Raw genomic sequence first — 56,108 nt, forward strand, 5'->3', positions numbered from 1 at the left:
CCCGATGACGCCTCGACGACAGAGGGAGCGGTGATGCTCGTCGGCGCGCTGACGTTGCCGACGGGAGCACCGGTGTCCTGGCAGCAGACCGTGGGAACCGCAGGACAGCTGGAGGCCACGTGGTCGGAACGCGCATCCGTCTTCGCGGCGCTCGGACACCCTGTGCGCCTCGAGCTCCTTCGTCATATCGTCTCGGGAACCCACGCCACGTCGGAGCTCGCCGCCGTCGACGGCCTCGGGACGACCGGACAGCTGCATCATCATCTACGCCAGCTCGTGTCGGCCGGATGGGTGCGCCAGAGTGGGCGCGGCAGTTATGAGGTACCGGCCGCACGCATCGTGCCCCTGCTCGCGTGCGTGCTGGGAGCAGAACGATGAGGCGCATTCTGCTCGCCCTCTACCGTGTGCGCGGGCCTCTCTACGGCGTCACCGCTCTCATCCTCGTCGCCATCGCCTTCACCAGTGGGATCAGCCTGGGCGATGGCGCTCGTCAGGCGAGGAGCATCGTCGCCGTCATCTCGGTCGCTGTGCTGGCGGTCTGCGTGCTTCTGGTCCTCATCGGGCCACGCCTGATTCCGACCAGAGACGCCGTGGCGATCTCGGCTCCGGTGTCCGGGCGGTGGCTGAGCGTGAACAGTCCTGCGACCAAGGTTCCCAGCCACGGCATCCGTCTGTACGGACAGGCGTACGCCATCGATCTCGTGCACGAACCCGACGACACCGCCCGCCCGTCGTTCGGCAGCGGGTCCGCCATGCGGCCGGCGCGGGAGTACCCCGCCTTCGGCGAGCCGGTATTCGCCATGATCGACGGCGTCGTCGTGCGCGCCACCGACTGGCGGCGCGACCATCGAGCCCGATCGAGCGGGTTGGCGATCGCCTACATGCTGATCGAGGGAGCGGTGCGCGAGCTCGGCGGACCCGGATTCATCTTGGGCAACCACGTGACGATCCGCGGGGCGAACGGCGACTTCGCGACCGTGGCTCACCTGGAGCAGGGGTCCGTCGCCGTGAAGGTCGGTGAGACGGTACGCGCCGGGACCCGGATCGCACGTTGTGGGAACTCCGGAAACAGCAGTGAACCGCATGTCCACGCGCAGCTCATGGATAGAGCATCGCCGTGGACGGCCCAAGGCCTACCGATACTGTTCGCCGACGTCGTCCTCGACGAGGGCGGTCCTCTCGCGGCTCTCCCCGGAACGGGGGAGCACATGATCGCCGCGGTCCCGCGCTGGTAGCCGCTCTGCGTGCGCAGTCGCTGGCACCGCGGGCAGAAGTGCGAACCCCGGTTCATGAAGCTCTCGCGCACGATCGACGTGCCGCATCGAGGGCACGGCTTGCCCTGCTGCCCGTAGGCGTTGAGCGAGTGCGCGAAGTAGCCCGACTGGCACAGTTAGTCACGTTGACCTGGCGAGCTTGTCCTCATGGGTCCGAGCCACCGGAGAAGCGCGAACATCGCAGGGCCCCTTACACGGAGGATGTTGATCCTCAAACCAGGCGAGGCGACGACCTCTAGACTGAGCCGATGGCCGACCTCCAGTTCGAAGCTTTGGGGCCCACGTTCTACCGTTGCACGATAGAAATCGCTGACAGCACATATTCATCCGGCGTCATCTTCGACTGCCCGCTTGACGACGAGAAAACGAAGAGAGCGCTGCAGGCTGTAGGCGCAGCCTTTGCGTTCGTGCAGCAGAAAGAGCCGTCGCTACTGCATGCCGAAGTCGCGGCCGAACTGCCCTGCGAGGCAGACCGGAACATGTTCGCCAGGTGTGAGCTCAGCTCGCTCAGCGCCGTTTGGGATTCAGAGGCGAATGCTCCCCGCGTTTCCCTCGCCTATGGTTTCGACGACGGAGTGTATGCGGTCGCAACGATGAAAGACAGCACAATCGCATCGGTACTGCTCAACGGCTGAGCCTCAGTACCTCCTCACGGCCGTCGCTGGCACCGCGGACAGAAGTGCGACCCGCGATTCATAAAACTCTCGCGGACGATCGGCGCTCCGCAGCGCGGGCACGGCTCGCCTTGACGTCCGTACGCATTGAGCGAATGCGCGAAGTAGCCGGCCTGACCGTTGACGTTGACGTACTGCGCATCGAAGCTGGTCCCGCCCTCGGCGAGGGCCTTCGCGAGCACGAGGCGCACCTCGGCGAGCAGCCGGCGAACGGCCTGTGTCGACAGGCTGGCGGCGGGCGTCTCCGGGTGGATGCGCGCAGCCCACAGCGACTCGTCGGCGTAGATGTTGCCGATCCCGCTCACGACCCCCTGGTCGAGCAGCACGCGCTTGATCGCGCTCCCCCGTCGGGCCAGAGCCGCGCGGAAAGCTGGATCATCGAAACGAGGATCCAGCGGGTCACGGGCGATATGCGCGACCTGGGTGGGGATCCGCGATCCTGCGTCGTCGATCAGTGCGTCCACCGCCAGCGAGCCGAAGGTCCGCTGGTCGGCGAACACGATCGCGAGTTCGCCGTGGGTCGGATGCTCGATGCCGATGCGCACGCGCTCATGGCGTTCGGCGCCCGCATCGGGAGCACGAAGCAGCATCTGGCCGCTCATCCCGAGGTGCGCGATCAGCGCGGAGTCGCCGTCGTCGAGCGGGAGCCAGAGGAACTTGCCCCGGCGGGACGCTGCGGTGAAGGTGCGTCCTTCGAGCCGACCGACGAAATCAGCGGCACCCGCGACGTGCCGCGTGAGCGCGCGTTCATCGAACACGCTCACCGCGGTGATCAGGGATCCGACGGCAGCCGGGGCGAGGCCCGCACGGACGACCTCGACCTCAGGAAGCTCAGGCACGCTCGCTGAGGGTGCGCCAGGCACTGAGGGCCGCAGCCATCTCGGCCGTCTTCTTGCTGCTGCCCGCGCCGGTCATGCTCACATCGCCCACGACGACGGTGGCGACGAACCGCCGGTCGTGATCGGGCCCGCTCGCTTCCACCGAGTAGCGGGGAGGCGTCGCACCGACACGGGCGGCGAGCTCCTGCAGACTAGTCTTCGGATCCATCGCGGCGCCATAGCGCTCCGGATCGGCCAGCAGCGGCTTCGTCAGACGCAGCACGAGTTCTGTGGCGGCTTCGGGCCCGGCCGAAAGGTAGGTGGCCCCGATGACGGCTTCCATCGTGTCGGCGAGGATCGAGTCCTTGTCGCGACCGCCCGTCTGCTCCTCACCGCGCCCGAGCAGAAGATGACTGCCGAGATCGATCCCGCGGGCGACTTCGGCGAGGGCGACGGTCGACACGACGCTCGCGCGTCGCTTGGCCAGCTCGCCCTCATCGAGATCAGGGTGCGTGGTGAACAGCATGACGGTGACGGCCTGACCGAGCACCGAGTCCCCGAGGAACTCGAGACGCTCGTTGTGCGGGATGGCGCCGTGCTCGTACGCGTACGAGCGATGGGTGAGGGCCAACTCCAGAAGCTCCGCGTCGATATCGACGCGGAGCTTATCTGGGAGAGGCCTCATCCCCCCGGGGACCTCCGTCACCGTACGCGATTCAGACGTCGGCGACCTTGCGGCCCTTGTACTCCAGGAAGAGCTCCGTGCCCTGCGAGTCGGTGACGACCTTCGCCTGGTGGGGACGGCTGTAGACGACCTGGCCGTTCTCGATCGTCTTGACGAGCGCGACGGGCGCCGCCTTCCACTGCGCGCGGCGCGAGCGGGTGTTCGAACGGGATACCTTGCGCTTCGGGGGGTTACCAGCCATGACTAGCTCTCTTCTTTCTCGGCGGCACGAGATTCTTCCGTGCCGTCTTGGTCTGTGATGTTCTGGAGCGCACTCCACCGAGGATCGATGGGAGCGGCCTGCTCCGTTCCGGTGCTCACGGTCAGTCGTTCACCCGTTTTCGGGTCGAGACCCGGGCAATCCGGCTGACACACCGGCTGAAAAGGAAGTGCCAGTACGGCCGCATCCCTGACGAGAGTTTCAAGATCCACGTGGTCGTCTTGAACCTCGAAGTCAGTTTCTTCCTCACCAGGATACGCGAAAAGCTCCTGGAACTCGACTTCGACGGGCCGAGTGATGTCGATCAGGCATCTTCCGCACACGCCGGCGTATTCCGCATCAGCGGTTCCCGACACGAGGATGCCCTCGTGGACGGACTCCAACCGCACATCGAGATCGAGTTCGGACCCGGCCTCGTACGACACGATCCCCTCACCCCACGCCTCGGAGAGAGCGACGGTGAACTCGTGTTCGCGCATCTCTCCCGGTCGCCGGACGATGTCGCGGGCAGGGAGCACAAAAGGGCCGTTCATTCGAGAGCGCACGCTTCCATGCTACCGGCCAGGGCTCACGGTCGCTCTGACCGCGCGTTCAGGGAAGGGAGTCAGAGCCCGCGGGACCCGGTGTCCAGGAACGCCGCGACCGCCGAGGGGACGAAGGGCGTCACATCGCCGCCGAGAGATGCGACCTGGCGCACGAGGGAGCTGGAGACCATGGCGTGCGAGGGGTCGGGCAGGAGGAACACGGTCTCGATGCCGGCGAGGTGTCGGTTCACGATCGCCATCGGAGACTCGTACGCGACGTCGATCTGGGAGCGGATGCCCTTCACCAGTACACCGGCGTTCACATCGCGGGCGTAATCGACCAGGAGACCCATGCTCCACGAACCGATGACGATGTTGCCCTGCATGCCGTCGTCGGCGATCGACTTCTCCAGCAGGGAGAGCCGCTGCGCGATCGGCAGCATCGCCTCCTTGCCCGGGTTGTGCACGACCAGCACGTGCAGCTCGTCATAGAGGGCGGCCGCGCGCCTGATCACGTCGAGGTGACCCAGCGTAGGCGGATCGAAGGAACCCGGGACGACGGCGATCCGGCTGCTCATGGTTCCAGCCTAGGGCACGTCGGTTCCGGGTCAGTTCTTCGCCAGCGCCGCGCGATCCTCATCGCTCACACGCCGTGCGATCGCCTCGCGAAGGCCCGGGTGATCGGCCAGGTCGGGGTCGGCGGAGAGGATGCCCTCGGCCAGCTCACGCGCCCGGGCGATGAGGCCGGCGTCCTTGACGACGCGGAGGAGCTTGAGGGAGGAGCGGACGCCCGCCTGCGCCGCCCCGAGCACATCACCTTCACCGCGCAGCTCCAGATCGACCTCGGCGAGGGCGAAACCGTCGAGAGTCGCGGCGACAGCATCGACGCGGTCCCGCGCGAGCGACCCCGCCTCGGCCTCGGTCACGAGGAGGCAGAGCCCGGGGACGCCGCCTCGACCGACTCGCCCGCGCAACTGGTGCAGCTGCGAGACGCCGAACCGGTCGGCATCGAGGACGATCATCGTCGACGCATTGGGCACGTCGACGCCGACCTCGATCACCGTGGTAGCGAGGAGGAGGTCGATGTCGCCGCGGGCGAAAGACTGCATCACGGCGTCTTTCTCATCCGACGGCATACGACCGTGCAGCACGGCGCGCCGCAGCCCGCCGAGCGTCGGATGGGTCGCGAGAGCCTCATCGAGCTGGACGACCCCCCAGCGGGGCCCGGAGGCACCCTCGGGCGCGAGCGCGGGCTGCTCCCCCGCTTCGGCCGTCTTCTTGGTCGTGTCGATCGCCGCGCACACCGCGAAGACCTGCCGCCCCTGGGCGATCTCCTCCGCGGCCCGCTCCCAGACGCGATTGAACCACCCGGGGTGCTCCGCGAGCGGAGCCACGAACGACTCGATGCCGGCGCGGCCCGCCGGCATGGTGCGGATGACAGAGGTGTCGAGGTCGCCGAAGACCGTCATCGCGACCGTCCGCGGGATCGGCGTCGCCGTCAGCACGAGGGCGTGAGGACTCGAACCCTTCGCCCGCAGAGCCTCGCGCTGCTCGACACCGAAGCGGTGCTGCTCGTCGACCACGACGAGTCCGAGGTCGGCGAACGTCGTCTTCTCCCCCAGCAGGGCGTGGGTCCCGACCACGATCAGCGCCTGCCCGGACGCGACCCGCAGGGCGGCCTTGCGGCGCTCGGCCGCGGGCATCTGACCAGTCAGCAGCGTCGGCATCAGCAACGGCGCGAGATCGGGACCGAGCATCTTGGCGATCGAGCGCAGATGCTGACCGGCCAAGACCTCTGTGGGGGCGATCAGCGCGGCCTGGCCGCCGCTCTCGGCCACTTGCAGCATCGCCCGGAGGGCCACCAGCGTCTTGCCGGATCCGACTTCGCCCTGAACGAGACGGTTCATCGGCCAGGCACCGACGAGGTCAGCGGCGATCTGCCGTCCCACCGTCTCCTGATCGGGAGTGAGCGTGTACGGGAGGCTCGCGTCGAAGCGTTCCAGCAGCCCGCCCGCGCTCGCAGGCCGCGACGTGGCGGAGAGCGCACGAATCGCATCCCGCTGCTGGAGGAGCGCCGTCTGAAGGGTGAGCGCCTCATGCATGCGCAGGGTGCGCACGGCCGGGTCGATGTCGTTCCGGGTGCGGGGGCGGTGCACCAGTTCGAGAGCCTCGCGAGCGGTGAGCAGCTCTTCGCGTTCTCGGATCTCCGCGGTCAACGGGTCGGGGGCTTCCGCGAGGTCGTCGAGCACGCGACCGATGAGTCTGGCTATCTGCCAGGTCTGGATCGTCGAGGTCGCGGGATAGATCGGGATCGGCACGGCTGCGCGCGCGTCGGCACTGCGCCGAGCGGAATCATCATCGTCGAACAGCTCGTACTCCGGGTGCGCGAACTGCGTCACCCCGTTGAACTCCCCGACCTTGCCGGAGAACACACCGCGTCGTCCCACGGCGAGATCTTTCGACCGCCACTCGGCTGCGCCGACGTTCTTGGCGAAGAAGGTCAGCGACATGCGTCCGATCCCGTCGCCGATCACGACGTCGACCATGGCACCGGGCCGGTTGCGCATGCGACGGAAGCTCGAGGAGAGCACCTCGGCGACGATGGTGACCGTCTCTCCGAGGGGCAGGTCGCGGATCGGCGTGAGCTCGCCCGGGTCGGCGTAGCGGCGCGGATAGTGCGCGAGCAGGTCTCCGACGCTCTGCATGCCGAAGGCGCGACCGAGCGTCTTGGCAGACGCCGCACCGAGCGCATCCTCCAACGAGGAATCGAGCGTGAGCGACATGCTCCGAGTCTAGGGAACACGACGGACACAGCCGGCACGCCGGCTGTCGTATCGTGAACGGGTGACGAGGATCATCGCAGGCAGCGCCCGAGGCGCCCGACTCGAGGTGCCGGGCTCGGGCACACGCCCCACGAGCGATCGGGTGCGCGAGTCGCTGTTCGGCGCGCTGGAATCCCTGAGCGCGATCGAGGGCGCGCGAGTGCTCGACCTCTACGCCGGATCCGGCGCCCTCGGCCTCGAGGCGCTCAGCCGCGGAGCGGCGAGTGCCGAGTTCGTGGAACGCGCACGCCAGGCCGCGGCCATCGTCCGACGCAACGCCGCCGTCGTCGCCAAGGCGGGCGGTCTGCCGCCCGGTCGCGTCCACGAGAGCACCGCGCACGCGTTCCTGCAGCGCGCGACGGGACCTTTCGACCTCGTCTTCACCGATCCGCCCTACGATCTCGACGACACCGCCATGACCGCGGATCTCGTCGCGCTCGCTCCGCTGCTGTCGGCGGACGCCGTGGTGGTCGTCGAGCGGGCCAGCCGTTCCACGCCGCCCGACTTCGGAGCAGCGAATCTGGAGCAGTTCCGCGAGAAGAGCTACGGCGACACCACAGTGTGGTGGGCTGAACCCGCCCCGGAGGCGAAGGACTCCGAGCGGCTCGATCAGCCGGCGACCGAGTCCCAGTCCCGGTAGGGGTCCCACCCGGAGAGGTCGACAGGAAGGTCGTCGCAGAGCAGGTCTTCTTCTCCGCGAGCCCGAACCGAACCGATGACGCGGAATCCCGGCGGCAGCGTTCCCTCGGGGAACGTCGCGAGCAGCGCATGGTCCTCTCCCCCCGCCAGCGCGCGTTCCGGGTCGTCTCCGAGAAGAGAGCGGTCGAGGGCGATCGTGACGCCCGAAGCCGCGGCCATCCGTCGTGCGTCGAGAGCGAGCCCGTCGGAGACGTCCATCATCGCCGTGGCGCCCGCCGTGGCCGCGACCGCACCGAGGCCGATCGGCGGTGCGGGTCGAAGCTGTGCCGCCAGCGCCGCGCTCTCACCCGAAGCGAGGTTCGCCGGATCCACCGGCACGGGGACATCTCCGTCTCGGAACCGCCCGAACAGCACCGCGAGACCGCGAGCGGCGTGCCCGAGCTCCCCGGCCACCGCGACGACATCACCAGCTCGCGCACCGCTCCGCGTCACTGCGACACGCCCTTCCAGGTCGCCGAGCGCGGTCACGGCGACCGTCAGCACGTCGGACACCGTCAGATCGCCGCCGACCACAGCGCATCCGGGCGCGAGAGATGCACAGGCGTCGCGGAAGCCGTCGGCGAGGCGCTCGACGAACGACAGACGCAGCTCCCGCGGGACGGCCAGAGCGACGAGCAGCGCGGTCGGGCGGGCACCCATCGCCGCCACATCGGCGAGGTTCACCGCCGCAGCCTTCCAGCCGAGGTCGTACCCACTCGACCATGCGAGACGGAAGTCGGGACCGTGCACGAGCGTGTCTGTCGTCGCCACCACCGAGCCGGAGGGCGTGGCGATGACGGCCGCATCATCGCCCGGACCGATCAGCGTGTGCGAGGCCGCGGGGGTCCGGGTCAGGATCGCCTGGAGAATACGCCCCTCGGACACATCTCCCAGGCGCGGATCGTCGGTATCGGGTCGGGAGGGCATGCTGTCAAAGGTAGCCTGGAAGCATGCCCCGTTCCCGTCGCCTCGCTGTCCTCGCAGGCGCGGTGTCCCTGGCCGCGATGCTCGCCGGCTGCTCGACCACCGTGCACCTCGAACCCGCCGCCGATGCGAACAACCCCGCATGCGCGAACGTCTCCGTGCTGCTGCCGGAGACCGTCGGCGGATTCGATCGGGTCTGGACCGACGCGCAGGCGACAGGTGCCTGGGGCGACCCCACCGTCGTGCTGCGCTGCGGTGTCGAGCCCCCCGCACCGTCTGCACTCGTGTGCACCACCCTCGGCGGCGTCGACTGGTTGGTCCTCGAGCAGGAAGAGGAGCGTCAGAGGCTGGTCACGTTCGGACGCGACCCCGCGGTCGAGGTGACCATCCGCCGCGGCGAGCAGATCGACTTCCAGGCGATCGTCGACAAGATCTCCGCGAGCATCCAGTCCGGGCTCCAGCCCGCGACCGGACAGTGCACGGACCGCGTCGAGTTCCCCGCGAGCTGATCGCCGCGGGGAACCGCGCGCTCAGCGGCGCAGACCGGCTTCGACGAGCTCGGTGATCAGATCGCCGTAGCTCAGGCCCGAGGCGACCCAGCACTTGGGGAACATCGAGATCGGGGTGAAGCCCGGCATCGTGTTGAGCTCGTTCACCACGAGCTCGCCCGACGGCGTCAGGAACATGTCGACGCGGGCCAGCCCACGACCGTCGACGGCCTCGAACGCGCGGATACCCGCCTGCTGGATGGCCGCCAGCTCTGCGTCGGTCACCTCGGCCGGGCACACGACATCCACGCCGTCGCCGCCGAGGTACTTGCCCTCGAAGTCGTAGAAGCCCCGCGAGGTCAGCACGATCTCGCCGGGAAGAGATGCCCGGACCCCGTCGGCGCTCTCGAGCACCGCGACCTCGATCTCGCGACCGCTCACGCCGGTCTCGATCAGCACCTTGTCGTCTTCGGCGAAGGCCACGGCCAGGGCCGCGTCCAGTTCGTCGGCGGCTTCGACCTTGGACACCCCGACGCTCGAGCCCGCACGTGCGGGCTTCACGAACACCGGCAGGCCCAGCTCCGCGGCCCGCGCACGCACGACTGCGGCATCGCGATCCCAGTCCGTGCGGCGCACCGTCACCCAGGGAGCGACCGGGATGCCAGAGGCCTCGAGCGCGATCTTCATGAAGTGCTTGTCCATGCAGAGTGCGGAGTCGAGGACCCCACCGCCCGCGTAAGGGACCTCCAGCGTGTCGAAGAAGCCCTGGATGGTGCCGTCCTCGCCGTGCGGTCCATGCAGGATCGGCAGCACCACGTCGATCTCTCCCAGCCCCTCGACGGTGCCGTCCGTCTGCACGACGCGCAGCGTGCGGTCACCGCCCGGCTCCGGCCAGAGCACGCGGGTGCCGTTGTCGACCACTTCGGGGAGATGCGCCGCGTCGAGCGGGAACTTCGCGGGATCGTCGTCTTCGAGGACGAACGCGCCTTCACGGGTGATCCCGACCGGGATCACGGCGTAGCGGTCGCGGTCAATCGCGCCCAGCACGCCCCCCGCCGTTGCGGAACTGATCGAATGCTCGCTGGAGCGCCCGCCGAAGAGCACCACCACCGTCTGCTTGTCCATGGTTGGTCCTCTCACCCTGCGGGGTGTCGTCGTCCGTCGTCAGGTGCGGTGCGATGTCCCGCGGATTCATCTTGCCGTCGAGCACCATCTTCACCTGCTCGACGATGGGCATGTCGATCTCGGCCTCGCGCGCCAGCTGCAGGACGGGGGCGACGGAGGCCAATCCCTCGGCCGTCTGCTGCATCTGCTTCACGACGTCCTGGAAGCTGTAGCCCTGACCGAGCAGTCGCCCTGCGGTGTTGTTCCGGCTCAGCGGCGACTGACAGGTGGCGATCAGGTCGCCGAGTCCGGCAAGCCCCTGGAGCGTCTCGGGGTGCGCGCCGTTGGCCACCGCGAAGTCGGTCATCTCGACGAGACCGCGGGTGATGATCGACGCCTTGGTGTTCTCGCCGTAGCCGACGCCGTCGACGATGCCGATGGCCACCGCGATCAGGTTCTTCAGGACGCCGCCGAACTCCGTGCCGATCACATCGGTGTTCACGAAGGTGCGGAAGTAGCTGTTCCGAGCCGCGCGCGCGACGATCTCCGCCGTCTCCTGACTGCGCGAGGAGATCACGGCGGCGGTCGGCTGCTCGCGGGCGATCTCGAGAGCGAGGTTCGGTCCCGAGGCCACGGCGACGCGATCGGGGTCGCAGCGTAGCTCCTGCTGGATCACCTGGCTCATGCGCAGTCCGGTTCCGCGCTCGACGCCCTTCATGAGGCTGATGATCTTGGCGTCGCTGTCGGCGAGCAGCGGCCGCAGCGCCTTCAGATTCTCGCGCAGCGACTGGCTCGGCACCGACAGGTAGACCTGGTCCACGCCGTCCAGAGCGGTTGCGAGCTCGTGCGTCGCCGCCATCGTGCGCGGCAGGTTGATGCCGGGCAGATAGCGGGAGTTGCGCTTGGCCTCGTTGATCTCCTGGGCCAGCTCCGGGCGCCGAGCCCACATCGTCACCTGAGCGCCACCGTCGGCGAGGATCTTGCCAAACGTGGTTCCCCAGCTGCCAGATCCTACGACCGCGGCCCGCGGCCCGGCCGCAGCGGTTCTCTTAGGAGTCAAGGCGTCCGGTCTCCTTCTGTCCGTGGCTCGCGGGGTTCCAGCGCTCCGCGGGTGCCTTCTCGTCGCGCAGCTCTTCGAGGAGTGCGGTGATCGCGTTCATCAGACGGTTCGTCGCCTCGGTGAGCGCCGCAGGCTCTCCTGCCCGCTCGCGCAGATCGGAGACGTCGACGGGGTCGCCGATGAGCACTCTGACCGGCTTGCGCAGCGGCCACAGGCTCAGGCCCTTCTGGTAGCGCCCCATGATCGCCTGGGTACCCCACTGCGCCATCGGGATCAGGGGGATGCCGTCGGCGAGGGCCAGACGCACCGCGCCGGACTTGCCGCGCATCGGCCACATATCGGGATCGCGCGTGAGCGTGCCCTCGGGGTAGACGATCACGCCCCGACCGTGCTCGACGAGCTCTTCGGACTGCTTCATCGTCTGCCGTGCGGACGACGCCGACGACGTGCGCGCGACCGGGATCATCCCGGTGCGATGCAGGAACCAGCCGAGCACCGGCACCTTGAACAGGCTCTCCTTGGCCATGAAGCGCGGCGCGCGACCGGACCGCCACACGGCGACGGCGACGATGAGCGGATCGAACTCCGAGTAGTGGTTCGGGGCGAGCACGTACGATCCCTCGCGCGGCAGCTTCTCCGCACCGCTCACGCGGATCTTCGCGATCAGCGAGACGGGAGGGATGATCAGCGCGGCGAGCGGCCAGAAGATGCTCGGCCGCTTCGTCTCCGATGACCGGGACCTCACCGCGGTCACCGGATGACGTCGAAGTCGGCGCCGAGCGCGTCGAGCTTGGCGAGGAACTTCTCGTAGCCGCGGCTGAGGATGTCGACACCGGACACCTTCGACTCGCCGGTGGCCGTCAGCGCCGCGATCACGTGGCTGTAGCCACCGCGCAGGTCGGGAACCACGATGTCGGCGCCGTGCAACGGCGTCGGACCGGTGATGACCGCGGCCTGCTCGAGGTCGCGACGCGGAACACGACGCGGACCGTCCTGGAGGCCTCGGGGGTGCACGACGATGTCGGCGCCCATCTTGACCAGCGCGTCGGTGAAGCCCATGCGGTTCTCGTACACGGTCTCGTGAACCACGGAACGGCCGTGCGCCTGAGTCAGGGCGACGACGAGAGGCTGCTGCCAGTCCGTCATGAAGCCGGGGTGCACGTCGGTCTCGATCACGACGGGCTTGATCTCGCCGTCGCGACGGAACAGGATGCCGTCTTCCTGGATGTCGAACCAGCCGCCGGCCTTGCGGAAGATGTTGAGGAAGGTGAGCATCTCCTGCTGCTTCGCGCCGCCGACGAAGATCTCGCCATCGGTCGCGAGCGCGGCGGAGGCCCAGGACGCGGCCTCGTTGCGGTCGAAGATCGACCGGTGGTCGTAGCCGCGGAGCTTCTCGACGCCCTCGATCACGATGACGCGGTTCGGCTCGTAGGAGATGATCGCGCCCATCTTCTGCAGCACGGCGATCAGGTCCATGATCTCGGGCTCGATGGCGGCGTTGCGCAGCTCCGTGACGCCCTCGGCGCGCACGGCCGTGAGGAGCACCTGCTCGGTGGCACCGACGCTGGGGTACGGGAGGTGGATGTTCGCCCCGTGCAGGCGGCTTCCCCCCGTGGAGAGGCGGATGCCGCTGGGGAGCTTCTCGACGATCGCACCGAACTTGCGCAGAGCGTCCAGGTGGAAGTCGATGGGGCGGTCACCGATGCGGCATCCACCGAGGTCGGGGATGAACGCCTGACCGAGACGGTGCAGCAGCGGGCCGCAGAAGAGGATCGGAATGCGCGAGGCACCGGCGTGAGCGTCGATCTGCTCGAAGTGCGCGGATTCCACGTCGCTCGGGTCGAACACCAGCGAACCGGGCTCATCGCCTTCGGACACACGCACACCGTGCACCTCGAGCAGCGAGCGCACGACGGCGACATCGCTGATCGCCGGTACGTCGCGCAGGGTGCTCACGGTCTCGCCGAGGAGCGAGGCGACCATGGCCTTCGTCGCCAGGTTCTTCGCCCCCTTGACGTCGACCCGACCGCGAAGCGGGCGTCCGCCTCGAATGGCGAGGACGTCTCCGGTGAGTGCAGGGACTCCGTCCGGAAGAGCGTCGCGCACAGGTGTCGTCATTCGGAGCCTCACTTCATTTACGGATTTCGGGGGCGGGTTGCCCCTGGCTCCCCCGCCCCCACCGTCTACTGAACGGGAAGGGTTCGGGGCCGCCACGACTCGCGACGGGCCTCGAACTGCGCGATCTTGTCTTCGTTGCGCAGCGTGAGCCCGATGTCATCGAGCCCTTCGAGGAGCCGCCATCTAGTGTAATCGTCGATCCCGATCTCGGCCTGGACGTCACCGATCGAGGCGGTGCGCGCCTCGAGGTCGACGGTCATCTGGACCCCGGGATTCCGGTCGATCTCGGCCCAGAACCGCTCGAGATCCTCTTCCGAGATCGTCGCGGCGAGCAGCCCCTGCTTGCCCGAATTGCCCCGGAAGATGTCGGCGAAGCGCGGGCTCAGCACGACTTTGAAGCCGAAGTCCCGCAACGCCCACACCGCGTGTTCGCGGCTCGAACCGGTGCCGAAATCGGAGCCGGCCAGGAGCACGGAGGCCCCGTGGAACGCTGCCTGGTTGAGCACGAAATCGGGATCCTGGCGCCATGCATGGAACAGCGCGTCCTCGAATCCGGTCTTGGTGACGCGCTTGAGGAACACCGCAGGGATGATCTGATCGGTGTCGACGTTCGAACGCTTCAGCGGAGCGGCGATACCGGTGTGAGTGGTGAACTTCTCCATGATTCAGAACCCTTCCGTCAGGTCGCTCGGGCTGGACAGGGTGCCGCGGATCGCGGTCGCTGCGGCGACGAGAGGTGAGACGAGATGCGTGCGCCCTCCCTTGCCCTGGCGTCCTTCGAAGTTGCGGTTGGAGGTCGAGGCGCAGCGTTCGCCCGGAGACAGCTGATCCGGGTTCATGCCCAGGCACATCGAGCATCCCGCGAAACGCCATTCCGCCCCGAAGTCCTTGATCACCTTGTCCAGGCCCTCCGCCTCGGCCTCCAGTCGCACCCTTGCCGATCCGGGCACGACCATGACGCGCACGCCGTCGGCCTTCTTCTTGCCCTCGATGATCGACGCGAACGCCCGGAGGTCCTCGATGCGGCTGTTGGTGCACGAGCCCATGAAGACCGCGTCCACCGGAACCTCCTTGAGCGGTGTCCCCGGCTTCAGGTCCATGTACTCCAGCGCCCGCTCCGCGGCTGCGCGCTCATTCGGGTCATCGATCTCGGCGGGGTCGGGCACGGCGGCCGAGAGGGAGCTGCCCTGACCGGGGTTGGTCCCCCACGTCACGAACGGCTCGAGCTGGTCGGCATCGATGAACACCTCGGCGTCGAAGGTCGCGCCCTCATCGGTCGGCAACGTGCGCCAGTAGGCGACGGCGTCTTCCCAGTCCTGCCCCTTCGGCGCGTGCGGGCGACCCTCGAGGTAGGCGAACGTCGTCTCGTCGGGGGCGACCATGCCGGCGCGGGCCCCTGCCTCGATCGACATGTTGCAGATCGTCATGCGGCCCTCCATGGAGAGCGCGCGGATGGCGCTGCCGCGGAACTCGAGCACGTAGCCCTGTCCCCCGCCGGTACCGATCTTCGCGATCACCGCGAGGATGATGTCCTTCGCCGTCACACCGGGGCGCAACGTGCCCTCGACGTTGATCGCCATGGTCTTGAAAGGCTTCAGCGGCAGGGTCTGCGTGGCCATGACGTGCTCGACCTCGCTGGTGCCGATACCGAACGCCATCGCGCCGAACGCGCCGTGGGTCGAGGTGTGCGAATCGCCGCAGACCACGGTGATGCCGGGCATGGTCAGCCCGAGCTGGGGCCCGACCACGTGCACGATGCCCTGCTCCGCATCGCCGAGCGAGTGCAGACGCACCCCGAACTCGGCGGCATTGCGGCGCAGCGTCTCGATCTGCGTACGGCTGGTCAGGTCGGCGATCGGCTTGTCGATGTCCCACGTCGGAGTGTTGTGGTCTTCCGTCGCGATCGTGAGGTCGAGGCGACGAAGCGGCCGCCCCTCGCTGCGGAGGCCATCGAAGGCCTGCGGGCTGGTGACCTCGTGCACGAGGTGCAGGTCGATGTAGATGAGGTCCGGCTCGCCGTTCTCGCCCTTGACGACGAGGTGGTCGTCCCAAACCTTCTCGGCGAGAGTCCTGCGGCGTGCGGAATCGGCACCGTTTGCGGGGGTGGTCATTGCGTGTCTCCTGTGGCTGGCGGTTCGGCCCACGATGGACTCCGCGACGAGGAGGGGCTCAGAACGAGGTCTCGTCGCGGCGCCTAAGAAGAAGGAGCACGGTCCGCATGACGTCAGATTACCACCGCTGAGACGTGCTCCGACCCGTCATGACACTCTGTTGAGCACCCGAACGACCGAGAGGCACCGCATGACCGTCGACACCGCCCGCTTCGCCACCCGTGCGGTCCACGCGGCGAGAAGCCGGGAGACGGCCAGCTCCCGCGCGACGCCCATCTACCTGACGGCGGGTTTCGAGTTCGACGACTTCGATCACGCGGCCGACCACTTCAGCACCGGCACCGGCTTCGGCTACACCCGCACAGGGAACCCCACGGTGCGCGCCGTGGAACGCCAGCTCGCAGCCCTCGAGTCCGGCGCCGACGCCGTGCTCGTGGCCAGCGGCCAGGCAGCAGTGGCGACGGCCCTCCTGACCGTCGCCGGCGCGGGCGATCACGTCGTGTCGTCCACCCACATCTACGAAGGCACCAGGGGCCTGTTCCTGGACAACCTCGCTCGACTCGACATCGAGACCACGTTCGTCGACGACATCGCCGATGCGGATGCCTGGAGGGCGGCGATCCGCCCGAACACCCGCGCGCTGTTCGCCGAGTCGCTCGCCAACGCCCGCAACGATGTGCTCGACGTCCGCGCCATCAGCGACGTCGGCGATGAGCACGCGATCCCACTGATCGTCGACAACACGCTGGCGACGCCGGCACTGCTGCGTCCTCTCGAGCACGGCGCGGCGATCGTGGTCCATTCCGCGTCGAAGTTCCTGGCCGGGCACGGCTCCGTGCTCGGCGGCGTCATCATCGATGACGGGCGCTTCGACGCCGCTCTCGCTGGCCACAACGCGCCCCATCTCGTCCTCCCCGGCCGGGGGGATGCACCCAGCGTCTTCGCCCGCCACGGGGGCCGCGCCCGCATCGCCTACGCCCGCGAATCCGTCGCCCCGCGATTCGGCGCATCGCCGTCCCCTCTCAACGCCTTCCTGATCGGACAGGGCGTCGAGACGCTCAGCCTGCGGGTCGAGCGACAGTCTCGTAACGCCCTGCAGATCGCCCAGTGGCTGGAACGGCACGAGGAGGTCGAGAGCGTCGACTACGTCGGGCTCCCCTCGCACCCCGACCACGAGGTCGGCAAACGCTACCTCGACGGCGGGTCCGGATCGATCTTCACCTTCGCTCTGCGGGGCGGGCTCCCTGCGGCACGCCGATTCGTCGAGCATGTGCGGGTCTTCACCCACATGACCCACATCGGAGATGTGCGCTCTCTGGTGCTGCACCCCGGGACCACCAGTCATGCCCAGCGCACCGAGGAGGAGCGCGAGGTTCTCGGCGTGCGGCCGGGCACTCTGCGGCTGTCGATCGGCATCGAGGACGTCGACGATCTGATCGCGGATCTGTCCCGCGTGCTCCAGAACGTGCGGGAGACGGTGGCATGAGCCGCCCTCAGCACTTCGGCTGGTTCCTCGCCCGCGGCTTCGGACCGCAGGGCTGGGGCTATCCGTCCCTCGAATGGGACTACGACTGGACGCGCCCCGAGATCTATCAGGACGCCGCGCGCACCCTGGAGCAGGCCGGCTTCGATCTGGTCATCATCGAGGATGCGCCCTCCCTGGGATCGCCTTCGACGATCGATCTGCGCGTCCGGCACGCGTTCGGCGGGCCGAAGCACGACCCGCTCCTGCTGGCTCCCTATCTGTTCCAGGCGACCAGGCACCTGGGCGTGGTGCCGACGGTGAATCCCGCGGCGTACCTCCCCTACACGGCCGCCCGGCAGTTCGCGACGCTGCAGCACCTCAGCGGCCATCGTCTGGGTCTCAACGTGGTCACCGACACCGGCAGCGCACGGCACTTCTCCGCGGCCCCGCAGCTCGGGCACGACGAGGCCTACGACCGCGCCGAGGAATGGCTCGACGGCATCCGCGCCCTCTGGCGCAGCTGGGACGACGGCGCTCTCCTCGCTGATCGGGAGACGGATGTCTACGCCGACGGCACCCGCCTGCGTGCGGTCGAGCATCGCGGTGAGCACTTCGCCTTCGACGGCCCGCTCAACGCCGTGCCGTTCACCGACGGGGACCCCGCGATCGTCTCACCCGGCGGCTCGGGCCGAGGGCTCGGCTTCGCCGGCGCGAACTCCGACGTCCAACTGGCTCTGGCGCCGCTGAACGAGAAGTCCGTGCGGGACTACCGCGCCAAAGTGCACGACGCGGCGACCGAGAGAGGACGACGTCCGGAGGACATCAAGATCCTCTTCGCCATCCAGCCCGTGATCACCCCGTCGGTGGAGGAGGCCGACCGCATCGTGGCCGCGTCCGCACACCCCGACGATGCCGCGCTCGTGCAGATCGCCCGCAAGCAGTCGAGCGACCTCGAGACCGATCTCACGTCGCTCGACCTCGACCGTCCGCTCGACCTCTCTGTCTTCGGTGCGCACGTCTCGCGCGGCAGCATCCAGCGTCTGATCGGCGACCGGGGCGAGGAGGCGCCGCTGCGCGCACACCTCAGCGCGCTCGCCCGTGCGGGTCGGATCTCGGACCGCACCGGCTTCGTCGGAACGGCCGAGGAGTTCGCCGACCTGATCGAAGAGCTCGGCGAATGGGGCAACGACGGCGTCCTGCTGTGGGGCGACTTCCATCCGGTCACCCTGCACCGCACCCTCGACGAGCTCGTGCCTGTGCTCCGCCGGCGAGGCGTCCTTCGTCGTGAATACGCGGACGGCGGCCTGCAGGCGAACCTGCGCGCGTTCTGAGCGGCGGTCAGGCCGAACGTCACCAGCCCATGGAGCCGGGAACGCCCTTGAAGGGACCGACGACCCAAGACGTCACCCACCCGCCGTAGAACCCACCCGGTTGCGGGACCGCGACCTCGTCCCCGACGGTGCACTCGTCCATCGGCGCCGCGTACACGGCGACCCGGTCGGTCAGCGCCTCGAAGCCGGGAGACGGGTGGGGATAGTTCCAGGCCGCTCCAGGGCGAAGGGTGTCTCCACCGCGCACATCGAAGTAGCGGGCGGTGCCCTTGAACTCGCAGAACGAGGCGCCGGGGGCCTCCACCAGCGCACCGGGGATGAAGTCGGCGATCGGAAGGTAGTACACGGGAGGGTGGCTGGTCTCCAGCACGCGCACGGCATCGCGGGTGTCGGCGATCAGGTCACCGCCGAGGCGGATCGTGATGCGTTCGGCGACCGGTTCGACGCGCGGCGGCCTCGGATAGTCCCAGACGGATTCCTGCCCGGCGGACGGGGTGAGGGGGCGAGGTCTGCGCATCTGTTCACTTTACGTCTCTCGGTGTTGACTGGTGCCATGACCGCCATCCCGATGTTCCCGCTCGGCTCGGTACACTTCCCGCACACCCCGCTTCCGCTGCGCGTGTTCGAGCCGCGGTACCTCACGATGATCGGGCGGCTCCTGGATGAGGAAGACCCGCGGTTCGGTGTCGTGCTCATCGAACGCGGCCATGAGGTCGGCGGTGGCGATCGGCGCAGTCGCATCGGGACGATGGCGCGGCTGGTCAGCGTCTCCGCGGGTGCCGACGCTCTGCTGGCCGTCGCCGTCGGCACCGATCGTTTCACGGTCGATGAGTGGCTGGATGACGACCCCTATCCCCGCGCCGAGGTCACGCCACTGCCCGAGCTCGACTGGAGCGACGAGCTCACCCCGCTGCGCACGCAAGCGGAGGCGATCGTGCGACGGACACTCGCCCGCGCGCCCGAGGCGCAGTGGGATGCCGACACCGAGCTCTCGGACGATCCGATCGCCGCCGCGTGGCAGCTCGCCGCGATCGCTCCCCTCGGCGACTACGACAGATACGCGCTGCTGCAGTCCGCCACGGTGGGGGCGTTGCTTCGTCAGATCATCGACCTCACGCTCGACGCCGAGCTTCTGTGGTCAGACGGGTGAGGTGGCGCTGGCGCATCGCCAGGAAGAGCGGGAAGGTGAAGGCGAACGCCGTCACTCCGGACAGCACGACATAGAGCCAGCCCCTCCGCATCCCGATCCGTCGCGCCTCGACGATGATGAACACGCTCCCCGCGATCGCCACGATCAGGAGATCGACCGTGATCGACGACACCGCCGGACCGCTGCCGACGAGATCGCCGACGAAGTCCACCATCTGCGTGATGGCCAGCACGTTGAACGTCCAGGTGCCGATGAGACCGACCACCGCCAGCACGAGATAGACGACGGCGAGGGGTGTCCAGTGACGGGTCATGCCGCCATGATCTCACTCCACGGTCGTCGTGGACCTCGCCGCGCGCTTCTCGCGGGACGAGGCGATCAGGCTGGCGACGGTCGCGATGGTCATCGAAGCGAGGATCACGCCGAGGGAGACCATGTTGCTGATGTCGGGCACCCACTCGACGTGCTCGCCGCCGTTGATGAACGGCAGCTCGTTGACATGCAGAGCGTGCAGGATCAGCTTGACGCCGATGAAACCGAGGATGACGGCGATGCCGTAGTGCAGGTAGCGCAGACGGTCGAGCAGGTCGCCGAGCAGGAAGTAGAGCTGGCGCAGCCCCATCAGCGCGAAGATGTTGGCCGAGAAGACGAGGAAGCCGTTGGTGGTGATCTCGAAGATCGCGGGGATCGAGTCGATCGCGAAGATCAGGTCGGTGACACCGATGGTGATGAAGACGATCACCATGGGCGTCCACATGCGCTTGCCGTCGACCGTGGTGCGGATCTTGGACCCGTCGTACGTCTCGCTGATGTCGACGCGGCGACGCAGCAGGCGGACGATGAAGTTCTCGCGCTGCACCTCGCCCTCGTGATCGCCGTCCGGCATGGCCTGACGGATCGCCGTCCAGATGAGGAAGGCGCCGAAGATGTAGAAGATCGGCGAGAAGTTCTCGACGATCGCGACGCCGGCGAGGATGAACAGGCCGCGCAGGATGAGCGCGATGATGATGCCGACCATGAGCACCTGCTGCTGCAGCCGCCGCGGCACGGCGAACTGGGCCATGATCAGGACGAAGACGAACAGGTTGTCGATGGAGAGGCTGTATTCCAACGCCCATCCGGTGATGAAGTCACCCGCGTTCTGCCAACCTCCGACATTGCCGAGGAGCACCGCGAACAGCAGCGCGAGCCCGACGTAGAAGACCACCCAGAGAGTGGACTCCTTCGTCGACGGGATGTGCGGCCGCAGCCGGATGAGGAGCAGGTCGCCGATCAGGATGATCGTGAGGACGACCATCGAGGTGATCTCGAACCAGACGGGGATTTCCAAGGGCGCACTGCACCTTTCGCGGAGGGGTCGGGAATGAGTCGAAAGTCTCTCCCCCGCACACAGGTGCGGCGCGCGCCCGGAGCAGCGATGACGGTGCTCGTGATGACGTTACGCGCGGATTCGGGATACTCCCTCTCGCCCGGGCAATGCTACCGGAGCCGTGGCATCAGTGGGAACGGATGTCGTCGGAAACTCCCTGCGGCCCGCACGCAATCCCCTGCACCGGATCTGAGACGATGGGGCATCGATCGACACTCTCCTCGTGAGAGACACCGAACGGAACCAGGATGCCCCTGCAGACAACTGATCAGAGATGGGCGGCGCAGGCCGCGGCCGGCGACGAGAACGCCTTTCGCGAGCTGTACCGCGCACACGTGCGTCCCGTGTACTGGATCGCGCAGGGCATCCTCGCCTCGCCGTCCGACGCCGAGGATGTGACCCAGGAGACGTTCGTCGTCGCCTGGCGGAAGATCCCCGACCTCGAGCTCCAGGGCGAGTCGATCCTGCCGTGGCTGGCCACGATCTGCCGATTCCAGGCAGCCAACCGGCTCCGTCAGCGTCGGCGCGATCAGGCGCACACCGCCGAGGCCGCGGACGAGACCCTGCTGCCGGACACGGTGAGCGTCGAGGAGCAGGTCATCACGGCCGAGCTGGCGGCGCGGATAGCCCGAGAAGTGGGCACGTTGAGCGAACTCGATCGTGAGATCTTCCGTCTGTGCGCGTCTGAGGGCTATGCCTATCAGGCGGCTGCGGAAGAGCTCGGGGTGACCCACGCCGTCGTCAGGAACCGTCTCTCTCGAGTACGCACGCAGTTGCGTGGCGCCGTGACGGAAGTGAGAGACGCATGAACGACAAGACCAGCGGCAGCGACCTGCCCGCCCTCTCGGACGAGGCGATCGCCCGTATCGAAGACGCCGTCTTCGCCGAGATCGCCTCCGAGCGCGCGCCGGCGCGCCCGGCCGAGGCCAAGTCCCGTGCTCGTCGGCGGCGGTGGCTCACCGGCGGCGGCATCGCCGCGGCCTTCGTGGTCGGCGTGCTCGTGACGCCCCCCATCCTCGGCGCCGCAGGCGGGGGAACCTCCGTGACGGCCGAAGGCATCGGCTTCTCCAGCGGCACGGTCGCCGACTCCGCGCCCACATCGCCCGAGCGGCTCACGGGCGTGGCTCCCGAGTCGCTGTCGGACGGTGGCGCCATGAGCTCCGATGCGAACGCGGCGACGCTCCCCGGTGCCGCTGACGCGGAGAGCGGGCGCGAGATCATCGCCACCGCGCAGGCGACCGTTCAGGTGAAGAGCATCCCCGAGGCGGCGACGGCGATCGCGGCCCTCGCCGAGGAGCACGGCGGCTACGTCGAGAGCACGGAGATCGGGAAGTCGGTCCCGCTCGACGGCCGCACCGATCCCGCCACCGACACCGCCGATTCGGCGTACGGCTGGGTCGGCATCAGGGTGCCGTCGGCGGATCTTCCCGACGTGATCGCCGCCCTCGCCGACACCGGAGAGGTGCTCTCGTCGTCGACGTCGAAGCAGGACGTGACGTCTGCCGCGATCGATCTGCGCGCCCGCGTCGATTCCACGAAGGCATCGGTCGAGCGGCTCACGCAGCTCATGGCGCAATCGGGAAGCGTGTCCGAGCTGATCGAGGCCGAGGTCGCACTGACCGACCGCCAGGCCCAGCTCGAATCCTACGAACAGCAGCTCGCCGCTCTCGACGACCAGGTCGCGATGTCCTCCCTGCAGGTGCAGCTGACGAAGGCGAGCGCACCGACGACCGCTGACCCGGCCGGCTTCGGCGACGGCCTGCTGGCCGGCTGGAACGGTCTCGTGGTGTCGCTGAACGCACTGGTCATCGCCCTCGGCTTCATCCTCCCGTGGCTCGCACTCGCCGGGGTGGTCGTGCTCCTCGTCTGGCTCCTGCGCCGGACGCGTCGCAACCGCCGTGACGCCGCGGGATCCTCAAGCGGGACATCAGTCGAAGAGAACTGACGCCGCCCCTTAGGAGAAGGCTCGCCCGGATGCTTCCGGGCGAGCCTTCTCGTTGATATTCCGAGGTATACAAGAAGTCTTGTGCGTCTACCACCGCGGGATTAGCGTCTTCTCCCGTGGAAGACATCTCCGTGATCACCGCCGTGCATCACCCGCTGCGCCGACGCATCTACGACTATCTGCTCCTGTACGGCACGGCACAGGTCACCGCGATCGCCCGCGCACTCGACAGTCAGGTCGGCAGCATCAGCCATCATCTGCGGATGCTGGAGCGCGCAGGCGTCGTCGAACGCGCACCGGATCCCGCCGGTGACAAGCGCACCAGCTGGTGGAAGGTGGCTCGACGCGGGTTGACCTGGTCGACCGACGACTACGCGGACTCCCCCGCCGATGCCCTGCTCGCGCGCGAAGCCCAGCGGCAGGGCATCCGGATGCAGATAGACCGGCTGCAGCGCTGGCACCGCAGTCGCCGAGACCCCGCGTACGCGGGATACGACGGCTCGAACACGGAGACGACCGCCTGGGCGTCGCCCGACGAGCTGCGCGACCTCTCCGCGCGGATCCTCGGGGCGATCCGCGAGTGGCAGGAGGGCATCGACCTCGACGACGGTCAGGAGCGCGTCCCCGTCTTCGTCTTCGCGCACGCCTTCCCCACGGAGCCGTGATGGCGACGGTCAGCGATCCCGTCGAGGTGACCGCGCCTCCTGCGTTCCGCCGGGACCACCTCGCGCATGCATGGATCGGTGTGAAGGCGCTCTCCGATGCCGGTGACGCCCTGTGGACGATCGCCCTCGCCTGGACGGCCGTGCAGGTCGCCTCCCCCGCGGTCGCCGGGCTGATCGTCGCCGCAGGAACGGCGCCCCGCGCGGTGATCCTCCTGTTCGGAGGGGTGATCGCCGACCGTGCGGACGCCCGCCGCATCATGCTCGCGTTCAACGTGCTCCGGGTCGGTGTCCTGGTCGCCGTGGCCGTGTGGGTGCTCACGACACCGCCCTCGGTCGCGGTCCTCCTCCTCGCCGCCATCGCCTTCGGGGTATGCGATGCGTTCTACGAACCGTCAGCCGGCACGATCGCCCGCCAGCTGGTCAGAGCCGCCGATCTTCCGGCCTACGGAGCTGCGGCCCAGACGGCGTCACGCCTGGGGACCATGGGAGGTGCAGCGATAGGCGGGTTCGTCGTGGCGCACGCAGGCCTTGCCGCAAGCGCGTCGGTGAACGCCCTGACCTTCACCGTGGTGGTCGCCTTCATCGCGATCTGGCTGCGCCCGCGCTTCCGCCTCGCCCGCGCGGAGAAGGAGTCCGCGCTGCGCGGCATCGCCCGCGGGTTCACCCATCTCTCCGTGAACCCCACGACCCGCACGCTCGTGATCGCACTGTCGGGGTTGAATCTGGCGGTCGGCCCGGCGATCGGGCTCGGACTCGCCCTCCGTGCTCACGACGAGGGGTGGGGCGCTCAGGCGGTCGGGCTCTTCGAAGCGCTCCTCGGTGTCGGCGCGGCGCTGGGGGCCGTCTCGGTGGCGAAGTGGCGGCCACGTCACGAGGCGCGCGCCGGGTTCTGGGCGCTGGTCGTGCAAGGGGCAGGCATCGTGGCGCTCGGGTTCGGTCCGGCCTGGACCGTCGCTGCAGCCGCGTTCGTGATCGGTGCGACCGCGGGATACGCCTCGGTGCTGCTCAGCGCCACCTTCTCAGCGACCGTCGACACGGCCTACCTCGGCCGGATGGGCGCGCTCACGCGCCTCGGCGACGACTGTCTGATGCCGCTCGCGATGGCCGGCTTCGGCGCTCTCGCATCGGCAACGACCGTCGGGGTGCCGTTCGCACTCTTCGGGGGCGCGATGATGGCCCTGATGATCCTGCCGTTGAGGAACCGGACGTTCCGCACCCTGTCCTTGAATCCCCGGCACTGAGGGGGAGAAACAAGAAAGCCTCCGGCGAACCGGAGGCTTTCTCTGTTGTGTGACCCCAGCGGGATTCGAACCCGCGTTACCGCCGTGAGAGGGCAGCGTACTAGGCCGCTATACGATGGGGCCGTCTGGCGGAACGTTTCCGTCCCGCGACAACCGTTCAAGTATGCCACGGCGATTCTCACTGCGCCAAATCGACGCCACCCTCTCCTGAATCCCGGGCGTGGCGCACCGAATCCGACGCCGAATACGTTTGCCGTGGGCGAGCGGAAGGAGTTGACTCTTCCCATGCGCGTCACCAAGTTCGAACATGCCGCCCTCCGTCTCGATGCGAACGAGAAGACCCTTCTGATCGACCCCGGGTCGTTCACGACGCCCCTGAACGACCTCGCCGATCTGGTCGGGATCGTGATCACCCATGAGCACCCGGACCACTGGACGGCCGACCACTTCGACAGACTCCTGCGCGCGGCACCCGGCACGCCGATCTTCGCCCCCGCCGGGGTCGCCCGCGCCGCAGAGGGATACGACATCACCGTCGTCTCTCCCGGCGACACCGTCGACGTCGGCGGATTCACCCTGCGATTCTTCGGGGGTACCCACGAAGTCATCCACTCCTCCCTCCCGACCGTCGAGAACGTGGGCGTGCTCGTGAACGACGAGCTCTACTACCCCGGCGACTCCTACGCGGTCCCCGAGGGCGTCGCGGTCGGCACTCTCGCCGCACCGCTCGGCGCTCCCTGGCTGAAGATCGGCGAGGCGATGGACTTCGTGCTCGCGGTCGCCCCTCGTCGCTCCTTCGGGACCCACGACATGACGCTGTCGGTGATCGGGAAGAACATGCACAGGCAGCGGCTGCAGTGGGCAACGGAACAGGGCGGCGGCGAGTTCTTCGTGCTGGAGCCCGGCGACTCCCTCGATCTCTGAGCATGGCGGACTCCCCCGGCGCGGAGGTAGCACTCGATGAGCGCGACGTCCGCGAACTCGTCCGCACCGTCGCACCGGAGCTGGCGGCACTTCCGTTGACGCGGTCTGCCGAGGGATGGGACAACGTCACCTGGCGTCTCGGGGCGGATCTCGCGGTGCGCATCCCCCGCCGACTCCAGGCGGCGCCGCTGATCCGGCACGAGCAGCGTGCGCTCCCCTTGATCGCGATGCACCTGGCCGCGGCGAACGTCCGCACGCCCCTACCGGTGTTCGCAGGTTCGCCGACCCCGCACTTCCCCTGGCCCTGGTCGATCGTGCCGTGGTTGCCCGGCGGCCAGGCTCTCGGTCGCCCCCGTCGGGACAACACCGTCTGGGCCGCTCAACTCGCTGCCGTCCTGCTCACCCTCCACCGGGATGCACCTGCAGACGCACCCCGGAACCCGGTCCGCGGGGTGCCGCTGGCGGTGCGTGACGACAGCATCCGCTCCCGCCTCGCAGACCTTCCCGAGACGATCGCCGAGAATCTCGCCGATATCTGGCAGACCGGGCTCGACGCCGCCCCCGCGACCGAGTCCGTCTGGATCCACGGCGACCTGCACCCCGGGAACATCCTCGTCGACGGTGATCGGCTGTCGGCTCTGATCGACTTCGGCGACGTCACAGCCGGCGACCCGGCCTACGACCTGGCCGCAGGATGGCTCGCCTTCGACGCGGAAGGCCGACATGTGTTCCGCCGAGCCACGGGACGCCGATACGACGAGGAGACCTGGGTGCGGGCACGCGCCTGGGCGGCCGCGATCGCGATCATCCTCTGCCATTCGAGCGATGACCGCCCCGATCTGCGCGCGCTCGGGCACGAGACATCCGCTCAGCTGCGGACGGCCCCGACGACCTGACGCCGCGCGCCTGTGAGCACTCCGCTCACCCGCGACCACACCCGTCGGGCGCGATCGTCGAGAGGCCGGCGACCGTCGGACCGCACACGGCACACAGGTTCAGGCCTGCGCGACCCTGACCCTCAGCTCACGCGCGAGGTGATCCCGCTGCTCGATCACGAGCCGCCGGAGAGCGGCCGGCGCCTCGGCGTTCGCGGCCAGCCATGCATCGACCGGTTCCAACGAATCGCCGGCCGGGAACAGCCCGACCACCAGCCGTCGCGCGATCTCGATGCTGCGCGCGCCCCAGACCTGCCCGATCCGCGCGAAGTACTCGTCATCGAAGCCGGAGACGAGATCACGGCGCCCGCCGGCGCGGAAACCCCCGATCTCGGCATCGAGGTGATCGTTGCTGAGCGCAAGGTCGTTCCAAGCGGAGTCCCATGCCTCGCGGCGCACGGTGGCATCCGGTCGCGACGACCGCGCCCGCCGTGCGGCTGTACGTCCGTCGCCCGTGTCGTCCCGCTGCTGCTCTGCGGCCACATCCGCAAGATCGGCGTGCCCGGTGGTGACCAGCGCCGTGAGGAGCTGCCAGCGCAGATCGGGATCGATGACGAGGCCTTCGGGTGCCTGCCCGTCCAGCAGTGCCCGCACCTGTTCCTGATGCCCGTCGTCGAAGGCGGATGCCGTCGCGAACGCCCGGGCCCAGGAGAGCTGCGCGTCGCTCCCGGCGTCCGCGGCCTCCAGCGTGCTCCACGCGGTCTCGACCCAGCGCTGCTGCTCCTGGTCGCGGCTCGCCTCCGCGACGAAGTGGCGGATCGTGTAGCTGGCGTTCGCGAGGACGCCCGTCAACAGCCCGATGTTGGACTCCGCGGGCGCATGGGTGCGCACGATCTCGAGGTACCGCGCCGCCGCGAGCTCGCCGTCGCGGGTGGCGTTCCACAGCGACGACCAGACGAGGGCGCGCGCCAGCGGGTCGTCGATCGCAGAGAGGGACTCCTCGACCGTCGCGAGCGAACGCGCATCGAGACGAGCCTTCACATAGGTGAGGTCGTCGTCGTTGAGCAGCACCAGATCGGCATCGGGCAGGTCGATCTCGGTCCGTTCGCCGACCACGTCGAGCTCACGCTGCTCGCGCCGCAGGACCCGGCCGTCGACACGCTCGTACAGCCCGATGCGCAGTCGATGCGGGCGAGGGTCGGTCTGCACGAGGATGCTCCGCCCGTCCGCCTCGGTCTCGGTCCACAGCGTGGACATGCCCGAGGTCTGCAGCCAGGCCGCCGACCAATCGCTCATGTCCCGCCCCGAGACGGCGCTCAACTGCACCAGGAAGTCGTCGAGCGTCGTGTTCCCGAACGCGTTGGCGGCGAAGTAGAGACGGGCGCCCTCGAAGAACGCCTCATCCCCGACGAAGGTGACCAGCTGCTTGAGCACGGCGGCACCCTTGGCGTAGGTGATCCCATCGAAGTTCAGCTTCGCGGCCTCGAGATCGGTGATGTCCGCCACGATGGGGTGCGTCGTCGGCAGCTGGTCCTGCTGGTACGCCCACGCCTTGCGGCTGGCGGCGAAGGTGACCCACGCATCGTGATAGCGCGTGGCGACTGCCGACGCATGGGCGCCCATGTAGTCGGCGAAAGATTCCTTGAGCCACAGGTCGTCCCACCAGGTCATCGTCACCAGGTCGCCGAACCACATGTGCGCCATCTCATGCAGGATCGTGTTGGCTCGCGCGGCGCGCTGCGCGTCGGTCGCCGCCCCACGGGAGAGATACGACTCCGTGAACGTCACCAGTCCCGGGTTCTCCATCGCACCGAGGTTGTACTCCGGAACGAAGATCTGGTCGTACTTGCCCCACGGATACGGGTAGGCGAAGGCATCGGTGAAGAAGTCCAGCCCCTGGCGTGTGACCTCGAGGATCTCCTCGGCCTCGAGGTGCGCAGCGAGTGATCTGCGGACGAACACGCCGAGGGCGACGCTCTGATCGTCGCGGCGCCACTCGCCGTCCACCCGCGAGTAGGGTCCCGCAGCCACGGCCGTGATGTAGCTCGAGATCGGCAGGGTCGGTGCGAACTCCACGCGCTGCACGCCGACACCGAGATCGGTGTGCGTCGGAGACTGATTCGAGAGCACCTCCCATCCGGAGGGGGCGTCGACGACGAAGGTGTACTCGGCCTTCATGTCGGGCTGTTCGAAGCAGGCCATCACCCGCCGCGAGTCGGCCGGTTCGTACTGCGTGTAGAGGTAGGTCTCATCGTCGACCGGATCGTGGAACCGGTGCAGACCCTCACCGGAGCGACTGTATGCGCCGATCGCCTCGACGCGGACGACGTTGGAATCCACCAGGCCCGAGAGCGAGATGCGGGCACCGTCGTAGACGATCTCCTGATCGACGCCGTTCACGCAGACTCGCTGGACGCCTTCGCCGACGAAGTCGAGCCAGGTCGCGTCGACGGTCGACGAGAACTCGAGCGTCGTCACGGTCGGGAACCCGGTGCGAGCGCGCTCCGGCGCTCCGGTCAGGTCGAGCTCGACGCGGATGCGGTGCACGGTGACGGCAGCGGATCGCGCTGCGGTCTCCTCGCGGGTGAGGTTGGCGGTGTCCATGCATCCATCCTGGCATCCGGATGCCGCACGAACCGCCGTGGTCCGAGACGTCACGCGGTCTGCAGGCGGTGTCCGATCTCGGCGTAGACCTGTGCGGAGGCCTGCGCGCGCACGAGAACGGTGGACTGGTCGCCTCTCGATCGCGCGACAGAAGCGAGGATCGCATCGCTGCGGGCCACTTCTGCACGATCCCCGGTCGCCTCGGCGATGCTCCGTGCCTCCTGGGCGTGCCGCTCGGCCTCACGCAGGAGATCATCCGCATCTTCTGCCCCGTTCGTGGCCGCCGACACCAGGATCTCGGCGAGCGAGTTCGCCGCCTCCGTCGCGATCAGCGGCGAGCCCGCACGCTCCGCCTCTCGGAGGATCCGTTCCGCTGCGGTCCTCGCCCTCACGACATCTCCGGCTCGTCCGGCGATCCGCGCGTCGAGAAGCTCGAGATCGGCCGAGGTCGCGAACTCCCTCGCCGTCTGCAGGCTCTGCATCGCGACCGCGGACAGGTCGCTGGCCTGCCTGTCGTCACCCCGCGCCTCGGCGACGAGGGCGAGCGTGCGTCGGACGAAAGGCAGGGATTCACCGCCGGACGCGTCCAGCAGTTCGTGCAGCTCACTCTCCGCATCATCGAGCCGCCCGATCGCGAGGAGCAGCAGCGGGCGATTGCCGCGCACGACGGCCACATTGAGATCGTCGCCTTCCGCCCGCGCCATCGACAGGGCGAGGGCGTACTCCTCCAGCGCCTCCGGATAACGGGCGAGGATGCGCAGGGTGTCTGCATGGTTGCCGGCGGCGCGTCCCTCCACGACACGGTCCCGCGCATCCCGCGCATGTGCGACCGCGCGTTCATACGACTCCAGCGCCTCATCGAGGTGACTCATCCACCGTTGGACGTTGCCGATCTGGTTCCAAGTGCGGGCGAGAGCCGATCCCGCGGCTATGCGGCGCACCCGCTGCAGCGTGATGAGCGCCTCGTCGAGGCGTCCGAGCTTCTCCGCGCAATGCGCCACGCCGAGCGCGATGTCCGGCACGAGATCGAGCCCCTCCCCTCGCGCCGCCAAGTCGTGCAGTTGCAGGGATTCGCTCCAGAGCGACCAGCGCGAGAGCGCGGGATGCGCCGCGATCGCCACCTGCTCGACGGCGGAGTCGAGGCCGTGCTCGCGGGCTGCGGTCGCGACTGCGAGCACGGTCGAGACTTCACGTGCGGCGAAGTCGGGGTCCTCCCCGATCCCGGAGAGCACCTCGGACGCGGATCTGTCCACGAACCGTCGGCGCACCGACGACGGCCGGAGCGACCGTGACCGTTCTGCCGCGAAGGCGAAGACCGTGTCGTGCATGCGCACATGCCCCTCACGCAGCTCGACCAGATGACGGGCGTGCAGGCGGCGCAGATCCCGCGCGGCGGAGGGACCGGCCGCGGCGATGAGCACGCCCTCCTCGATGTCCCTGTCCAGCAGCGCGGCATCGGCGAGAAGGTCGGCCTCGGCCGGAGACAGGGAACGCGTCGCCGCCTCCAGGACCGGACGGATGCGCGCGTCGCGAGGTTCGTGCTCGAATCTCGATGCGAGGTCCTGGAACGACCAGCCCTCGTGTTCGCGGACGATTCCCGCCAGCATCACGAGATCAAGCGGGAGCCCCCCTCCGACCGCGACGATGCGGCGCAGCGCATCCGCACGCAGGGCTGCCTCTGCGCCCTTCGCGGATGTCCCCTCCTCGACAGGCAGCAGACGAGCGAGGAGGCGGCGGGCTTCGCCACTCGACATCGGCGGGACGACGACCCTCGCCACATGCACGTCTGCCGACGGGAGGCGCTGCTCGAGGTCGGCCAGGTCGACGCGGGCTGTGACGATGAAGCGCACACCGGGAACCAGCAGCGCCGCGAGGCGGCCGGCATCGCCCGCGTCCTCGATGATCACGGAGATGTCGCGGGCTGCCGCCTGCAGCCGCTCCCGCAGACGAGGCAGTTCGTAGGGAAGAGAGCGGACGCCGAGCGCTCCGAGCATGCGCCGCAGGATGTCGATCGGGTCGGCGTGCGGGCGGTCGGGCTCCGACTCCCGCAGGTGCACCGTGAGCACCGGCGACGAGCCGGCCAGTGCAGAGGCGAGAGTGGTCTTGCCCGCTCCTGGCAGGCCCGTGAGGATGAGGACGTCCGCTGCGGGAACCGCAGCCAGCAGCGCTTCTCGTCCGACATCCGCACCGGTGGCGTCTCGTGGTCCGAGCGTCACCTCGACGTGGACTCCCGATCTCTGGCCGTTGAGGGCGCGTGCGGTCTCACGCCAGCGAGCCGCCACGGTGCGCCCACCGCCGAGCACACGCACGATATCGCCGACCAGACGATCGTCGACCCGCCGCCGCCCGGGGCGGAAGCAGTCGTAGACGGTCACCTTGGGAGGCTCGGCGCCGTCGCGCAGGCTGCCGATCCTTCGGGCGATCTCGGCATACGACGGCGATCCCGCGTCCGCACGCATCCGTCCGAGGCCCAGACAGAGCTCATCGAGGGTGCTCGGGGCGGGCATGAGTCGAGCCTATGGCACGCTGTCGCGCGTCTGCGGACAGGGTTCGTTCGGGGTCGTTCGGAGTCGGACGAACCGACGCGCCGCACCCCTAGGCTCACTCGACGGAGAGGCCATCCGACCTCCCGGACAAGGACATGACACCCATGACGACACGCGCAGAGATCGCGGCGAAGCTCGACGACTTCTCCTTCCAGAAAATGAACTTCGGCGGGTTCCTGATGAACAAGCGCGCGAAGAACTCGCACGCGCTGTGGACCCGTGCCTCCGACAAGGGGGTCACCGAGCTGACGCTGCTCGCCACGAGGGACTACGGCGAGGGAAACGTGTACGACGTGGCGGCCTTCACCCTCGACGGGAAGGTCCCCGAGGAGATCATCTCGGAGCTGAAGCAGCAGGCGGAAGCCCTCACGGACCGGGTCAACCTGCGCGCGCACGGCTACGTCTACACCTGCCTCGAGCCCTGGGACGGTGGCGGCACCATCTGGATCTCGAAGAAGCCCGAGTTCCGCGCACTGAGCCGCCCCGAGCAGGGCGTCTACGTCATCCCGATCCAACGGCTCACCAGCACGGGCGAACCCCGATGGCTCGCCTGGGCCCGCGAGGGCGATCAGCTGAACATCGCCATCGTGTACAAGCCCTGACGGTGCCGACGCTCTCGGTCGGCGCGACCGCACCGCGCGCAGAGGATGGCGCGCGGGGCGCTCTGATCCTCGTCGCGGCGTCCCTTGCGACCCTCGGGATCGCCGGAGCACTGGCGTTCTACCTGCTGCCCGTGGGGTTCGGCCTGACGGGCGCGATCCTCGCGCTCGCCCAGGTGGGGGCGATTCTCCTCGGTGCAGCGCTCGTCGCCTCCTCGACGATCACCATCCGCCGGCACCAGCGGCGACGTGCCGCCCTCGCCGCGGTCGCCGCGGCACTCGGCTGGGAGTATCGCGCGGACATCGGTGACCACGTGTGGGGCGGCTCCATCGACGAGCAGATCGATCGCGGGAGTCGCACTGCACGAGATCACCTCGACGGGCGTCGCTCCGAGATCCCCTTCGACAGCGTCGAGCGCACCTTCGTCGTCGGCGACCGCGAAGGGGCGACCGTGCACACGGTGCGCGCGGTGCGGATCCCACTGCCGTCCGAGGCGCCGCGGATCACGCTCCGGTCGCGGCGCGGCGGAGGAGCACTCAGTGTGCTCCCACGACGCCCGACCGGCCGATCGCGGTTCCGACTCGAGGGCGACTTCAGCGACGTCTTCGACGTGTCGGTACCGACGGGTTACGAGACGGATGCCCTCTATGTGCTCACTCCCGACCTCATGGTGATCCTCCTCGATGCGAGCGCCGACCTCGACCTGGAGATCGTCGACAGCACGCTGCACGTGTACTTCCCCGCCGTCGACCTGACCGACGACGCAGAGCTGCACCGGTTCCTCACCGTGATCGCCGCACTGCATGACCGCTTCGGACGTCGCACCCTGCTCTATCGCGACGAAGCTGCCGCTCCCCTCGATCCGGAGGCCTACCGCCGCGACGGCGACGCGCTCGCCGCCAGGGCGCGCCGGGTCGACACACGCGTGCGGTGGTGGCCGGTCCTGGCTGCCGTGGCGACGCCTCTCGTCCCGATGCTCATCGCCGTCGTCTGGCTCCTGCTCGCCGGTTGACCTTCCGGGAGATCTCCGGGCCGCCGAGGAGACGACGGATGGCCGTCTCGGGCGTCACCGAGAGATCGAGCGTCCGCCCTCGGGCGTACTGGCTGAACACCCGGGGATCGATGTAGCTGCCGCGCGCGACGGCGGTGGTGTTGCCGAGCGCCGTCGCCGCCGCCTGCACGGCGAGGCGCTCGGCCTGGCTCCGGTGGTTGCGACTGTCGAGCTCACCGATCCGCGCGAGGGCATCCGCGGCGATGATCGTCCCGTGAAGCGTGCGGAAGTCCTTCGCGGTGAAGGACGCTCCCGTGACCTCCCGCAAGTAGGCGTTGACCTCGGCGGGTGTGATCCGCATGCGACGGCGCCCCCGGCGGTACGCGAGCAGGAAGGCCCCCGACTTCCCGGCCGCGAAGTCCGTGAGCGCGTCGGCGAGTGACTCGTCGGTGATCTCGATCGATGCCGTGCGACCGCTCTTGGCCGGGAACGACAGGGCGACCTCGCTGCCCGCCACGCGCACATCACGCCGTCGAAGCGTCGTGAGACCACGGCTGCCGTGCCGAACCAGATATCGCTCCGACCCGATGCGCAGGGCCGCATCGTCGAGAAGACGGAACGCGATGGCGAGAGCGCGCTCCTTCGTCTGCCCCTCCTGCGCGAGCGCCCTGGTGACCTGGGCTCTGGCGCGAGGAAGGACGGCCGCGAGATCGAGCGCACGTACGAACTTCCGGCGGTCCCGCGTCACACGCCACAGCGGGTGATACAGGTACTGCCTGCGCCCGGCACCGTCGACCCCCACGGCTTGGATGTGCGCGAGCGGGTCGGCCGCGATCCACACGTCCTGCCAGGCGGGAGGGATCACGAGATCGTGGATCCGCTCACGATCGGCCTCGGGCGCCGTGTCCCCTGCCGGATCGACGTAGCGGAACCCCGACCCCGATCGCACGCGCCGGAAGCCCGGATCCTGCCCCGGTACCACCCGGATGAGTCTTGCCATCGTGTTCCCCTCCTCGACTGTCTGCGATCGAGGATGCCCGGCCGTGTCGACCAGCGGAAGGGAGTGGCGTGGCGGGGTGCCGTCGTGCTATTCCCCGTCGGGCTCGGCGCGCGGCGCCGCGAAGGTGCTGCGCATGTGATCGCTCGTCAGGAAGTCGGCGATACCGATCATGATCAGGCTGAACACGATCTGCTCCGACACCATCCAGAGTGGGTAGAGCCCGGGGATCGCTGCCATCACGAGCGTGATCACCGGGAAGATCTGCGCGAACAGGCGCAGACGCTGATACGCCCACCGCCATCCGCGCTGCGCCCGCCACGCGAAGTAGAACAGGGTCGCGGTCATCGCCAGCACGACGAGCGTGCGCATCCAGACGGCGAACGAGACCGATGCGCCGTCGACTGCCAACGCGAGTGCGACGGCGACGGCGCCGACCCCGATGATCAGCTCGACGACCAGGAGCCAGATGATCCAGGTGAACGCACGCACGGTCTTGGGGTGCGTGCGGTCGGCCTCGCTGATGGCGACGCCCGCCTGCCGCCCGCCGGCGATCCGATCCAGTCGGAGGAAAAGAGACTCCAGAGCCATGATCGGAGCCTATTGTGTGCGGACCTCGTCGGGCTCCTCCATTCGATGGATGTCGACCACTCCGTTGGCCGCCGGGTCGACCGCGCGCTCCAGCACCAGGGCCAGCAGCCCGACAGCGAGGCTCCCCGCGATCATCAGGCCGATGAACCAGCCCTCCAGCCCGCCGCCGAGCAGGACGCCGGCGACGAGCGGCCCCATGATTGCACCGCCCTGGAACGCCGCGGAGTTGATGGCGTTGTAGCGACCGCGCGTACGGTCGGAGGCCAGGTCGTTGTAGATCGCGGGGACGGTGGGCTGCAGCATCGTCTCCCCGAACGCGAAGACGCCCATGTAGGCGATCACCCCGATGGCCGCGACCAGAGTGCCCGGCAGGAATCCGGTCGCCCCGAGCAGCACCCACGACAGCGCCCAGATGAGCGCCATCACCTGCATGACCCTCGTGCGCCTCTTGCCGGTGATCAGTTTCAGGACGGCGAACTGCAGCAACACGATGACCGCGGTGTTCACGGCGAACGAGATGCCGACGACCTGGGTGGAGACCTCGGAGACCTGTCGCGCGAAAGCCGGGAAGCCGGCCTCCATCTGCCCGTATCCGATGAAGACCGACAGGAACGTGAGAAGGGTCAGCCACAGCACGGCGGGTCGACGCAGGATCTCCCGGTATCCCCCGACGGGCGGGGCGTCGACCGCTGCCTCATGCTGCGTGCGCACGTGGCGGAGCGGCCCGAGAATCAGAGCGAGCGGGATCAGGCCGCTCGCGGCGTCGACGAGGAAGATCGTCGTGAAGGTGGCGGGATCGGTGACATCGACGAAGAAGCCGCCGATCACTCCTCCGACGCCGATCCCGAGGTTCACCAGTGCGAAGTTGACGCCGAAGTACTGCTGGCGCACCTCCCCCTCGACCACGGTGGCGATGAGTGCATTGAACCCCGGCCAGGACACACCGAAGTTCACGCCGATGAGCATGACGGCGACCGCGGCGACCGCCGGGTGCGTGGCGTAGGCGAGAAGCGTGCATCCGGCGATCATGGACAGCAGCCCCACGATCAGCACCCGCCGTGCGCCGAAGCGGTCGATCAGGGTTCCCCCCGGACCGGTCACGACCAGACCCGTTATCGCGATGAGACTCATCAGTGCCCCCGAGATGCCGAGGTCGAAACCGCGCACCTCGTGGAAGTAGATGATCGTGAACGGCAGTGTCATGCCGCGCCCGAGCGTCTGAACGGCCACGGTCGACAGCAACCAGCGCCCCTCGGTGGGCAGCGCGTTCCAGAAGCTCCTCATACCGATCACCTCGACATTCTTCCCGATGCCTGCGACATCGCCGTTCGGGAGCGGATTGTCGGACGACCCGGTATCTGCCATCATCACGAGCATGGCGCTGTCTATCGAAGAATTCCGTTCCTCCCTGCTGGACGCCGTCTCCCGGCAGGGACTGGGCATCCAGCTCACGGATGCCCAGGCGCAGCAGGTCGCCGCCGACCCGCAGGCCAGCCGGAGCTGGTACGAGTACTGGCTGTCCACGAACCCGCAGACGGCGCCTGCCGTCGACGCCTCCTCGACGCCGGACGCCTCGCCGACCGCCGAGACGATTCCCCTCGGCGGGCATGACTTCGCGCGGGCGGCCGCGTTTGCATCCGCTCCCCCGGCCTACGGCGGAGGCCCGGCGGAATACGCCGGCCACGCCGTTCCTCCGACCTCCGGCGAGCCGCAGAAGAAGAGCCGGGTCGGCCTCTGGGTGGCGCTTTCGATCGTCGGTGCATTGCTGCTGATCGCGGTCATCATCGTGGTGGTGGCCTTCACGACCGCTCGTCACTGGACGAAGGTCGATTCGCCGGAGAAGCCGGAGACGTTCCACAGCGAGGAGTACGAGACCGGCCTGTACCTCGTGTCGGACGACGGAGTGAGCCCGTGCGCCGTCGACCAGGACTGGACGGACTGCATCGATGCGATGGAGGTCAACTACGCCGGAGCCTGCGCCGGCGTCGAACTCGTTCCTGCGGCCGTGACCCTCTGCGGACAGCACCGCGCCGAGATCGACCGCATGCGCGCGGAGGATTCGGAGGGTTCGGTCGTCGCCTCGCTCGGCGATTTCGGCCACGTCACCCGCACGCCCGAGACCGCGACGCGGCAGGTGTCCAACAACGACTATGAAGCAGCGGTCACCCACGAGGCCGTCTGCTACCTCGGCTTCCTCGGGGAGTGCGAGTAGCGGCGCGGAGGACGACCGCCCGCCTCAGACCGCCTCTCCTCAGACCGCCTCCTGCGGAAGCCCCACCTTCGCCTTCGCCCAGGAGCGACCGCGCGTGTCTTTGAGGATGTTGTACTCGACATCGACGTGCGGCTCGATCGCACTGTACTTGTCGTTCGGCGCACCGATCACGAGTTGGAAGCCGAGTCCTCTCCAGGCGCCGATCGCGCGCTTGGTGAAGTGGGCATCCGCCTTGATCAGAGCTTCGTCCATGAAGACCGGCGCGTAGCGCGGCCGTGCCGCCCCCGCGTCTCCGAGCTGGTAGCGCAGAGCAGCGCCGACGATGAAGGCGACGAGCTCCTGGGACTCCCCTCCGGACTTCTCGCCGATGTGATCGTAGAGCGCGACGTGCTCTCGTGTCGCGGCGGTGACCCGCTCCGCGCTCACCCGCACGTGGTTTCGCACGTCGATGAGTTCGGCGAAGTCGGGCGCCGTCCGACGCATCCGGGCGATGAGGCGGCTCATCTTGCGATACACGGCCTCCCGTTCCGCATCGGTCGAGGCCGCATCGATCAGTCCCCGCACCTCGCGGAGCTCACGTCGGAAGCGCTTGCGCGCCTCCGTCTGATTCTCCCGCGGGGTGATCTGCAGGCGGTGATCGTCATCGTAGAAGGGCAGCTCCTCCATGATGCGGTTGATGGGATCGATGCGATCCTTGATCTCGCGCAGCGAACGGCTGAGAGTCGAGTCGAGACTCGTCAGATCGTTGCCGGAGAGCTTGAGGAGGCTGTCGCGCCACTCGGTCTCCAGCTCATGCAGTCCGTTGGTCTGGAGCGCCTCCAGAATGCTCTCGAACTCCCCGACCGACGCGTCCGGATCCGGCAGGATCGTCAGATTGTCCCAGCGCTCCAGGAACCCGGTCATGAGTCGTCGCATGCTCTCGCGCTGCTGCTCGTGCGCCTCGGCGGCCTCGCGGCGGTCCTCGTGAAGGCGCTGGGCCGCGGTTCTCAGCGCGGTGTCCAGGTGCGCCAGGCGCTCCGCCGCGGACGGGGTGTCCCCCGTCTCGGAATGCAGGAATCGACCATCGAGGAACGACGCGTGCCGCTCCCCCATCTCGAGTCCCGATGCCGCGGCCGCATCGATGACGCTCTGACACGCGTCGACGTCGTCGGTGACCTGGCCCCAGTGATCCTGCGTCTGTGCGAGCTCATTGCTCAGACGCGCCTCGTCGTCGCGGAGCCGGGCCGCCTGAGTCCTCAGGTCGTCGGCCTGGTGCCGGAGCTGGCCGATCTCGGGGCTGGCCGTGGTGACCTCGGCTTCGACGGCGACCCAGCGCTCTCGCTCCGCCTCCACCGCGGCGACATCGATCTGCTCCCAGGTCAGGTCATCGATCCTCGCGAACGCGGTCGACCGCGCCTCGATCCGGTCGAGGGCCGCCTCGGCGTCCGCCGCAGAGGCAGCGCACTCGTCATGCCGAGCGCTCAGCTGCCGCAGCTGCTCATCGATCTCACGCAGACGACGGTCGTTGGTGAAGCCCAGCATGTTGGCGCGGCCCTGCCCGCCGTGCGCGCCGCGACTCCCCTGCGAGACCTGACCGCTGATGGTGAGCGCTCTCTGATGCGCGCCCAGCTGCGACGACGAGTCCACGCAGACGTACCCGAAGCGCTCCTGGAGTCTCTGCTGGAGCCAGCCGGTGAAGGGCGTGGGCAGGTGGTCGAGCCGCCCGGGGAGCGTCTTCGGGTCGGCGCCCCGCATCTCGGGGAGCCCCGTCTGGACGCCTTCGTAGTTGAGCCGTTCCGGGGTGCGCACCGCGTTGATGGCGGAACGGAACTCTGCCAGATGCTCGACGTCGATCAGAAGCGTCCTCGCGAAGCCGCCGAGCGCGAGGTTGAAGGCCTCGCGCCATGGCTCGAACTCCGTGCGCACTTCGATGAGTTCCCCGACGAACGGAAGATCCGATGGCGCGAGTCCGACCGCCTGTGCGAGCAGTGCGCGTGACTCGTCGAGGTGCGCGGGGATGCTGCCGCGCACGCGGATGGTCCTCTCGCGTTCGTCGCGCAGACTCCGCATCTCGGCCTCGGCGGTCCTGCGCGCCGTCTCCGCGTCCGCGAAGGCCGCACGCGCGTCGCGGATGTCGGACTTCGGCGATGAGCCCCGGGTGCCGGCCACGAAGGCATCGAACTGCGCGGCGGTTTCGACCTCCACCCCGAGCTCCTCGGCGATCGCGTCGAACTTCGCCCTCTCCCGCCGGACGTCCTCCAGACGACGCTCGGCCACGCGCAGCTCACGCTGTGCGGTCTCCAGGCGGTCGCCGCCGGACTGCCGCAGCACATCGAGGAGGCCTTCACGCTCGAGATCGGCGGCATCGACGAGGGCGCGCTTCTCGCGGACGGCGAGGCTGAGCGCGCGGGTGCGATCCCCCAGCTCGACCTCGACCTCGCGCAGCAGATCCAGGCGCCGCTGCGCGTTCCAGAGCGCGGCGAGCGAGGAGGGATCGGTGAAGACGCCGACCTCGTCGATCACCCGCACGCGTTCGGCGGCCGCGGCGATGCGGTCCTTGATCCCGCGGATCGGCTCGAGCGCGCTCACCTGCTGCTTCGCGGTGAGCATTCTCGTGCGCGTGCTCTCGAGTTCGTCGAAATGCGCCACCACGGCATCGGCGGTGGCCATGGTCTCTGGCTCTTCCAACACGAGCTTCTTGTACAGATCGTCGACCGTCGTGATCTGCTGCCCCGCCTGGATCCTCGCCAGGAGGCTGATCGCCTTCGCACCGGAACCTGCCGCCCCGATGCCGAGAACCGCCTGCAGCCGCGCCGAGAACTCGCGGTCCGTCGCCAGGGTCTCCAGTCCCGTCGCCCGTACCGACGCATCGGAGAGCCTCTGCGTGGCCGCCTTCTCCAGAAGCCCCAGATCGAATGCCCCGTTCACGGTGGCCCGCACCCGGGTCGTGTCCTCCAGAGTGCGAGCATCCGCGGGGATGTACCACGCGCGCACCGCGGTGAAACGCGATCCGTCGTGATCGAGCCACGTCGTCGCGATCGCGCTCCATGTGTCTTCGCCGTCGCCGCGGAGCACACGCAGCTTCGTGCCGTCCTCGGTGCGGGATTCGTCGATCTTCCCGCGCCCGTAGGAGAGGATGTTCCGCTGCTCGTCGCCGCGAGGGCGACCCGTCACTCCGCCGTTCGAGGCGCCGTTGAACGGCGTCGTGTGGGGCATCATCAAGGCGATGTACGCATCCATGAGGGTGGACTTGCCGGAACCCGAGCCCCCGCAGAGCAGGGTCGCGTCGGGTGAGAAGCGCACACGATGGGGGCCGGCGTCGTATCCGCCCCAGTTGATCAGCTGCAGCTCCTCCGCGACCCACTGCTGTCCCCGCGACCCCGCGGGGATGAGTCCGAAGAGCGTGTCGACCATGGTCATCGTTCCACCACTTCCTGCGACCGCAGCCAATCGCGAAGCTCTTTCAGGGTCTCGGCGCTGAGGACGACCTCGACGAGCGCACTGATCCGATAGCGCCCACTGGTCTCCTCCTGGACGATGCCCTCTCGATCCAGACGGTCCATCGCGTTCCGGATGGCCTTCTGCTGTCGGGCCGTGCCCCCGTCGACGTCAGTGAAGTAGCTGAGCACCGTCTGCTCGAGGTCTTCGATGTCGATGCGCACGGATGCCTCACCGGCGGCGGACTCGCGCTGATACACCGTGCGAAGATGCACCAGCACCAGGGTCTCGGCTCGCGTGTAGGGCGCATCCTTCAGCAGCACCGGCATGTCGATCTCATCGGAGCGCAACTGCTGCTTGTAGGCGAAACCGCGACCGTGGTCGACGACCAGGCGGAGGTAGAGGTCGTTCAGCCGCGACTCGATCACCTGCTGGTGGTCGAGCAGGAGCGTCCACTCCCGACGATTGCGCTCCGCGGCGATGAAACGACGCTGGAGGATGTGCGCGAGCAGCCGTCGGATCTCGGGATCGAGCGTCCCTCGATCACCCGCGAAGTGCTCCTCGATGTCGTCTTCCATCGGGACGGGGGCGATGAACGCGTCGTCCACCGGCGCTTCCGTCACGAGGCTCTCTTCAGGCATGTGCTTCTTCCTTCGGGTTGCGCGCCGTGACGGCGCCGAACGCGAAACGTCGTGTCGAGCCGTCGGGACGCAGCGCCTCGACGACCGAGACCGCATCGCTCTCGGTCATGCCGTTGCGATGAGCGATCTCGAGCAGGCCGACGAGGTCGACGGGCCGGCGGGTGTCGTCGGCGGCGTCCTCGAAAGCGGTCGCGAGATCGAACTCCGGTCCGAGGTTCGAGACGTACTCTTCGAGCTCCGCATACCTCGGACCACCCCACGCTCGCGTGTCGACATCGGGGAACTCGACATCCTCGGCATCCGCGAGCGGGGCGGGGACGGCGGGAGGGCGGATGCTGCTCACCGTCTGTCTGAGGTGACCCAGATCGATGAGCGGGAGGCTGCGCACCGGCGCGGCGCTCGCCCCCGTGCCATCCCAGACGTGAAGCGCGGCGATGACGTCGCGGAGCAGGTCGTCGATCTGACGGTCCCGCAGCGGATCATGGGTCTTCACCTGGCCGGTGATGACATGGGATGCCCGCCGCTGCGCGGCGAGGACCTCCTCGACGCCGAGTTCCACCCGACGCCCGATCGCATCGAGTTCGGCACGCTGGGTGGCGTCGAGCATGCGGGCGAACGGCTGCCGGAGCAGGCCGTGCAGCTGTTCGGTGAGCGCATCGATGCGGTCCGGATCGCCGATGAGTCTCAGGGCACCGGCGAACGCGCGCCCCTCCGGCGTCGAGTTCATCACGTCCTGCGCGCGCTGGAGGTATTCGCGGAGCACCTCACCCGTCGGCCGCTCGTCGCGGCGCAGATGGGCGACGACGTCGCGCTGCATCAGCTTGAGGGACTCGGCGACCCGTGTGAAGTCGGCCGGGAGCTCGCGCGCCAGATGCAGCACGTTCTCGGCTTCCTCGTAGAGCTCTTCGTCGTCCAGTGGATCGGCCCGGCCCGATTCCTCGATCCGGTCGATCTCGGCGTCGAGCGCGGCGCGCTCCTCACGCAGACGGGCGAGCCGGCGAAGGGGATCGGCCTCGGCACTGTCGGCCAGATGCTCCACGGCTTCGAGGAGCGTGCGCACCCGCGAGTTGGAGACACGCGTGCGGCCTCCTCCCGTGCGTCCCGCGATCTCCAGGGCCTCCACCGCGTGTGCGGACAGCCGGTACACCTCGATGTCCTCATCGATCTGCTGCACCAGCCAGCCCAGTCGCACCCAGTTCCTGGCGACGTCGCGTCCCGTCCCCGCCGGTACCCGACGGTCGTCCTCATCGTCGCCCGCTCCCCGCAACTCGTCGAGGATCTCGGAGAGCTCGGCCTGCGCATCGGCGATCGGGATGGATGCCCGGTCGGCGGTGAACAGGAGCGAGAGCGACGCCACCACGAACGGCGCGAAGCGACCGTGCAGCAGATCGAGCGTAGGAGTGCTGAATGCGGTGACAGCGCGGGAGAATGCCGCTTCTGCTCGTGTTCCTGTCACGTATTCACATTACTCGGCGCCCTCGACGTCGCCGGACGCGACGCGGGCCTGGTGCCCGGGCAGGCCCCGGATCTACCGCGAGAACTCGGTACGCGTGAGCGGCGTGCTCTCCCGCGATGCCGTGACCAGGAACGTCACGGCATCCGGAAGGTAGCGATCCTCCCCGTACTCGATCGGTTCACCGGCCGAGGCGTAACTCACCCGGCGCACACGCAGCAGCGGGCTCGCGCGACGGACGCCGAGCAGGGTGGCGTCCGCACTGGAGACCGGGACAGCGTCGATGGCGTGCTCGGCGAAGGCGGTCACGACACCGAAGTCGCGAGTGAGCGCCTCGACGACCGAGGCTTCGTCGTCGGCGATCGCGGCGACCCGATCGGCGATCCAGTCGGGATAGGAGGTGCGCTCCAGCATGACGTCGCGCCCGTCGATGCTGCGCGTCCTCGTCACGCGGAGCACCCGTGCCCTCGGGCTCACCCACAGACGGCGCGCCTCGGCTGCTGTCGCCTCTCCGAACTCCTTGCGTCGCACCAGCCCTCCGGGTGTCATCCCCTTCGACCGCGCCCACTGGGCGAACGACCGCAGCTCTTCGAACGACTGGCTCGGACGCCCCGAACGCACGATCCAGCCCGTGCCCTGAACCGGCGACACCAGCCCTCGCTCCTCGAGCCCCGCGAGTGCTCGGCGCACCGTTCCCCGGGTCGAGCCGTAATGATGCCCCAGCTTCGTCTCGGACGGAAGCCGGGAATCCGGGGCGAACTCTCCGTCGATGATCCTGGTCATCAGATCGCTCATGATCTCGCGATGGGGGCGCGGGTTCGCCGGTGGCACCATCTCAGACTAGGTGAGCCACGAGGCCCGCGATCGCGCGAACGGGACAGCAGTTCACAGTTGTCCCGCGTGTCGCGCCCGGAGACACCGATCGTTCCGTCGCCGTTCATCTGCGCGCCCTCCTCTGCACACCGTGAGACGGGGTAATCAACCCGTGACCCCGTCGACGCCCTCCTCCGATCACCGCCCTTCCGCGCAGCCCGCTGCCGTGCTCTTCGACCTCGACGGCACGCTCGTCGACAGCGAGCGGCTGTGGCTCGACGCGATCCGCGCCCGGCTCGCGCTCGACGGCGCGGCGGTCTCGTCTGCACAGCTCGTCGAGCTCGAGGGTCTCTCCAGCATCGAGGCCGCCCACGCGCTGATCGAGGTCGGTGGCCTGTCCGCCCGAGCCGCCGAGGTCGCCGCCGACCTCGAGGCGCTCACGATCGACACCTTCGCCGACCGCCTGTCGTGGGTCTCCGGCGCCGAGGAAGCGCTCGGACACCTCCGCGGAGAAGGGATCCGCATCGCGCTGGTGACGAGCTCGACGCACCGCTGGGTCGATGCGGTCGCCGAAAGCCTCGCTCTCGGCGCATTCGACGTCGTCGTCACGGCTGATGACGTGCAGCACACGAAGCCGGATCCCGAGCCCTATCTGCAGGCATTCGATCTGCTCGGCATCGACCCCGGCACCTGCCTGGTGTTCGAGGACTCGGAGGTCGGAGTCCGGGCCGCCGTCGCGGCCGGAAGCCGGGTCGTACAGGTACGAGCCGATCTGCGCGCCACGAGCGGCGCGACCGCGTGCATCCCCGACCTTCGCCCTGTGACCGCCGCGTGGGTGGCCTCGGTGATGGCCCTCGAGCCCGCGCTCCCCTGACCTGCTCGTCCGTTCTCTCCCCGTACGCACCCCGACAACACCCCGTGAGGAAGCTCCATGCTGACCCCTGATGATCCGATGAAGACGCACCCCCGCCCCGAATCAGCACGGCGCCGCGCACTGGGCGGAGGGGTGATCGCCGCCGCTGCAGCGCTCACCCTGCTCCTGCCCGCCCTGCCGGCCGCGGCGATCGCCCCGATGGCGCACCCCGCCTCCCTTCCTGCCACCGAGCCGATGACCCCGCAGCGCATCGAGGCCGCGAACGACGCCTACAACGATGCGGAGGCGACGCTCGAGTTCATCACGATGTCCGACACCGAGCTCGGCGGTTCCGCCACGGCCGACAAGACATCGGAGCAGGTCGCCTACGAGGGGGCGAAGCCGCACTTCCAGGCGTTGCGCGCCTGGGCAGAGGCGAAGGGGTTCGAACCCCGGGTCGTCGTCGACAACGGCGACGTCGTCGGCGCGAACGATCCCGAGTACTCCGCTCACCTCGCCGGCGACAGCGAGAAGGTCGCCGGCTGGTACCGCGCGGTCGAACGCGTCATGCGCGAGACGTTCCCGGAGTCGCAGGTGCTTCTGACACAGGGCAACCACGACATCGCCGATCTGATGGGCACGACGTTCGAGGCCGCACGCTCGAACGCGCCCGCCGGTGCGCCGGAGTGGTTCTACCCGACCGCCGACACCGGCTACGTGAGCAACTTCCACACGACGATCGAGGGCATCGACTTCATCGGCCTCGACTACAACGGCACGAACACGTTCGGATACAGCGGCCAGCGCTCCGGCTACCAGGCCTACCTCCGCAGCACGCTCCAGGAGATCGCGGCGAAGCCCGACTACGACCCGGCCTCGCCGATCTTCGTCTCGATCCACAGCGGGTACGCCGGCACCTCGCTGGGTGGCCCCTTCCATGCCGACTACGACATGGCAGGACCCGATCTGCAGCGCATCCTCGCGGACTACCCGCAGGTGATGCTGGGTTCCGCGCACACCCATTTCTCATCGAACCCGGAGACGAGCATCTTCCAGAAGGACTTCACGGTCTACGAGAACGCGTCGATGAACTACATCTACCAAGATGTCCCCGCTGACTTCATCGGCGGCGGCTACTTCGGCGGCAACCAGGGCGATGCCGCCGCCGGGGTCCCGCAGAAGAGCGCGAACTTCGTGTCTGTGCTCACCGACGGGCGCACCGTCATCCGCCGCTTCGATGTCACCCATCAGCGGTGGATCGGCATGCCCTGGGTCATCGACACGACCGAGGGCAAGAGCGGCTTCACGTACACCGCGGATCAGCGCAGCACAGTCGCACCGTGGTGGGGTGCCGCTGCCGTGACCGCGAGCGACATCGCAGAGGAGTCCCTCACGCTGCGCTTCGATCAGGCGAAGGACGATGAGCTCGTGAACTACTACGAGGTCGAGATCCGCGACCAGGCCGGCAACCCCGTGCCGTTCACGGCGAATCAGGTGCCCGACTTCGGAAGCAACGCCCCGAAGTCCGTCGCCGGATCGTTCAAGGCGTACTCGCGGTTCTACATGACCCCGAACACGATGGGCTTCGACATCCGCGGCCTGAAGGCGGCGAAGAACTACACCGTCACGATCACCGCCTACGATGACTTCCAGAACGCGTCCGAGCCGCTCACCGGCATCGTGCGCACGGCCGGCGAGCTCGTCTTCCCCGACTTCCCGGAGGTACCGGCGCCTGCGCCGGACGGCGAATTCCTGCACCTCGCCTTCGAGGGCGATCTCGGAGACACTGGCGCACACGCGGGCACGGCTCCCGCGGCGAAGCCGGTCGGATCGGTCTCCTATGTCGACACCGACCGCCCCGGCGCGTCGGGAACGGCGGTACGCATCGGCGGCGGCGCGAGCAACTACATCGACCTCGGATCCCGCCCCGAGTTCGATCTCGGCACGGACAAGGACCTCACCATCGGCTTCTGGACGAAGGTCACAGGAGTCAGCGGCTACGGCGCGATCATCAGCAACAAGAACTGGGCGAACTGGTACCGCTCCGGCATCAACCTCGCGCCGGAGGGAACCAACACCGGCAAGCTCGAGTTCACCCTCGGCGACGGCACGAACGGCGTATATGCGACCGGTGATGTCGGCGACTACCGGGGTTCGTGGCACCACATGACCGTGACCGTGGATCGCACGCGCAACGTGGCGAGCACTTACCTGGACGGCGTGCTGGCCAAGGAGATGAGCATCGCGGGCATCGGCAGCATGACCAGTGGTCTGAACATGCTCGTGGGCGTCGACGGCAGCAAGAGCTACGGCATCGGTCTCGACATGGACGACCTGCGGATGTGGGACACGGCGTTGACCGGAACCGAGGTCGCCGCCCTGTTCGCGGCGGGCGACTCCACCGCCGAGAACGCCGCGCTCACCCAGGCCGTGGAGTACGCCACCGAGCTGATGAACGCGAACGAGGTCGAGGCCGCCAACGGCCGGGTCTTCGATCAGACCCTCGACGAGGCGCTCGCCACCGCGACGTCGAACAGTGCCGCTCTGCTCGCAGGGGAAGCAAGCCCGCTCGACCGACGTGCCGCAGCGGCACCGACGAGCGAGCAGCTTCGTACGAGCTTCGACGCGCTGAAGGCCGCCGTCGACGCAGTGGAGGCCCAGACCGTGCGCTTCAGCTATCGCACCGAGGTGCGCGGGGGCGCCGTCTCGCCTGCAGAGGGCGTCGCCGATCGTGGGGGCCAGGTGCGGCTGACCCTCACCCCGGCGGCCGGTTTCCGGATCGCGGATTCCACCGTCACGGCCAGCGGCGTCGACAGCTTCGCCATCGAGGGGTCGGACCTGGTGCTGACCGGCGTCCAGAGCAGAGTGCTCGCCTCGGTGGAGTTCGCCGCGGTCGACGCGGGAACGCCTGGAGAGGACGGCGACGGAGGCACCGGGAACGGAAGCCCCGGCGACGGCCACGGCACCGACACGAACCCCGGAGCCGACAGCTCTTCCGACCCCCTGGCGACGACCGGCGCAGACGGCGCGATCGGCTGGGTCTGGACGGGCCTTGCCCTCACTCTGCTGGCCGCGGGCGCGTGGCTGTTCCACCTGCGCCGCCGCTCGGTCTGACGCGCCATCACGAAAGCCCTCTGGATCCTGTGCTGACACGGGATCCAGAGGGCTTTCGTGATGGCGCGGTGGACACGCAGCCGAACTGCTCTGGCGATACTGGTCCGGAAACGACGAAACCCCCGCCTGAGCGGGGGTTTTCGACTTGCTGGGGTACCTGGACTCGAACCAAGAATAACGGAACCAGAAACCGTCGTGTTGCCAATTACACCATACCCCAAGGGCGAAACCGGAGCCTCGCACCGAGAATCAAGCCTACCCGAGCGGCGGCGGAACACCAAAACCGGTGGGCCGTGATCCGCCGCCCGGGCGCGTCGCGCCTCAGCTGGCGAGGAACGCCGACAGGGAGCGCAGACGACGAAGCGACTCCTCCTTGCCCAGCAGCTCCATCGACTCGAACAGCGGCGGGGAGATCCGGCGGCCCGTGATCGCCACGCGCGGCGGGCCGTAGGCGATGCGCGGCTTGAGCTCGAGCTTCTCGACCAGCTCCGCGGCCAGGGCCTCCTGGATCTTCTCCGGCGTGAACTCCTCCAGCGGCTCGAGCGCGACGACGCAGGCATCGAGCACCTCGGCGGCGTTCGCCGGCAGCCCCTTGAGCGCATCCTCGGCGTACGTGACCTCGTCGGTGAACAGGAAGCCCACCATGCCGGGGACCTCGCCCAACAGCTGCACGCGCTCCTGCACGAGAGGTGCGACACGGAACGCCGTCACCAGCTGCTCGTGCGTGGGCTCGTCGAACAGACCGGCCGCGGCGAGGTACGGGATCGTGCGCTCGGCGAAGTCCTTCTCCCCCAGCATCCGGATGTGGTCGCCGTTGATCGATTCGGCCTTCTTCTGATCGAAGCGGGCCGGGTTCGGGTTGACGTTGACGATGTCGAACGCGGCCGTGAACTCGTCGAGCGAGAACACGTCGCGGTCGGGACCGATCGACCAGCCGAGCAGCGCGAGGTAGTTGAGCAGCCCCTCGGGAATGAAGCCGCGGTCCCGGTGCAGGAACAGGTCGGCCTGCGGGTCGCGCTTGGAGAGCTTCTTGTTGCCGGTCTCTCCCAACACCAGGGGCATGTGCGCGAAGCGCGGCACGAACGTCGTGACGCCCGCGTCGATGAGCGCGGCGTACAGAGAGAGCTGGCGTGCGGTCGAGGGCATGAGGTCCTCGCCACGCAGCACGTGGGTGATACCCATCAGGGCGTCGTCGACCGGGTTCACGAAGGTGTACAGCGGCACGCCGTTCGGACGCACGACCACGAAGTCGGGGAACGAGCCGGCGGGGAAGGTGACCTCGCCGCGGATCAGGTCGACGTAGGTGACGTCCTCGTCCGGTACCCGCAGGCGCAGCGCAGGCTGGCGACCCTCGGCGCGGAACGCCTCCTTCTGCTCCTCGGTGAGATCGCGGTCGAAGTTGTCGTAGCCGAGCTGCTTGGCACGGCCTGCGGCCTCGTTGCGCGCGTCGATCTCCTCGGCCGTGGAGAAGCTCTCGTAGAGGGCGCCAGTGGCGATGAGCTTGTCGATCACCTCGCGATAGATGTCATGACGCTCGGACTGCCGGTACGGAGCGTGCGGTCCGCCGACCTCGACGCCCTCATCCCAGTCGATCTTGAGCCAGGTCAGAGCATCGACCAGCTGGCGGAAGCTCTCCTCGCTGTCACGGGCGGCGTCGGTGTCCTCGATGCGGAACACCATCTTCCCGCCGTTGTGACGGGCGTAGGCCCAGTTGTAGAGAGCCGTGCGGACCATGCCGACATGCGGCAGTCCGGTCGGCGAGGGGCAGAAGCGGACGCGGACGTCGGCACCACTGACAGTCGTGGTGAGGGGGTGAGGGGTAGCCATAGCCCTTCGATTCTACGGGGACGGCCGTCGCATCGCGGGTGGGCGGAGGGCCCTCAGGAAAATGGGCTCACAGCCACGGCCGCACGATGCTCGAGCGGGAGCGCGCCGTGCGCAGCGCGCTCATCCACGACGCGCTCGAACGCCGCACGGAATCGCCGACGATCATCGGCGTCGAGCCGGGCATAGAGAGCACCGGCCCCGGCGACGCCCCCTTCGACCGAATGCCAGAGCAGATCCGGGTCCGCGTTCCAGGTCCAGCCGTGCTCGGTGACGACCACGCGCTCCAGACCCGCGTCCCCCAGCATCCGCGCGAAGCCGTCGGCGGTCCGCTCGAAATCCTCGTCGGCCGGGAGCTTCGCACCGGCGAACGGGGTCACCCTTGCGCGCTCGGTGACCTCTGCCCAGAACCAGGAGGGCGAGAGCGTCCAGGTCGTCGCGACCACGGCGCCACGGCTCACGCGCCGCAGCTCGGCGGCTGACCTGCGCGGAGAGGCGACATGGTTCAGGACGAAGTTCGCGACCACCACATCGACGGCGCCGTCGGCGAACGGCAGATCCGGCAGCCCCGCATCGAGCATGTCGACCTGCGGTCGTTCGCGGCGGGACACCCTCCGCATCGACTCCTCCGGCTCACACGCCTGGACGCTCCATCCCGTCTCCGCCCACAGTGCAGCGAGCCTGCCGTCGCCCGCGCCGACATCGAGCAGGCTGCGCCCTCCCGGTGCGCCGAGTGCGCGTTGCATCGTCGAGAAGGTCCCTGCGCAGAGTGCGGCGTAGGAAGCGGAATATGCCTCGCCGACGCCGACCCAGTCCCTCATCGGACGCCGGAGCGGGCGAGCGGGGAGAGCGCCACGATCGCGACGACCAGGACGAAAGCCGCGATGCCGAGTCCCGAGTACTGGAAGTTCGACAGCACCACACCGGCAAGCACAGACCCGGCGGCAGCCGAGAGGCTCATCAGCGAATCGCTACGCCCCTGCCTGCGGGTGCGCAGCTCGGGCGCCGAAGCCTCGGTGAGCAGTGCGGCGCCGGCAACCGTCGCCGCGCTCCACCCCAGCCCCAGCAGGATGAGGGCCACCATCACGCCCCACGCCTCCGTACCCGTGAACACGGCGAACGCGAGAGCTCCGGCGAGCAGTACCTGTCCGAGCAGAACGACCTGCAGTCGGCCCCATCGATCGGCCAACACACCGAAGACCGGGGACAGCGCGTACATGCCACCGACGTGCAGGGCGATCGTGATCCCCACGAGCGCCGAGACATCTGCCGGACTCGCGGCCATGCCCCCGGCGCCGTGGGCCATGTGCGACAGGTGCACCGGAGTCATGGCCATGACCGAGGCCATCACCACATGAGAGCCGGCGATCGCGAAGATCGCATAGCGGGCGACCCGCGGGCGATCCACCGCCACCGCTCCGGCGGCCGCGGTCGACGCCTTCGCGAGCCGCTGGGCCGCCAGAAGCGGATCAGGACGCAGCGCGACGATGTAGAGCAGCAGCGCCGCGCACTGCGCGACGAAGGAGAACAGATACGAGCCCGTCTGCGGTGGCATCCCGACCGCCTGCCCGACGATCTCCCCAGGGCCCAGCAGCAGAGGGCCGGCGACACCGCCGATGGTCGTCGACCAGACGACGATCGACAGGTCGCGGCCTCGGTGCTGCGGGGCGGCGAGATCGGTCGCCGCGAATCGCGACTGGAGGTTTCCCGCATTGCCTGCGCCGATCATCAGGATCCCGGCGAGCAGCAGGGGGAAGATCCGCAGGGCAGCGGCGAGGATCACCACCGCGATGCCGACCAGCGCGAACAGGTTGCCGAGCGTGAGCGCGCGACGGCGTCCGACGCGCGCGGCGAGGCGGGCGAGCGGGATGGCACACGCCGCCGCTCCCAGCGTCACGGAAGCCGTCGCCAAACCGGAGAGCGCGTCGTTCCCCGAGATGTCGGCAGCAAGAAGCGCGCCGAGCGAGACCGTGGCCCCGAAGGCGATGCCGCCGAGCACCTGCCCGAACGACAGCACCAGCACGGTGCGCCGCTGGACCGCCGTCTGCTGCGCCGCCGTCAGGGCGACATCGGTCATGACGCGGGAACGGCGTCGCGCGCGGTGTTGCGCAGAATGCCCAATCCCGAGATCTCGACCTCGACGACGTCACCGGCCGCGAACGTGCCGACACCGGCCGGGGTGCCGGTCATGATGACATCGCCGGGGAGCAGGGTGAACACGGCCGAGGCGTACTCGATGATCGCCGGTACCGAGTGGATCATGTCGGTGAGCGGGGCGTGCTGGCGCACCTCGCCGTTCACCCGCGTCTCGATCGTCGCGTTCGCCGGGTCGAAGTCGGTCTCGATAACCGGTCCCAGCGGGCAGAACGTGTCGAAGCCCTTCGCGCGCGACCACTGACCATCCTTGCGCTGGAGGTCGCGAGCGGTCACGTCGTTGCCGATCGTGTAGCCGAGCACGTAGTCGAGCGCATTCTCGGCCTTGACGTTCTTCGCGATCTTGCCGATCACGACGACCAGTTCGCCCTCGTACTCGGTGCGCTCGGAGAGCGTCGGCCGCACGATCGCGTCTCCGGGGCCGATCACCGCGGTGTTCGGCTTGAGGAACAGCAGGGGCTCCTCAGGAGCCTCTCCCCCCATCTCGGCGGCATGATCGTGATAGTTCTTGCCGACGCAGACGACCTTCGACCGCGGGATCACCGGGGCGAGCAGGGCGGCATCCGCGAGCGGCACCCGAGCGCCGGTGGTCTCGTACCCGGTGAACATCGGGTCCCCGGCAAGCACCACGAGCTCGCGCTCGTCGATGATCCCGTACATGATGGCTTCGTCGTGGCTGAACCGGGCGATCTTCATGGGATCCAGCCTACCGAGCGTGCCCGGCGGTCGCCGAGACCCACGGCACGCGACGAGACCCACCCTCCCGGAAGAAACACAGAGTGGGTCTCGGCGGGGAGCGTGGGTCTCGGCAACTGGAAACTCAGGCGTCGAGGCGCAGCAGCCAGCCGTGCTTGTCCTCACGGCGGCCGTACTGGATGTCGGTGAGCTCCTCGCGCAGCGAGAGCGCGAGCTCGCCCAGCGGCTGCGGCTCGTCGAACCCGTCGCCCACGAGAGCTCCGATCGGGGTGACGACGGCAGCCGTGCCGCAGGCGAACACCTCCACGATGTCGCCGGACGCGACGCCCTCGCGCCACTCGTCGATCGAGATCGGCCGCTTCTCCACCGTGTAGCCGCGGTCTTCCGCCAGCTGCAGCAGCGAGTCGCGGGTGATGCCCTCGAGGATGCTGTCGGACTCGGGGGTGACGACGCGCCCGTCCTTGAAGACGAAGACGACGTTCATACCGCCGAGCTCCTCGACGTTGCGCTTCTCGTCGAGGAACACGACCTGGTCGCAGCCCTTGGCACTGGCCTCGCTCTGCGCGAGCAGGCTCGATGCATAGTTGCCGCCGGTCTTGGCCTTGCCGGTGCCGCCCTTGCCGGCGCGGGCGTACTCCTCGGAGAGCCAGATGCGCACCGGCTTCACTCCACCGGAGAAGTAGGCACCTGCGGGGCTGGCGATCACGTAGTACGCGACCTTCTGCGCGGCGCGGACGCCCAGGAACGCCTCCTTGGCGAACATGAACGGACGCAGGTAGAGGCTCTGGTCGGCACCCGTGGGCACCCAGCGTCCGTCGACGGCGACGAGCTCGCGCAGCGACTGGATGAAGTACTCGGTCGGGAGCTCAGGCAGCGCGAGGCGGCGGGCGCTGGCCTGCAGGCGCGCGGCGTTGCGGTCGGGGCGGAACGTGTGGATCGAGCCGTCGGCGTGACGGTAGGCCTTGATGCCCTCGAAGATCTCCTGCGCGTAGTGCAGCACGGACGCTGCGGGGTCGAGCGGGATCGGGCCGTACGGCTGCACGCGCGGACGGTGCCAGCCGCCCTTGGCCGACCAGCAGATGTCTACCATGTGATCGGTGAAGACCACGCCGAAGCCCGGGTTCTCCAGCACCTCGGCCAGGCGTGCGGGCGACGCTGCGGTCAGGTTCTTCGTGACGGCGAACTCCAGGGGAGCCACGGTCGCCTCGGCATCGATGGTCGTCATCTCATCATCCATTCCTCGTGGGTGGGCGCTTCCTCGCGCCTGTTCAGCCTACGCCTGCAGTCAGAGGCGTGCAGTGATCGCGGAGCCGATCTCCGCCGTCGTGCGAGCCGCGGTGCGGGCGGCGATGTCGGCTTCGACCGCAGCGCTCACACGTGCGGATTCCTCGGTGAGGCCGAGGTGGTCCAGCAGCAGCGCGATCGAGAGGATCGCAGCGGTCGGATCGGCCTTCTGCTGCCCCGCGATGTCGGGCGCCGAGCCGTGCACCGGCTCGAACATCGACGGGAAGGCGCCATCGGGGTTGATGTTCCCCGACGCGGCGAGACCGATGCCGCCCGTGACGGCACCGGCGAGGTCGGTGAGGATGTCGCCGAACAGGTTGTCGGTCACGATCACGTCGAAGCGCGAGGGATCGGTGACCAGGAAGATCGTGGCGGCATCGACGTGCAGGTAGTCGACGACGACGTCGGGGTGCTCGGCTGCCACCTCGTTCACGATGCGCTGCCAGATGGCCCCCGCGTGCACGAGCACATTGGTCTTGTGCACGAGCGTGACCTTCTTGCGGCGGCGCTCGGCGAGATCGAACGCGTAGCGCACCACGCGCTCCACGCCGAAGGCGGTGTTCACCGAGGTCTCGTTCGCGACCTCCTGCGGGGTCCCCTTGCGGATCGCGCCGCCGTTGCCGACGTACGGCCCCTCCGTGCCTTCACGCACCACGACGAAGTCGATCTCACCCGGGTCGGACAGCGGGCCCGGGGCGCCGGCGAAGAGCTTGGACGGCCGCAGATTCACGTAGTGGTCGAGGGTGAAGCGCAGCTTGAGGAGCAGACCGCGCTCGATGTTGGCGTCCTTGAGACGCGGGTCGCCCGGCTTTCCGCCGACCGCGCCCAGCAGGATCGCGTCGTTCGCGGCGATCGCGCCGAGGTCGTCATCGGTGAGGGTCTCCCCCGTCTCGAGGAAACGGCCGGCACCGAGCGAGAATCGGGTCTTGTCGAAGACCACTCCGCTGTCGGCGGTGACGGCGTCGAGCACCTTCTCCGCCTCGGCGATGACCTCGGGACCGATGCCGTCACCGGGGATGACGGCCAGCTTCACGACACGCGACATGAGACTCCTTGCGCACTGCACGGGGATGGACCGGCCCACGCCCGCCGCGGGGCGAACGAGCCGGTCCTCCCAGCGTACTGGTCAGTGCGAGGGGGCTTTGCGCAGTGTGACGGCGGCGATCACGCCTGCGACGACCACGAGCCCCGCACCGATGAGCGACGTCACCATCACGCCGGAGCCGAACGCCGCGGCTGCGGCATCCCACAACGCGGTCCCGAGTTGATCGGGCAGCTCCTGAGCGGCGGTGTAGGCACCGGCGAGCGTCTCGCCCGCCGCATGCGCGACGTCGGCAGGCAGCCCGTCCGGAAGCACGAGCGCCCCGCGGTAGAAGGCGGTGATGATGCCGCCGAGGACGGCCGTGCCCAGCACGGCGCCCAGTTCATACGCGGTCTCGGACACGGCACTCGCCGCCCCCGCCTTGGCCGCGGGAGCGCTCGACAGGATCAGCTCGTTGGAGATCGTCTCCGCCGCGCCGATGCCGATGCCGAGCACCACGAACGCCACCACGAGCGGCAGGACACCGTGCTCATGCGTCGTGAACGCCACGATGAGGTATCCGGCCACCGAGAACGCCAGCCCGGCGGGGATGACGATGTGCGGAGGCAGCCGACGCGAGACCGGCACGACCGAGAGCCCGGCGACGATCATCGCGAGCATGCCGGGGACCAGTGCGAAACCGGCCATCATCGGTGACAGCCCGAGGACGAGCTGCAGGTGCTGCGACACGAAGTAGAGGAAGCCGACGAGTGCGACGACACTGAGCAGGTTCACCAGGATCGCTCCGGAGAACGAACCGCGACGGAACAGCGCCATGTCGAGCATCGGGCTCTTCACCCGCAGCTGGCGACGGACGAACAGGTAGCCCATCCCGAAGCCGAGCAGTGCCCACGCGCCGGCCGTGAGGCTCGGGCCGTCCACCGCCAGGGACTTGATCGCGTAGACCACCGGGATCATGGTCGCCATCGACAGCGCGATGCTGATCAGGTCGATCCGCCCCGGGTTCGGGTCACGGCTCTCCGGGACCAGCAGCGGCGCGGCGATGAGCAACGGGATGAGCACGGGAACGGCGATCAGGAAGACCGATCCCCAGGCGAAGTGCTCGAGGAGGATGCCGCCCACGATCGGGCCCAGCGCCGACCCGGCGGAGAACGCCGAGGCCCACACCGCGATGGCCATGCGGCGCTGGTCGCGGTTCTGGAAGATCGAACGCAGGAGGGAGAGGGTCGACGGCATCAACATGGCGCCGAAGAAGCCCAGGAGCGCGCGGGCGGCGATGAGCAGCCCGGCGGTCGGTGCGAACGCCGCGAGGGCGGAGACCGCGGCGAAGCCGGTCGCTCCGATCAGCAGCATCCGGCGTCGACCGAAGCGGTCGCCCAGCGTGCCCATCGTGACGAGGAGTCCGGCGAGCACCAGGGGGTACACGTCGATGATCCACAGCTGCTCCGCGCCCGTGGGGGCGAGCGCGATGGAGATCTCGGGGAGCGCGAAGCTCAGCACCGTGTTGTCCACCGAGACCAGCAGCACCGGCAGCATGAGGACGACGAGCGCCGCCCAGCCGCGGGCTCCGACGCGGGGAGCATCCGTCTCTGTCGTCGGGATCGACGCAGTACGGGTCATGGAACACCTCTCAGGATCGTGATCGCACGGTTAGTGAACCGTCCGGATGGTATAGTAACAGAATTCCCTCCCTTCCCCTGTGCAGAGGATCCACGATGCCCCGACCTCCCCTCGCCCGCGAGAAGGTGCTCGACGCCTTCGAAGCGATCCTC

Annotated in this window: 52 protein-coding genes, 2 tRNA genes and 1 pseudogene (2 of these 55 cut by a window edge); 20 read left to right on the forward strand and 35 right to left on the reverse strand. The window is 68.6% G+C overall.

Annotated elements, in window-relative coordinates:
• A protein-coding gene (locus tag ACP699_RS03310) for an ArsR/SmtB family transcription factor (RefSeq protein WP_426169158.1) crosses the window boundary here: on the forward strand, nt 1–378 show its 3' portion. The gene continues 147 nt to the left of window position 1, outside the view; 378 of the gene's 525 nt are visible here — the last part of the coding sequence; the start codon falls outside the window, past its left edge; it ends in the stop codon at nt 376–378.
• A complete protein-coding gene (locus tag ACP699_RS03315; RefSeq protein ID WP_426169161.1) occupies nt 375–1,235 on the forward strand; it encodes a M23 family metallopeptidase in 861 nt (286 codons plus the stop codon). The genes ACP699_RS03310 and ACP699_RS03315 overlap by 4 nt, the downstream gene beginning before the upstream one ends.
• Before the next feature lie 14 nt (nt 1,236–1,249).
• Here the strand turns inward: ACP699_RS03315 and ACP699_RS03320 are convergent.
• A pseudogene (locus ACP699_RS03320) lies at nt 1,250–1,381 on the reverse strand (zinc finger domain-containing protein); the annotation flags it as partial.
• 141 nt (nt 1,382–1,522) lie between these two features.
• Between ACP699_RS03320 and ACP699_RS03325 the strand changes: the two are divergent.
• Nucleotides 1,523–1,909, forward strand: coding sequence for a hypothetical protein (locus ACP699_RS03325; RefSeq protein ID WP_302792485.1), 387 nt, complete (start codon nt 1,523–1,525; stop codon nt 1,907–1,909).
• A gap of 14 nt (nt 1,910–1,923) precedes the next feature.
• Here the strand turns inward: ACP699_RS03325 and mutM are convergent, their stop codons facing one another.
• From mutM to ACP699_RS03355, 6 genes are all read right to left on the reverse strand, one after another.
• Nucleotides 1,924–2,787, reverse strand: coding sequence for a bifunctional DNA-formamidopyrimidine glycosylase/DNA-(apurinic or apyrimidinic site) lyase (mutM, locus tag ACP699_RS03330; RefSeq protein WP_055868565.1), 864 nt, complete (start codon nt 2,785–2,787; stop codon nt 1,924–1,926).
• Nucleotides 2,780–3,451, reverse strand: coding sequence for a ribonuclease III (gene rnc / locus ACP699_RS03335; RefSeq protein ID WP_426169166.1), 672 nt, complete (start codon nt 3,449–3,451; stop codon nt 2,780–2,782). The genes mutM and rnc overlap by 8 nt, the downstream gene beginning before the upstream one ends.
• Before the next feature lie 31 nt (nt 3,452–3,482).
• The gene (gene rpmF, locus ACP699_RS03340; protein WP_017830754.1) at nt 3,483–3,692 is read right to left on the reverse strand and encodes a 50S ribosomal protein L32; all 210 of its coding nucleotides are present in this window, start codon (nt 3,690–3,692) and stop codon (nt 3,483–3,485) included.
• A gap of 2 nt (nt 3,693–3,694) precedes the next feature.
• Nucleotides 3,695–4,243, reverse strand: coding sequence for a YceD family protein (locus tag ACP699_RS03345; protein WP_017830755.1), 549 nt, complete (start codon nt 4,241–4,243; stop codon nt 3,695–3,697).
• Between the two features lie 71 nt (nt 4,244–4,314).
• Complete coding sequence (gene coaD / locus ACP699_RS03350; protein WP_017830756.1) at nt 4,315–4,812, reverse strand: pantetheine-phosphate adenylyltransferase; 498 nt, start codon at nt 4,810–4,812, stop codon at nt 4,315–4,317.
• Nucleotides 4,813–4,842: 30 nt separating this feature from the next.
• Nucleotides 4,843–7,017, reverse strand: coding sequence for an ATP-dependent DNA helicase RecG (locus tag ACP699_RS03355; protein ID WP_426169171.1), 2,175 nt, complete (start codon nt 7,015–7,017; stop codon nt 4,843–4,845).
• Nucleotides 7,018–7,078: 61 nt separating this feature from the next.
• Here ACP699_RS03355 and rsmD point away from each other — a divergent pair, with 61 nt between their 5' ends.
• Nucleotides 7,079–7,696, forward strand: coding sequence for a 16S rRNA (guanine(966)-N(2))-methyltransferase RsmD (gene rsmD, locus ACP699_RS03360; RefSeq protein WP_288968972.1), 618 nt, complete (start codon nt 7,079–7,081; stop codon nt 7,694–7,696).
• Here rsmD and thiL read toward each other — a convergent pair.
• Entirely contained in the window at nt 7,666–8,661 is a 996-nt protein-coding gene (gene thiL, locus ACP699_RS03365) for a thiamine-phosphate kinase (RefSeq protein ID WP_426169176.1), read from the reverse strand. The two genes, rsmD and thiL, sit on opposite strands and share 31 nt — an antisense overlap.
• 23 nt (nt 8,662–8,684) lie before the next feature.
• Here thiL and ACP699_RS03370 point away from each other — a divergent pair, with 23 nt between their 5' ends.
• Nucleotides 8,685–9,167 (forward strand): DUF3515 domain-containing protein, encoded by a 483-nt coding sequence (locus tag ACP699_RS03370; protein ID WP_055868572.1) that lies wholly within the window; start codon nt 8,685–8,687, stop codon nt 9,165–9,167.
• 21 nt (nt 9,168–9,188) lie between these two features.
• Here the strand turns inward: ACP699_RS03370 and ACP699_RS03375 are convergent, their stop codons facing one another.
• From ACP699_RS03375 to leuC, 6 genes are all read right to left on the reverse strand, one after another.
• Nucleotides 9,189–10,271 (reverse strand): D-alanine--D-alanine ligase family protein, encoded by a 1,083-nt coding sequence (locus ACP699_RS03375; protein WP_426169180.1) that lies wholly within the window; start codon nt 10,269–10,271, stop codon nt 9,189–9,191.
• On the reverse strand, nt 10,177–11,310 hold the full coding sequence (locus tag ACP699_RS03380; RefSeq protein WP_031206191.1) for an NAD(P)H-dependent glycerol-3-phosphate dehydrogenase: 1,134 nt from the start codon (nt 11,308–11,310) through the stop codon (nt 10,177–10,179). The genes ACP699_RS03375 and ACP699_RS03380 overlap by 95 nt, the downstream gene beginning before the upstream one ends.
• The gene (locus ACP699_RS03385) at nt 11,300–12,064 is read right to left on the reverse strand and encodes a lysophospholipid acyltransferase family protein (protein WP_426169184.1); all 765 of its coding nucleotides are present in this window, start codon (nt 12,062–12,064) and stop codon (nt 11,300–11,302) included. The genes ACP699_RS03380 and ACP699_RS03385 overlap by 11 nt, the downstream gene beginning before the upstream one ends.
• A complete protein-coding gene (gene murA, locus ACP699_RS03390) occupies nt 12,061–13,428 on the reverse strand; it encodes a UDP-N-acetylglucosamine 1-carboxyvinyltransferase (RefSeq protein ID WP_017830764.1) in 1,368 nt (455 codons plus the stop codon). Before murA ends, ACP699_RS03385 begins: the two co-directional genes overlap by 4 nt.
• A gap of 65 nt (nt 13,429–13,493) precedes the next feature.
• Nucleotides 13,494–14,090: a 3-isopropylmalate dehydratase small subunit gene (gene leuD / locus ACP699_RS03395; protein WP_400645268.1), complete on the reverse strand. Its 597-nt coding sequence runs from the start codon at nt 14,088–14,090 to the stop codon at nt 13,494–13,496.
• Nucleotides 14,091–14,093: 3 nt separating this feature from the next.
• Complete coding sequence (gene leuC / locus ACP699_RS03400) at nt 14,094–15,539, reverse strand: 3-isopropylmalate dehydratase large subunit (protein ID WP_055872626.1); 1,446 nt, start codon at nt 15,537–15,539, stop codon at nt 14,094–14,096.
• Nucleotides 15,540–15,729: 190 nt separating this feature from the next.
• On the opposite strand from leuC, the gene ACP699_RS03405 reads away from it, so the two are divergent.
• Both ACP699_RS03405 and ACP699_RS03410 read left to right on the forward strand, forming a co-directional pair.
• The gene (locus tag ACP699_RS03405) at nt 15,730–17,025 is read left to right on the forward strand and encodes an O-acetylhomoserine aminocarboxypropyltransferase/cysteine synthase family protein (RefSeq protein WP_426169189.1); all 1,296 of its coding nucleotides are present in this window, start codon (nt 15,730–15,732) and stop codon (nt 17,023–17,025) included.
• A complete protein-coding gene (locus tag ACP699_RS03410; RefSeq protein ID WP_426169192.1) occupies nt 17,022–18,335 on the forward strand; it encodes an LLM class flavin-dependent oxidoreductase in 1,314 nt (437 codons plus the stop codon). Before ACP699_RS03405 ends, ACP699_RS03410 begins: the two co-directional genes overlap by 4 nt.
• Nucleotides 18,336–18,354: 19 nt before the next feature.
• On the opposite strand, the gene ACP699_RS03415 is transcribed toward ACP699_RS03410, so the two are convergent.
• A complete protein-coding gene (locus tag ACP699_RS03415; RefSeq protein WP_055872631.1) occupies nt 18,355–18,852 on the reverse strand; it encodes a DUF427 domain-containing protein in 498 nt (165 codons plus the stop codon).
• A 36-nt stretch (nt 18,853–18,888) separates the two neighbouring features.
• Here ACP699_RS03415 and ACP699_RS03420 point away from each other — a divergent pair, with 36 nt between their 5' ends.
• On the forward strand, nt 18,889–19,485 hold the full coding sequence (locus tag ACP699_RS03420) for an LON peptidase substrate-binding domain-containing protein (RefSeq protein WP_055868587.1): 597 nt from the start codon (nt 18,889–18,891) through the stop codon (nt 19,483–19,485).
• Here the strand turns inward: ACP699_RS03420 and ACP699_RS03425 are convergent.
• Both ACP699_RS03425 and ACP699_RS03430 read right to left on the reverse strand, forming a co-directional pair.
• Nucleotides 19,448–19,798: a DUF2834 domain-containing protein gene (locus ACP699_RS03425; RefSeq protein WP_055872632.1), complete on the reverse strand. Its 351-nt coding sequence runs from the start codon at nt 19,796–19,798 to the stop codon at nt 19,448–19,450. The two genes, ACP699_RS03420 and ACP699_RS03425, sit on opposite strands and share 38 nt — an antisense overlap.
• A 12-nt stretch (nt 19,799–19,810) precedes the next feature.
• Entirely contained in the window at nt 19,811–20,815 is a 1,005-nt protein-coding gene (locus tag ACP699_RS03430) for a TerC/Alx family metal homeostasis membrane protein (protein WP_017830772.1), read from the reverse strand.
• A gap of 287 nt (nt 20,816–21,102) precedes the next feature.
• Between ACP699_RS03430 and ACP699_RS03435 the strand changes: the two genes are divergently transcribed.
• The 4 genes from ACP699_RS03435 to ACP699_RS03450 all read left to right on the forward strand — a co-directional run bounded on the left by ACP699_RS03435 (nt 21,103) and on the right by ACP699_RS03450 (nt 24,705).
• Nucleotides 21,103–21,663, forward strand: a complete 561-nt coding sequence (locus ACP699_RS03435; RefSeq protein WP_426169199.1) for an RNA polymerase sigma factor — start codon at nt 21,103–21,105, stop codon at nt 21,661–21,663.
• Complete coding sequence (locus ACP699_RS03440) at nt 21,660–22,799, forward strand: DUF4349 domain-containing protein (protein WP_426169202.1); 1,140 nt, start codon at nt 21,660–21,662, stop codon at nt 22,797–22,799. Before ACP699_RS03435 ends, ACP699_RS03440 begins: the two co-directional genes overlap by 4 nt.
• Nucleotides 22,800–22,915: 116 nt before the next feature.
• The gene (locus ACP699_RS03445) at nt 22,916–23,464 is read left to right on the forward strand and encodes a helix-turn-helix domain-containing protein (RefSeq protein WP_426169205.1); all 549 of its coding nucleotides are present in this window, start codon (nt 22,916–22,918) and stop codon (nt 23,462–23,464) included.
• Nucleotides 23,464–24,705 carry an MFS transporter gene (locus tag ACP699_RS03450; RefSeq protein WP_426169208.1) on the forward strand — a complete coding sequence of 414 codons (1,242 nt, stop codon included), beginning with the start codon at nt 23,464–23,466 and terminating at the stop codon, nt 24,703–24,705. Before ACP699_RS03445 ends, ACP699_RS03450 begins: the two co-directional genes overlap by 1 nt.
• Before the next feature lie 50 nt (nt 24,706–24,755).
• Here the strand turns inward: ACP699_RS03450 and ACP699_RS03455 are convergent.
• Nucleotides 24,756–24,828 (reverse strand) — tRNA-Glu (locus tag ACP699_RS03455).
• A 162-nt stretch (nt 24,829–24,990) separates the two neighbouring features.
• Between ACP699_RS03455 and ACP699_RS03460 the strand changes: the two genes are divergently transcribed.
• Together ACP699_RS03460 and ACP699_RS03465 are read left to right on the forward strand one after the other, a co-directional pair.
• Nucleotides 24,991–25,629: an MBL fold metallo-hydrolase gene (locus ACP699_RS03460; protein WP_055872641.1), complete on the forward strand. Its 639-nt coding sequence runs from the start codon at nt 24,991–24,993 to the stop codon at nt 25,627–25,629.
• A 2-nt stretch (nt 25,630–25,631) separates the two neighbouring features.
• Nucleotides 25,632–26,525: an aminoglycoside phosphotransferase family protein gene (locus ACP699_RS03465; protein WP_426169211.1), complete on the forward strand. Its 894-nt coding sequence runs from the start codon at nt 25,632–25,634 to the stop codon at nt 26,523–26,525.
• 99 nt (nt 26,526–26,624) lie between these two features.
• On the opposite strand, the gene pepN is transcribed toward ACP699_RS03465, so the two are convergent.
• Together pepN and ACP699_RS03475 are read right to left on the reverse strand one after the other, a co-directional pair.
• Nucleotides 26,625–29,108, reverse strand: a complete 2,484-nt coding sequence (gene pepN, locus ACP699_RS03470) for an aminopeptidase N (RefSeq protein ID WP_426169214.1) — start codon at nt 29,106–29,108, stop codon at nt 26,625–26,627.
• Nucleotides 29,109–29,158: 50 nt separating this feature from the next.
• Nucleotides 29,159–31,615: a tetratricopeptide repeat protein gene (locus ACP699_RS03475; protein ID WP_426169217.1), complete on the reverse strand. Its 2,457-nt coding sequence runs from the start codon at nt 31,613–31,615 to the stop codon at nt 29,159–29,161.
• A 143-nt stretch (nt 31,616–31,758) separates the two neighbouring features.
• On the opposite strand from ACP699_RS03475, the gene ACP699_RS03480 reads away from it, so the two are divergent.
• Together ACP699_RS03480 and ACP699_RS03485 are read left to right on the forward strand one after the other, a co-directional pair.
• Nucleotides 31,759–32,256 (forward strand): hypothetical protein, encoded by a 498-nt coding sequence (locus tag ACP699_RS03480; protein WP_127482434.1) that lies wholly within the window; start codon nt 31,759–31,761, stop codon nt 32,254–32,256.
• A gap of 2 nt (nt 32,257–32,258) precedes the next feature.
• Nucleotides 32,259–33,266 carry a hypothetical protein gene (locus ACP699_RS03485; RefSeq protein WP_055868610.1) on the forward strand — a complete coding sequence of 336 codons (1,008 nt, stop codon included), beginning with the start codon at nt 32,259–32,261 and terminating at the stop codon, nt 33,264–33,266.
• On the opposite strand, the gene ACP699_RS03490 is transcribed toward ACP699_RS03485, so the two are convergent.
• From ACP699_RS03490 to ACP699_RS03500, 3 genes are all read right to left on the reverse strand, one after another.
• Nucleotides 33,232–34,245 carry a DNA topoisomerase IB gene (locus ACP699_RS03490; RefSeq protein ID WP_426169222.1) on the reverse strand — a complete coding sequence of 338 codons (1,014 nt, stop codon included), beginning with the start codon at nt 34,243–34,245 and terminating at the stop codon, nt 33,232–33,234. The two genes, ACP699_RS03485 and ACP699_RS03490, sit on opposite strands and share 35 nt — an antisense overlap.
• Before the next feature lie 87 nt (nt 34,246–34,332).
• On the reverse strand, nt 34,333–34,833 hold the full coding sequence (locus tag ACP699_RS03495; protein WP_055868615.1) for a hypothetical protein: 501 nt from the start codon (nt 34,831–34,833) through the stop codon (nt 34,333–34,335).
• 9 nt (nt 34,834–34,842) lie between these two features.
• Nucleotides 34,843–36,210 carry an MFS transporter gene (locus ACP699_RS03500; protein WP_082531454.1) on the reverse strand — a complete coding sequence of 456 codons (1,368 nt, stop codon included), beginning with the start codon at nt 36,208–36,210 and terminating at the stop codon, nt 34,843–34,845.
• Between ACP699_RS03500 and ACP699_RS03505 the strand changes: the two genes are divergently transcribed.
• Nucleotides 36,209–37,045, forward strand: a complete 837-nt coding sequence (locus tag ACP699_RS03505) for a hypothetical protein (protein ID WP_426169227.1) — start codon at nt 36,209–36,211, stop codon at nt 37,043–37,045. The two genes, ACP699_RS03500 and ACP699_RS03505, sit on opposite strands and share 2 nt — an antisense overlap.
• A gap of 39 nt (nt 37,046–37,084) precedes the next feature.
• Here the strand turns inward: ACP699_RS03505 and ACP699_RS03510 are convergent, their stop codons facing one another.
• From ACP699_RS03510 to ACP699_RS03525, 4 genes are all read right to left on the reverse strand, one after another.
• Entirely contained in the window at nt 37,085–40,444 is a 3,360-nt protein-coding gene (locus ACP699_RS03510) for an ATP-binding protein (RefSeq protein WP_426169230.1), read from the reverse strand.
• Nucleotides 40,441–41,103, reverse strand: coding sequence for a DUF4194 domain-containing protein (locus ACP699_RS03515; protein WP_055868619.1), 663 nt, complete (start codon nt 41,101–41,103; stop codon nt 40,441–40,443). The genes ACP699_RS03510 and ACP699_RS03515 overlap by 4 nt, the downstream gene beginning before the upstream one ends.
• Nucleotides 41,096–42,559, reverse strand: a complete 1,464-nt coding sequence (locus ACP699_RS03520) for a DUF3375 domain-containing protein (protein ID WP_055872658.1) — start codon at nt 42,557–42,559, stop codon at nt 41,096–41,098. Before ACP699_RS03520 ends, ACP699_RS03515 begins: the two co-directional genes overlap by 8 nt.
• 72 nt (nt 42,560–42,631) lie before the next feature.
• Nucleotides 42,632–43,351: a GntR family transcriptional regulator gene (locus tag ACP699_RS03525; protein WP_082524212.1), complete on the reverse strand. Its 720-nt coding sequence runs from the start codon at nt 43,349–43,351 to the stop codon at nt 42,632–42,634.
• A 190-nt stretch (nt 43,352–43,541) separates the two neighbouring features.
• On the opposite strand from ACP699_RS03525, the gene ACP699_RS03530 reads away from it, so the two are divergent.
• Entirely contained in the window at nt 43,542–44,243 is a 702-nt protein-coding gene (locus tag ACP699_RS03530) for an HAD family hydrolase (RefSeq protein ID WP_426169237.1), read from the forward strand.
• A 57-nt stretch (nt 44,244–44,300) separates the two neighbouring features.
• Nucleotides 44,301–47,336 (forward strand): LamG domain-containing protein, encoded by a 3,036-nt coding sequence (locus tag ACP699_RS03535; RefSeq protein WP_426169240.1) that lies wholly within the window; start codon nt 44,301–44,303, stop codon nt 47,334–47,336.
• Nucleotides 47,337–47,484: 148 nt separating this feature from the next.
• On the opposite strand, the gene ACP699_RS03540 is transcribed toward ACP699_RS03535, so the two are convergent.
• From ACP699_RS03540 to ACP699_RS03575, 8 genes are all read right to left on the reverse strand, one after another.
• A tRNA-Gln gene (locus ACP699_RS03540) sits at nt 47,485–47,556 on the reverse strand.
• Between the two features lie 101 nt (nt 47,557–47,657).
• Complete coding sequence (gene gltX / locus ACP699_RS03545) at nt 47,658–49,163, reverse strand: glutamate--tRNA ligase (RefSeq protein ID WP_055872661.1); 1,506 nt, start codon at nt 49,161–49,163, stop codon at nt 47,658–47,660.
• A gap of 53 nt (nt 49,164–49,216) precedes the next feature.
• Nucleotides 49,217–49,906 carry a class I SAM-dependent methyltransferase gene (locus ACP699_RS03550; RefSeq protein WP_426169244.1) on the reverse strand — a complete coding sequence of 230 codons (690 nt, stop codon included), beginning with the start codon at nt 49,904–49,906 and terminating at the stop codon, nt 49,217–49,219.
• Between the two features lie 71 nt (nt 49,907–49,977).
• Nucleotides 49,978–51,237, reverse strand: coding sequence for an MFS transporter (locus tag ACP699_RS03555; RefSeq protein ID WP_270409283.1), 1,260 nt, complete (start codon nt 51,235–51,237; stop codon nt 49,978–49,980).
• Nucleotides 51,234–52,010 (reverse strand): fumarylacetoacetate hydrolase family protein, encoded by a 777-nt coding sequence (locus ACP699_RS03560; RefSeq protein ID WP_017830796.1) that lies wholly within the window; start codon nt 52,008–52,010, stop codon nt 51,234–51,236. Before ACP699_RS03560 ends, ACP699_RS03555 begins: the two co-directional genes overlap by 4 nt.
• 124 nt (nt 52,011–52,134) lie before the next feature.
• Nucleotides 52,135–53,235, reverse strand: coding sequence for a branched-chain amino acid aminotransferase (locus tag ACP699_RS03565; protein ID WP_055869170.1), 1,101 nt, complete (start codon nt 53,233–53,235; stop codon nt 52,135–52,137).
• Between the two features lie 60 nt (nt 53,236–53,295).
• Complete coding sequence (locus ACP699_RS03570) at nt 53,296–54,339, reverse strand: 3-isopropylmalate dehydrogenase (protein ID WP_426169251.1); 1,044 nt, start codon at nt 54,337–54,339, stop codon at nt 53,296–53,298.
• Nucleotides 54,340–54,420: 81 nt separating this feature from the next.
• Nucleotides 54,421–55,956, reverse strand: coding sequence for an MFS transporter (locus ACP699_RS03575; protein WP_426169254.1), 1,536 nt, complete (start codon nt 55,954–55,956; stop codon nt 54,421–54,423).
• Nucleotides 55,957–56,051: 95 nt separating this feature from the next.
• On the opposite strand from ACP699_RS03575, the gene ACP699_RS03580 reads away from it, so the two are divergent.
• Nucleotides 56,052–56,108 carry the start of a TetR/AcrR family transcriptional regulator gene (locus tag ACP699_RS03580; protein ID WP_055868640.1) on the forward strand. It continues 486 nt past the right edge of the window, so 57 of the gene's 543 nt are visible here — the first part of the coding sequence; it begins with the start codon at nt 56,052–56,054; its stop codon lies beyond the right edge, outside the window.

It is taken from the genome of Microbacterium sp. DWRC1-3 (genome assembly GCF_049896645.1).
GTDB lineage: Bacteria > Actinomycetota > Actinomycetes > Actinomycetales > Microbacteriaceae > Microbacterium > Microbacterium maritypicum.

Coding starts and splice junctions, on each gene's coding strand:
- ACP699_RS03315 (WP_426169161.1), top strand. CDS start 375: ATGAGGCGCATTCTGCTCGCCCTCTACCGTGTGCGCGGGCCTCTCTAC.
- ACP699_RS03325 (WP_302792485.1), top strand. CDS start 1,523: ATGGCCGACCTCCAGTTCGAAGCTTTGGGGCCCACGTTCTACCGTTGC.
- rnc (WP_426169166.1), bottom strand. CDS start 3,451: ATGAGGCCTCTCCCAGATAAGCTCCGCGTCGATATCGACGCGGAGCTT.
- rpmF (WP_017830754.1), bottom strand. CDS start 3,692: ATGGCTGGTAACCCCCCGAAGCGCAAGGTATCCCGTTCGAACACCCGC.
- ACP699_RS03345 (WP_017830755.1), bottom strand. CDS start 4,243: ATGAACGGCCCTTTTGTGCTCCCTGCCCGCGACATCGTCCGGCGACCG.
- coaD (WP_017830756.1), bottom strand. CDS start 4,812: ATGAGCAGCCGGATCGCCGTCGTCCCGGGTTCCTTCGATCCGCCTACG.
- ACP699_RS03355 (WP_426169171.1), bottom strand. CDS start 7,017: ATGTCGCTCACGCTCGATTCCTCGTTGGAGGATGCGCTCGGTGCGGCG.
- thiL (WP_426169176.1), bottom strand. CDS start 8,661: ATGCCCTCCCGACCCGATACCGACGATCCGCGCCTGGGAGATGTGTCC.
- ACP699_RS03370 (WP_055868572.1), top strand. CDS start 8,685: ATGCCCCGTTCCCGTCGCCTCGCTGTCCTCGCAGGCGCGGTGTCCCTG.
- ACP699_RS03375 (WP_426169180.1), bottom strand. CDS start 10,271: ATGGACAAGCAGACGGTGGTGGTGCTCTTCGGCGGGCGCTCCAGCGAG.
- murA (WP_017830764.1), bottom strand. CDS start 13,428: ATGACGACACCTGTGCGCGACGCTCTTCCGGACGGAGTCCCTGCACTC.
- leuD (WP_400645268.1), bottom strand. CDS start 14,090: ATGGAGAAGTTCACCACTCACACCGGTATCGCCGCTCCGCTGAAGCGT.
- leuC (WP_055872626.1), bottom strand. CDS start 15,539: ATGACCACCCCCGCAAACGGTGCCGATTCCGCACGCCGCAGGACTCTC.
- ACP699_RS03405 (WP_426169189.1), top strand. CDS start 15,730: ATGACCGTCGACACCGCCCGCTTCGCCACCCGTGCGGTCCACGCGGCG.
- ACP699_RS03410 (WP_426169192.1), top strand. CDS start 17,022: ATGAGCCGCCCTCAGCACTTCGGCTGGTTCCTCGCCCGCGGCTTCGGA.
- ACP699_RS03415 (WP_055872631.1), bottom strand. CDS start 18,852: ATGCGCAGACCTCGCCCCCTCACCCCGTCCGCCGGGCAGGAATCCGTC.
- ACP699_RS03420 (WP_055868587.1), top strand. CDS start 18,889: ATGACCGCCATCCCGATGTTCCCGCTCGGCTCGGTACACTTCCCGCAC.
- ACP699_RS03425 (WP_055872632.1), bottom strand. CDS start 19,798: ATGACCCGTCACTGGACACCCCTCGCCGTCGTCTATCTCGTGCTGGCG.
- ACP699_RS03435 (WP_426169199.1), top strand. CDS start 21,103: ATGCCCCTGCAGACAACTGATCAGAGATGGGCGGCGCAGGCCGCGGCC.
- ACP699_RS03440 (WP_426169202.1), top strand. CDS start 21,660: ATGAACGACAAGACCAGCGGCAGCGACCTGCCCGCCCTCTCGGACGAG.
- ACP699_RS03450 (WP_426169208.1), top strand. CDS start 23,464: ATGGCGACGGTCAGCGATCCCGTCGAGGTGACCGCGCCTCCTGCGTTC.
- ACP699_RS03460 (WP_055872641.1), top strand. CDS start 24,991: ATGCGCGTCACCAAGTTCGAACATGCCGCCCTCCGTCTCGATGCGAAC.
- ACP699_RS03465 (WP_426169211.1), top strand. CDS start 25,632: ATGGCGGACTCCCCCGGCGCGGAGGTAGCACTCGATGAGCGCGACGTC.
- pepN (WP_426169214.1), bottom strand. CDS start 29,108: ATGGACACCGCCAACCTCACCCGCGAGGAGACCGCAGCGCGATCCGCT.
- ACP699_RS03475 (WP_426169217.1), bottom strand. CDS start 31,615: ATGCCCGCCCCGAGCACCCTCGATGAGCTCTGTCTGGGCCTCGGACGG.
- ACP699_RS03480 (WP_127482434.1), top strand. CDS start 31,759: ATGACGACACGCGCAGAGATCGCGGCGAAGCTCGACGACTTCTCCTTC.
- ACP699_RS03490 (WP_426169222.1), bottom strand. CDS start 34,245: ATGGCAAGACTCATCCGGGTGGTACCGGGGCAGGATCCGGGCTTCCGG.
- ACP699_RS03495 (WP_055868615.1), bottom strand. CDS start 34,833: ATGGCTCTGGAGTCTCTTTTCCTCCGACTGGATCGGATCGCCGGCGGG.
- ACP699_RS03505 (WP_426169227.1), top strand. CDS start 36,209: ATGGCGCTGTCTATCGAAGAATTCCGTTCCTCCCTGCTGGACGCCGTC.
- ACP699_RS03500 (WP_082531454.1), bottom strand. CDS start 36,210: ATGCTCGTGATGATGGCAGATACCGGGTCGTCCGACAATCCGCTCCCG.
- ACP699_RS03510 (WP_426169230.1), bottom strand. CDS start 40,444: ATGACCATGGTCGACACGCTCTTCGGACTCATCCCCGCGGGGTCGCGG.
- ACP699_RS03515 (WP_055868619.1), bottom strand. CDS start 41,103: ATGCCTGAAGAGAGCCTCGTGACGGAAGCGCCGGTGGACGACGCGTTC.
- ACP699_RS03525 (WP_082524212.1), bottom strand. CDS start 43,351: ATGAGCGATCTGATGACCAGGATCATCGACGGAGAGTTCGCCCCGGAT.
- ACP699_RS03535 (WP_426169240.1), top strand. CDS start 44,301: ATGCTGACCCCTGATGATCCGATGAAGACGCACCCCCGCCCCGAATCA.
- gltX (WP_055872661.1), bottom strand. CDS start 49,163: ATGGCTACCCCTCACCCCCTCACCACGACTGTCAGTGGTGCCGACGTC.
- ACP699_RS03550 (WP_426169244.1), bottom strand. CDS start 49,906: ATGCAACGCGCACTCGGCGCACCGGGAGGGCGCAGCCTGCTCGATGTC.
- ACP699_RS03555 (WP_270409283.1), bottom strand. CDS start 51,237: ATGACCGATGTCGCCCTGACGGCGGCGCAGCAGACGGCGGTCCAGCGG.
- ACP699_RS03560 (WP_017830796.1), bottom strand. CDS start 52,010: ATGAAGATCGCCCGGTTCAGCCACGACGAAGCCATCATGTACGGGATC.
- ACP699_RS03565 (WP_055869170.1), bottom strand. CDS start 53,235: ATGACGACCATCGATGCCGAGGCGACCGTGGCTCCCCTGGAGTTCGCC.
- ACP699_RS03570 (WP_426169251.1), bottom strand. CDS start 54,339: ATGTCGCGTGTCGTGAAGCTGGCCGTCATCCCCGGTGACGGCATCGGT.
- ACP699_RS03575 (WP_426169254.1), bottom strand. CDS start 55,956: ATGACCCGTACTGCGTCGATCCCGACGACAGAGACGGATGCTCCCCGC.